The organism is Pseudomonas sp. 5Vm1k (assembly GCF_056161485.1).
The window spans coordinates 1-55,998 of sequence record NZ_JBSPCZ010000022.1; the positions used below are offsets into that span (position 1 = coordinate 1).

General features: G+C 59.9%; 56 protein-coding genes (1 of these 56 only partly in view). 35 read left to right on the plus strand and 21 right to left on the minus strand.

The window, feature by feature from the left end:
- Positions 1-397 precede the first annotated feature (397 nt).
- Positions 398-1,120, minus strand: coding sequence for an SIMPL domain-containing protein (locus ACWIKB_RS28875; protein WP_475270938.1), 723 nt, complete (start codon positions 1,118-1,120; stop codon positions 398-400).
- A 344-nt stretch (positions 1,121-1,464) separates the two neighbouring features.
- Between ACWIKB_RS28875 and ACWIKB_RS28880 the strand changes: the two genes are divergently transcribed.
- From ACWIKB_RS28880 to ACWIKB_RS28895, 4 genes are all read left to right on the plus strand, one after another.
- Positions 1,465-2,727: an ATP-binding protein gene (locus tag ACWIKB_RS28880; RefSeq protein ID WP_475270939.1), complete on the plus strand. Its 1,263-nt coding sequence runs from the start codon at positions 1,465-1,467 to the stop codon at positions 2,725-2,727.
- Positions 2,720-3,280: a response regulator transcription factor gene (locus tag ACWIKB_RS28885; protein WP_007942792.1), complete on the plus strand. Its 561-nt coding sequence runs from the start codon at positions 2,720-2,722 to the stop codon at positions 3,278-3,280. Before ACWIKB_RS28880 ends, ACWIKB_RS28885 begins: the two co-directional genes overlap by 8 nt.
- A gap of 97 nt (positions 3,281-3,377) precedes the next feature.
- Positions 3,378-5,105: an ABC transporter ATP-binding protein/permease gene (locus ACWIKB_RS28890; RefSeq protein WP_475270940.1), complete on the plus strand. Its 1,728-nt coding sequence runs from the start codon at positions 3,378-3,380 to the stop codon at positions 5,103-5,105.
- 195 nt (positions 5,106-5,300) lie between these two features.
- Positions 5,301-6,050: a FadR/GntR family transcriptional regulator gene (locus ACWIKB_RS28895; protein ID WP_054616145.1), complete on the plus strand. Its 750-nt coding sequence runs from the start codon at positions 5,301-5,303 to the stop codon at positions 6,048-6,050.
- A 159-nt stretch (positions 6,051-6,209) separates the two neighbouring features.
- On the opposite strand, the gene ACWIKB_RS28900 is transcribed toward ACWIKB_RS28895, so the two are convergent.
- A complete protein-coding gene (locus ACWIKB_RS28900; protein WP_475270941.1) occupies positions 6,210-6,401 on the minus strand; it encodes a hypothetical protein in 192 nt (63 codons plus the stop codon).
- A 15-nt stretch (positions 6,402-6,416) separates the two neighbouring features.
- On the minus strand, positions 6,417-7,715 hold the full coding sequence (locus ACWIKB_RS28905; RefSeq protein ID WP_475270942.1) for a phospholipase: 1,299 nt from the start codon (positions 7,713-7,715) through the stop codon (positions 6,417-6,419).
- Positions 7,716-7,951: 236 nt separating this feature from the next.
- On the opposite strand from ACWIKB_RS28905, the gene kdgD reads away from it, so the two are divergent.
- From kdgD to ACWIKB_RS28930, 5 genes are all read left to right on the plus strand, one after another.
- Positions 7,952-8,863 (plus strand): 5-dehydro-4-deoxyglucarate dehydratase, encoded by a 912-nt coding sequence (kdgD, locus tag ACWIKB_RS28910; protein ID WP_054049959.1) that lies wholly within the window; start codon positions 7,952-7,954, stop codon positions 8,861-8,863.
- Between the two features lie 74 nt (positions 8,864-8,937).
- Positions 8,938-10,383: an aldehyde dehydrogenase family protein gene (locus ACWIKB_RS28915; RefSeq protein WP_054616142.1), complete on the plus strand. Its 1,446-nt coding sequence runs from the start codon at positions 8,938-8,940 to the stop codon at positions 10,381-10,383.
- 208 nt (positions 10,384-10,591) lie between these two features.
- Positions 10,592-11,959 carry an MFS transporter gene (locus ACWIKB_RS28920; protein ID WP_475270943.1) on the plus strand — a complete coding sequence of 456 codons (1,368 nt, stop codon included), beginning with the start codon at positions 10,592-10,594 and terminating at the stop codon, positions 11,957-11,959.
- Between the two features lie 11 nt (positions 11,960-11,970).
- A complete protein-coding gene (garD, locus tag ACWIKB_RS28925) occupies positions 11,971-13,524 on the plus strand; it encodes a galactarate dehydratase (RefSeq protein ID WP_169371616.1) in 1,554 nt (517 codons plus the stop codon).
- Positions 13,525-13,683: 159 nt separating this feature from the next.
- On the plus strand, positions 13,684-14,625 hold the full coding sequence (locus tag ACWIKB_RS28930; RefSeq protein ID WP_475270946.1) for an AEC family transporter: 942 nt from the start codon (positions 13,684-13,686) through the stop codon (positions 14,623-14,625).
- A 156-nt stretch (positions 14,626-14,781) separates the two neighbouring features.
- Here ACWIKB_RS28930 and ACWIKB_RS28935 read toward each other — a convergent pair whose 3' ends face one another.
- The 6 genes from ACWIKB_RS28935 to gatC form a co-directional block, all read right to left on the minus strand.
- Positions 14,782-15,162 carry a carboxymuconolactone decarboxylase family protein gene (locus ACWIKB_RS28935; protein ID WP_475270947.1) on the minus strand — a complete coding sequence of 127 codons (381 nt, stop codon included), beginning with the start codon at positions 15,160-15,162 and terminating at the stop codon, positions 14,782-14,784.
- A complete protein-coding gene (locus ACWIKB_RS28940) occupies positions 15,159-16,220 on the minus strand; it encodes a calcium/sodium antiporter (RefSeq protein ID WP_475270948.1) in 1,062 nt (353 codons plus the stop codon). The genes ACWIKB_RS28935 and ACWIKB_RS28940 overlap by 4 nt, the downstream gene beginning before the upstream one ends.
- Before the next feature lie 57 nt (positions 16,221-16,277).
- Positions 16,278-16,652, minus strand: a complete 375-nt coding sequence (locus tag ACWIKB_RS28945) for a septal ring lytic transglycosylase RlpA family protein (protein ID WP_475270949.1) — start codon at positions 16,650-16,652, stop codon at positions 16,278-16,280.
- Between the two features lie 148 nt (positions 16,653-16,800).
- Positions 16,801-18,246 (minus strand): Asp-tRNA(Asn)/Glu-tRNA(Gln) amidotransferase subunit GatB, encoded by a 1,446-nt coding sequence (gene gatB, locus ACWIKB_RS28950; RefSeq protein ID WP_475270950.1) that lies wholly within the window; start codon positions 18,244-18,246, stop codon positions 16,801-16,803.
- A gap of 10 nt (positions 18,247-18,256) precedes the next feature.
- Complete coding sequence (gatA, locus tag ACWIKB_RS28955) at positions 18,257-19,708, minus strand: Asp-tRNA(Asn)/Glu-tRNA(Gln) amidotransferase subunit GatA (RefSeq protein ID WP_475270951.1); 1,452 nt, start codon at positions 19,706-19,708, stop codon at positions 18,257-18,259.
- Positions 19,709-19,724: 16 nt separating this feature from the next.
- A complete protein-coding gene (gatC, locus tag ACWIKB_RS28960) occupies positions 19,725-20,012 on the minus strand; it encodes an Asp-tRNA(Asn)/Glu-tRNA(Gln) amidotransferase subunit GatC (RefSeq protein ID WP_007901429.1) in 288 nt (95 codons plus the stop codon).
- A 211-nt stretch (positions 20,013-20,223) separates the two neighbouring features.
- On the opposite strand from gatC, the gene mreB reads away from it, so the two are divergent.
- The 8 genes from mreB (at position 20,224) to tldD (ending at position 31,526) form a co-directional block, all read left to right on the plus strand.
- On the plus strand, positions 20,224-21,261 hold the full coding sequence (gene mreB, locus ACWIKB_RS28965; protein WP_002555108.1) for a rod shape-determining protein MreB: 1,038 nt from the start codon (positions 20,224-20,226) through the stop codon (positions 21,259-21,261).
- A gap of 141 nt (positions 21,262-21,402) precedes the next feature.
- Complete coding sequence (gene mreC, locus ACWIKB_RS28970; RefSeq protein ID WP_475271002.1) at positions 21,403-22,500, plus strand: rod shape-determining protein MreC; 1,098 nt, start codon at positions 21,403-21,405, stop codon at positions 22,498-22,500.
- Positions 22,500-22,991: a rod shape-determining protein MreD gene (gene mreD / locus ACWIKB_RS28975; protein WP_401326591.1), complete on the plus strand. Its 492-nt coding sequence runs from the start codon at positions 22,500-22,502 to the stop codon at positions 22,989-22,991. The genes mreC and mreD overlap by 1 nt, the downstream gene beginning before the upstream one ends.
- A 43-nt stretch (positions 22,992-23,034) precedes the next feature.
- A complete protein-coding gene (locus tag ACWIKB_RS28980) occupies positions 23,035-23,631 on the plus strand; it encodes a Maf family protein (protein WP_475270953.1) in 597 nt (198 codons plus the stop codon).
- Between the two features lie 57 nt (positions 23,632-23,688).
- Positions 23,689-25,146, plus strand: coding sequence for a ribonuclease G (gene rng / locus ACWIKB_RS28985; protein WP_054049935.1), 1,458 nt, complete (start codon positions 23,689-23,691; stop codon positions 25,144-25,146).
- Between the two features lie 75 nt (positions 25,147-25,221).
- On the plus strand, positions 25,222-29,025 hold the full coding sequence (locus ACWIKB_RS28990) for a YhdP family protein (protein WP_475270955.1): 3,804 nt from the start codon (positions 25,222-25,224) through the stop codon (positions 29,023-29,025).
- 191 nt (positions 29,026-29,216) lie between these two features.
- A complete protein-coding gene (locus ACWIKB_RS28995; RefSeq protein ID WP_475270956.1) occupies positions 29,217-30,065 on the plus strand; it encodes a carbon-nitrogen hydrolase family protein in 849 nt (282 codons plus the stop codon).
- 18 nt (positions 30,066-30,083) lie between these two features.
- Positions 30,084-31,526, plus strand: a complete 1,443-nt coding sequence (gene tldD / locus ACWIKB_RS29000) for a metalloprotease TldD (protein WP_475270957.1) — start codon at positions 30,084-30,086, stop codon at positions 31,524-31,526.
- A gap of 48 nt (positions 31,527-31,574) precedes the next feature.
- Here tldD and yjgA read toward each other — a convergent pair whose 3' ends face one another.
- Entirely contained in the window at positions 31,575-32,099 is a 525-nt protein-coding gene (gene yjgA, locus ACWIKB_RS29005) for a ribosome biogenesis factor YjgA (protein ID WP_054049927.1), read from the minus strand.
- Positions 32,100-32,207: 108 nt separating this feature from the next.
- Here yjgA and pmbA point away from each other — a divergent pair, with 108 nt between their 5' ends.
- From pmbA to ACWIKB_RS29035, 6 genes are all read left to right on the plus strand, one after another.
- Complete coding sequence (gene pmbA / locus ACWIKB_RS29010) at positions 32,208-33,554, plus strand: metalloprotease PmbA (RefSeq protein ID WP_475270958.1); 1,347 nt, start codon at positions 32,208-32,210, stop codon at positions 33,552-33,554.
- Positions 33,555-33,802: 248 nt separating this feature from the next.
- Positions 33,803-34,198 carry a FagA protein gene (locus ACWIKB_RS29015; RefSeq protein ID WP_475270959.1) on the plus strand — a complete coding sequence of 132 codons (396 nt, stop codon included), beginning with the start codon at positions 33,803-33,805 and terminating at the stop codon, positions 34,196-34,198.
- Complete coding sequence (locus tag ACWIKB_RS29020) at positions 34,191-35,567, plus strand: class II fumarate hydratase (protein WP_475270960.1); 1,377 nt, start codon at positions 34,191-34,193, stop codon at positions 35,565-35,567. Before ACWIKB_RS29015 ends, ACWIKB_RS29020 begins: the two co-directional genes overlap by 8 nt.
- A 27-nt stretch (positions 35,568-35,594) precedes the next feature.
- Positions 35,595-36,035, plus strand: coding sequence for a hypothetical protein (locus ACWIKB_RS29025; RefSeq protein WP_475270961.1), 441 nt, complete (start codon positions 35,595-35,597; stop codon positions 36,033-36,035).
- Position 36,036: 1 nt separating this feature from the next.
- The gene (locus tag ACWIKB_RS29030) at positions 36,037-36,648 is read left to right on the plus strand and encodes a superoxide dismutase (RefSeq protein ID WP_475270962.1); all 612 of its coding nucleotides are present in this window, start codon (positions 36,037-36,039) and stop codon (positions 36,646-36,648) included.
- Between the two features lie 30 nt (positions 36,649-36,678).
- On the plus strand, positions 36,679-37,572 hold the full coding sequence (locus ACWIKB_RS29035) for a ZIP family metal transporter (RefSeq protein ID WP_475270963.1): 894 nt from the start codon (positions 36,679-36,681) through the stop codon (positions 37,570-37,572).
- A 91-nt stretch (positions 37,573-37,663) separates the two neighbouring features.
- Here the strand turns inward: ACWIKB_RS29035 and ACWIKB_RS29040 are convergent, their stop codons facing one another.
- The 10 genes from ACWIKB_RS29040 to ACWIKB_RS29085 all read right to left on the minus strand — a co-directional run bounded on the left by ACWIKB_RS29040 (position 37,664) and on the right by ACWIKB_RS29085 (position 44,875).
- Complete coding sequence (locus tag ACWIKB_RS29040; protein WP_201195804.1) at positions 37,664-37,939, minus strand: HPr family phosphocarrier protein; 276 nt, start codon at positions 37,937-37,939, stop codon at positions 37,664-37,666.
- A 15-nt stretch (positions 37,940-37,954) separates the two neighbouring features.
- Entirely contained in the window at positions 37,955-38,812 is an 858-nt protein-coding gene (gene rapZ / locus ACWIKB_RS29045; protein WP_475270964.1) for an RNase adapter RapZ, read from the minus strand.
- 2 nt (positions 38,813-38,814) lie between these two features.
- Positions 38,815-39,279 (minus strand): PTS IIA-like nitrogen regulatory protein PtsN, encoded by a 465-nt coding sequence (gene ptsN / locus ACWIKB_RS29050; RefSeq protein ID WP_475270965.1) that lies wholly within the window; start codon positions 39,277-39,279, stop codon positions 38,815-38,817.
- A gap of 12 nt (positions 39,280-39,291) precedes the next feature.
- A complete protein-coding gene (gene hpf, locus ACWIKB_RS29055) occupies positions 39,292-39,600 on the minus strand; it encodes a ribosome hibernation-promoting factor, HPF/YfiA family (RefSeq protein WP_054049907.1) in 309 nt (102 codons plus the stop codon).
- A gap of 73 nt (positions 39,601-39,673) precedes the next feature.
- Positions 39,674-41,167 carry an RNA polymerase factor sigma-54 gene (locus ACWIKB_RS29060; RefSeq protein ID WP_150639286.1) on the minus strand — a complete coding sequence of 498 codons (1,494 nt, stop codon included), beginning with the start codon at positions 41,165-41,167 and terminating at the stop codon, positions 39,674-39,676.
- A gap of 363 nt (positions 41,168-41,530) precedes the next feature.
- Positions 41,531-42,256 carry an LPS export ABC transporter ATP-binding protein gene (gene lptB, locus ACWIKB_RS29065; protein ID WP_054049904.1) on the minus strand — a complete coding sequence of 242 codons (726 nt, stop codon included), beginning with the start codon at positions 42,254-42,256 and terminating at the stop codon, positions 41,531-41,533.
- Positions 42,256-42,804, minus strand: coding sequence for a lipopolysaccharide transport periplasmic protein LptA (gene lptA, locus ACWIKB_RS29070; protein ID WP_475270966.1), 549 nt, complete (start codon positions 42,802-42,804; stop codon positions 42,256-42,258). The genes lptB and lptA overlap by 1 nt, the downstream gene beginning before the upstream one ends.
- Positions 42,791-43,363, minus strand: coding sequence for an LPS export ABC transporter periplasmic protein LptC (gene lptC, locus ACWIKB_RS29075; protein ID WP_475271003.1), 573 nt, complete (start codon positions 43,361-43,363; stop codon positions 42,791-42,793). The genes lptA and lptC overlap by 14 nt, the downstream gene beginning before the upstream one ends.
- Before the next feature lie 13 nt (positions 43,364-43,376).
- Positions 43,377-43,901: a KdsC family phosphatase gene (locus ACWIKB_RS29080; RefSeq protein WP_475270967.1), complete on the minus strand. Its 525-nt coding sequence runs from the start codon at positions 43,899-43,901 to the stop codon at positions 43,377-43,379.
- Positions 43,901-44,875, minus strand: coding sequence for a KpsF/GutQ family sugar-phosphate isomerase (locus ACWIKB_RS29085; RefSeq protein ID WP_475270968.1), 975 nt, complete (start codon positions 44,873-44,875; stop codon positions 43,901-43,903). The genes ACWIKB_RS29080 and ACWIKB_RS29085 overlap by 1 nt, the downstream gene beginning before the upstream one ends.
- 276 nt (positions 44,876-45,151) lie before the next feature.
- On the opposite strand from ACWIKB_RS29085, the gene ACWIKB_RS29090 reads away from it, so the two are divergent.
- The 10 genes from ACWIKB_RS29090 to hisC all read left to right on the plus strand — a co-directional run bounded on the left by ACWIKB_RS29090 (position 45,152) and on the right by hisC (position 53,192).
- Positions 45,152-45,961 carry an ATP-binding cassette domain-containing protein gene (locus ACWIKB_RS29090; protein WP_054049897.1) on the plus strand — a complete coding sequence of 270 codons (810 nt, stop codon included), beginning with the start codon at positions 45,152-45,154 and terminating at the stop codon, positions 45,959-45,961.
- Positions 45,961-46,758: a lipid asymmetry maintenance ABC transporter permease subunit MlaE gene (mlaE, locus tag ACWIKB_RS29095; RefSeq protein ID WP_475270969.1), complete on the plus strand. Its 798-nt coding sequence runs from the start codon at positions 45,961-45,963 to the stop codon at positions 46,756-46,758. The genes ACWIKB_RS29090 and mlaE overlap by 1 nt, the downstream gene beginning before the upstream one ends.
- A complete protein-coding gene (mlaD, locus tag ACWIKB_RS29100; RefSeq protein ID WP_475270970.1) occupies positions 46,758-47,225 on the plus strand; it encodes an outer membrane lipid asymmetry maintenance protein MlaD in 468 nt (155 codons plus the stop codon). The genes mlaE and mlaD overlap by 1 nt, the downstream gene beginning before the upstream one ends.
- A gap of 11 nt (positions 47,226-47,236) precedes the next feature.
- The gene (locus ACWIKB_RS29105) at positions 47,237-47,893 is read left to right on the plus strand and encodes an MlaC/ttg2D family ABC transporter substrate-binding protein (protein ID WP_475270971.1); all 657 of its coding nucleotides are present in this window, start codon (positions 47,237-47,239) and stop codon (positions 47,891-47,893) included.
- The gene (locus tag ACWIKB_RS29110) at positions 47,890-48,195 is read left to right on the plus strand and encodes an STAS domain-containing protein (protein WP_475270972.1); all 306 of its coding nucleotides are present in this window, start codon (positions 47,890-47,892) and stop codon (positions 48,193-48,195) included. Before ACWIKB_RS29105 ends, ACWIKB_RS29110 begins: the two co-directional genes overlap by 4 nt.
- A 115-nt stretch (positions 48,196-48,310) precedes the next feature.
- Entirely contained in the window at positions 48,311-48,550 is a 240-nt protein-coding gene (locus ACWIKB_RS29115; protein WP_046052891.1) for a BolA family protein, read from the plus strand.
- A gap of 22 nt (positions 48,551-48,572) precedes the next feature.
- Positions 48,573-49,838 carry a UDP-N-acetylglucosamine 1-carboxyvinyltransferase gene (murA, locus tag ACWIKB_RS29120; RefSeq protein ID WP_054049887.1) on the plus strand — a complete coding sequence of 422 codons (1,266 nt, stop codon included), beginning with the start codon at positions 48,573-48,575 and terminating at the stop codon, positions 49,836-49,838.
- A 211-nt stretch (positions 49,839-50,049) separates the two neighbouring features.
- Positions 50,050-50,685 (plus strand): ATP phosphoribosyltransferase, encoded by a 636-nt coding sequence (gene hisG / locus ACWIKB_RS29125; protein WP_092273233.1) that lies wholly within the window; start codon positions 50,050-50,052, stop codon positions 50,683-50,685.
- Between the two features lie 126 nt (positions 50,686-50,811).
- Positions 50,812-52,137, plus strand: coding sequence for a histidinol dehydrogenase (hisD, locus tag ACWIKB_RS29130; RefSeq protein WP_475270973.1), 1,326 nt, complete (start codon positions 50,812-50,814; stop codon positions 52,135-52,137).
- A gap of 2 nt (positions 52,138-52,139) precedes the next feature.
- Positions 52,140-53,192 (plus strand): histidinol-phosphate transaminase, encoded by a 1,053-nt coding sequence (gene hisC / locus ACWIKB_RS29135; protein WP_475270974.1) that lies wholly within the window; start codon positions 52,140-52,142, stop codon positions 53,190-53,192.
- Positions 53,193-53,315: 123 nt separating this feature from the next.
- On the opposite strand, the gene algW is transcribed toward hisC, so the two are convergent.
- Positions 53,316-54,470 (minus strand): Do family serine endopeptidase AlgW, encoded by a 1,155-nt coding sequence (algW, locus tag ACWIKB_RS29140; RefSeq protein WP_054049878.1) that lies wholly within the window; start codon positions 54,468-54,470, stop codon positions 53,316-53,318.
- A 102-nt stretch (positions 54,471-54,572) separates the two neighbouring features.
- Here algW and ACWIKB_RS29145 point away from each other — a divergent pair, with 102 nt between their 5' ends.
- Both ACWIKB_RS29145 and cysD read left to right on the plus strand, forming a co-directional pair.
- A complete protein-coding gene (locus ACWIKB_RS29145; RefSeq protein WP_054616127.1) occupies positions 54,573-55,331 on the plus strand; it encodes a Nif3-like dinuclear metal center hexameric protein in 759 nt (252 codons plus the stop codon).
- Positions 55,332-55,579: 248 nt separating this feature from the next.
- Positions 55,580-55,998, plus strand: the 5' end (the start) of a protein-coding gene (gene cysD / locus ACWIKB_RS29150; protein ID WP_054049875.1) for a sulfate adenylyltransferase subunit CysD. Its footprint extends 499 nt past the window's final position; 419 of the gene's 918 nt are visible here — the first part of the coding sequence; its start codon is at positions 55,580-55,582; its stop codon lies beyond the right edge, outside the window.

Sequence of the window (55,998 nt, forward strand, 5' to 3'; positions counted from 1 at the left end):
TGTGGGAGCTGGCTTGCCTGCGAAGGCGGCCTGACAGCCGACCCATTTCCCCAGCTGTACTCGGTCAAAACTGTGGGAGCTGGCTTGCCTGCGAAGGCGGCCTGACAGCCGACCCATTTCCCCAGCTGTACTCGGTCAAAACTGTGGGAGCTGGCTTGCCTGCGAAGGCGGCCTGACAGCCGACCCATTTCCCCAGATGTACTCGGTCAAAACTGTGGGAGCTGGCTTGCCTGCGAAGGCGCCCTGCCAGCCGACCAATCCCTCCCGACGGCCCTCGATCCAACTGTGGGAGCGAGCCTGCTCGCGAAAGCGGCAGTTCATTCACCACAGAAACTATGGGCAATAAAAAACGGCGATCACTTCTGTAATCGCCGTTCTTATCTTCGGGGTTATCGATTCAAGGCGTCATCAACACTTCAATCGACCCATCCGCTGTCATGCTGACCTGGCTGGTGCCGGCTTCAACATCTGGCGTCACTGGTGCCGAGTCCATGCCCGCTGCCGCTTTCATCATCATCGGCCCACGCATGAACGGTTGTGGATAGCCGTTGCTGTTCAAATTCAGGTTAACGATTTTGTAGCCCTTGCCACCCAGCGCGTCGGTGGCCAGTTGCGCACGGGCCTTGAACGCGGTCACGGCTTCTTTCAGCAGCGCGTCTTCGCTGGCCTTGCGGGTTGGGGTGGCGATGGCGAAGTCCATGCCGCCCATTTTCAGGTCGGTGAGCAGTTCGCCGGTCAGTTTTGACAGGGCGGCGAAGTCCGAGCTTTCCAGGCGCAGTTCGGCGCGTTCACGCCAGCCGGTGATTTTCTGACCCTTGGTGTCGTAGATCGGGTAACTGTTGCGGCTGCCCTGGCGCAGGGTGATGTCTTTGACTTGTTTGGCCTGAGCCAGTGCCTTGTTCATGGTGGTGCTGACGTCTGCGGCGAGTTTGGCCGGGTCGGTGTTTTGGTCTTCGGTGTAGAGGGTCACGATCATCAGGTCGCGGGCCACTTCCTGACTGACTTCGGCGCGCAGGGAAATCTGGTTGTAATGCAATTCGTCGGCAGCCAGGGCCGGGAGGCTGGCGACGGTGCCAACGCTAAGGGCGAGGAGGGCGGCGCTGCGGCGCAATGTGTGCATGAAAAGCTCCTTGAAGGGGCGCAGGGGTTAAGGTCCGAGCCTGCGTGAAACCATCAGACTCTAGCTTTTATGATCCGGTTCGCACAGTTACAACTTCTATACAGATGGATGGCTGACTACCGTGTCGTGACCATTCGCGGGCAAGCCTCGCTCCTACAGGTGTGTGTCGTTCACAAAGCAGTTGCCCGCCGCGATCCTGTAGGAGCGAGGCTTGCCCGCGAAGGCGTTCTTATAGACGCCACAATCCTCCCCGCCATGTGGCCGTTTGCCGCACTTTTGCCTGCCAGCCCCCGTGCTTGGTTATACTCCGTGCGATCCGCCTGGAGCGCTCATCAGGAGAGCTCATGCTCGCCGCCGTTCAAATCACTTCCGCGACTCGCCAGAATCTCTGGCGGCTGACGTTCATCCGCACTTTGGTGCTGGCCGCCCAGGCCGGTTCCGTGGGCCTGGCCTACTGGTTCAATTTGCTGCCATTGCCCTGGTTTCAACTGGCGATGACCCTCGGCTGCTCGATGCTGCTGTGTGCCTTCACGGCCATTCGCCTGCGCACCTCGTGGCCAGTCACTGAACTCGAATACGCCGTGCAACTGGCCTGCGACCTGTTTATCCACAGTGCCTTGTTGTACTTCTCCGGCGGTTCCACCAACCCATTCGTCTCTTATTACCTGGTGCCGCTGACCATCGCTGCCGTGACCTTGCCTTGGCGCTTTTCGCTGATCCTGTCCGGCATCGCCCTGGCGATGTACACCTTGCTGCTGGCGCGGTTCTACCCGCTGCAAACCTTCCCGATTGCCCGGGAAAACCTGCAGGTGTACGGCATGTGGCTGAGTTTCGCCCTCGCCGCTGCGGTGATTACGTTCTTCGCCGCGCGTATGGCCGAAGAGTTGCGCCGTCAGGAAGAGTTGCGCGCGATCCGCCGTGAAGAAGGCCTGCGCGACCAGCAGTTGTTGGCCGTTGCGACGCAAGCCGCTGGCGCTGCTCATGAGTTGGGTACGCCACTGGCGACCATGAGCGTGCTACTCAAAGAGATGCAGCAGGATCATCCGGACCCGATGTTGCAGGACGATCTGAAGGTTCTGCAGGATCAGGTCAAACTCTGCAAAGAAACTCTGCAACAACTGGTGCGTGCCGCTGAGGCCAATCGCCGCTTGGCGGTGGAGATGCAGGACGTCACCGACTGGCTCGACGAAGCCTTGAACCGTTGGCACCTGATGCGCCCGGAAGCCAGTTATCGCTTCCAGCGCCTCGGCCAGGGCACCGTGCCACGTATGGCGCCGCCGCCAGACTTGACCCAGGCGCTGCTGAATTTACTGAACAACGCCGCCGATGCTTGCCCCGAAGGGCTGCAAGTGACGCTGGATTGGAATGCCGAGGACTTGACCATCAGCATTCGCGACCACGGCGCCGGTGTGCCGCTGGCCATCGCCGAACAAATCGGCAAACCGTTTTTTACCACCAAGGGCAAAGGTTTCGGCCTGGGCCTGTTTTTGAGCAAGGCCAGCGTGACACGCGCCGGCGGCTCAGTGAAACTCTACAGTCATGAGGAAGGTGGCACGCTTACCGAGCTGCGCCTGCCCCGTGTCGCCCGAGGAGACGAACATGAGTGACGAGATCCAAGTAGAAGGCGAAGAGCTGCCGCATTTGTTGCTGGTCGATGACGACGCCACCTTCACCCGCGTAATGGCCCGCGCCATGGCTCGCCGGGGTTTTCGCGTCAGCACCGCCGGTTCCGCCGAAGAAGGGCTGACCATCGCCCAGGCCGACCTGCCGGACTACGCCGCGCTCGACCTGAAAATGGACGGTGATTCGGGCCTGGTGCTGCTGCCCAAGTTGCTCGAACTCGACCCGGAAATGCGCGTGGTAATCCTCACCGGTTATTCGAGCATTGCCACCGCCGTCGAGGCGATCAAGCGCGGAGCCTGCAACTATCTATGTAAACCGGCCGACGCCGATGACGTGCTGGCGGCGCTGCTGTCCGAGCACGCCGACCTCGACACCCTGGTGCCGGAAAACCCGATGTCCGTGGACCGCCTGCAGTGGGAGCACATCCAGCGTGTGTTGACCGAGCATGAAGGCAATATCTCCGCCACGGCCCGCGCCCTGGGCATGCACCGCCGCACGCTGCAGCGCAAACTGCAGAAGCGTCCCGTTCGCCGCTGAACCTGCGCTGAACGAATGCTGGCCGCGCCTCGCGACAAACCGAGCCGATCATCTATGATCGGTTCGTGCGTGTTCTTTTCTTTATCGAGCCTTATCCATGAATCAGAACGCTGAATATTCCGCGGTCAATGATGCTGTGCGCGGGCAGTTTTTTCGCAAGGTCTGGGCCATGACCACGCCGTACTGGCGCAGCGAAGAGAAGGTCAAGGCCTGGACACTGTTGATCGCCGTGATCGCGCTGTCGCTGATCAGCGTCGGGATCTCCGTGTGGTTCAACACCTGGTACAAGGATTTCTACAACGCCCTGCAAAAGAAAGATGAGGCAGCCTTTTGGCGGCTGATTCTGTATTTCTGCGCCATTGCCGCCGTGGCGATTGTCGGCGCGGTGTATCGGCTGTACCTGACCCAGATGCTGACCATCCGCTGGCGGGCCTGGCTGACCGAGAAATACTTCGCCCGCTGGCTCGGCGACAAAAATTACTATCAGTTAGAGCAGGGCGGCTACACCGATAACCCGGACCAGCGGATTTCCGAAGACCTCAACAACTTCACCTCCAACACGCTGGAACTGGGCATTGGCTTGCTTCGCAACATTGTCAGCCTGGTGTCGTTCTCGATCATTCTGTGGGGCGTGTCGGGCAGTATTGAGGTGCTTGGTGTCACCATTCCCGGCTATATGTTCTGGTGTGTGCTGGTCTACGCCGTAATCGGTAGCTGGCTGACCCATTTGATCGGTCGTCGCCTGATCGGCCTCAACAACCAACAACAACGCTTCGAAGCCGACCTGCGTTTCTCCATGGTTCGGGTTCGCGAAAACGCCGAAAGCATTGCGCTGTACAACGGTGAGCCGAACGAAAACCGTCGCCTGAGCAACCGCTTCGGGATGGTCTGGCACAACTTCTGGGACATCATGAAGGTGTCCAAGCGTCTGACCTTTTTCACCTCCGGTTACAGCCAGATCGCAATCATCTTCCCGTTCATGGTTGCTGCACCGCGCTATTTCGCTGGCAAGATCGAACTCGGTGAACTGATGCAAATCAGTTCGGCGTTCGGCAACGTGCAAGAGAGTTTCAGCTGGTTTATCAGTGCGTACCAGAACCTCGCCGCGTGGCGCGCCACCTGCGATCGTCTGCTGAGTTTCCGCCAGGCCATGGCCGATAACGAAGAACGTGCGCCGGCCATCGACGTGCAAAACCAGGGCTCGGAACTGAAAATCCACAACCTCGGTCTGGACCTGGCTGACGGTCGTCACTTGCTGACTAACGCCGACATGACCGTGGAGGAGGGCGAGCGCGTGATGCTCAGCGGTCGTTCCGGCAGCGGTAAATCGACGTTGCTGCGGGCGATGGGGCATTTGTGGCCGGCGGGCCATGGCAACATTCGACTGCCGGCGGCGCGATATCTGTTCCTGCCGCAGAAGCCGTATCTGCCGATTGGCACCTTGCGTGAAGCGTTGAGTTATCCACAGCCGGGCGACACGTATTCGACTGAACGTTATGTGGAAGTGCTGGAAACCTGCCGCTTGCCGCACTTGGTGGCGCGTCTGGATGAGGCCAATCACTGGCAGCGCATGTTGTCGCCGGGTGAACAGCAACGTCTGGCCTTCGCCCGGGCGCTTCTGTATGCGCCGCAATGGCTGTACATGGACGAAGCCACGTCGGCGATGGATGAAGAGGACGAAGCGTCGCTGTATCAGGCGTTGATCGATGAGTTGCCGGGGCTGAGTATCGTCAGCGTCGGCCATCGCAGCAGCCTGAAGCGTTTCCACCCACGTCACATTCGTATCGACAACGGGCATCTGGTGGATCAAGCCGTGACCGCCTAAACACCACAAATCCCCCTGTGGGAGCGAGCTTGCTCGCGAATGCGGTCTGACATCCAGCATTGAGGTGTCTGACACTCCGCCTTCGCGAGCAAGCCCGCTCCCACAAGGGGAATGGTGTTCAACCCCGACGGTGATCGTACAACCCGCTTGCGCTATGATGCGATTTCAGCCGAATTTTCGAGACAGACGTTCACCATGGAAAACCCGATCGACGCACCTCGCCTCCCTCGCAAGCGCCGCAGTCTCGCTCAGGAACTGGTGACGGTGCTGTCCGAGCAGATCCGCGACGGTCAGCTCAAGCGTGGCGACAAGTTGCCCACCGAGTCGGCGATCATGGACGCTCATGGCGTCAGCCGGACGGTGGTGCGCGAAGCGATTTCCCGTTTGCAAGCCGCCGGGCAAGTAGAAACCCGTCACGGCATCGGCACCTTCGTGCTCGATACGCCGAGCCCGAGTGGCTTTCGCATCGACCCGGCGACCGTCGTCACCCTGCGTGATGTGTTGGCGATCCTGGAATTGCGCATCAGCCTGGAAGTGGAATCCGCCGGCCTCGCCGCCCAGCGTCGCAGCGCCGAGCAGTTGGGCTTGATGCGTGCGGCACTGGACGCCCTCAACGAAAGCGCGTCCCACGCCAGCGATGCCGTGGCGTCGGACTTCCAGTTCCACCTGCAAATCGCCCTGGCCACCGGTAACCGCTACTTCACCGACATCATGACCCACCTGGGCACCAGCATCATTCCGCGCACGCGGTTGAACTCGGCGCGCCTGGCCCATGACGACCAGCAGCACTACATGAATCGCCTGAGCCGTGAACACGAAGAAATCTACGACGCGATTGCGCGCCAGGATTCCGATGCGGCGCGGGCAGCGATGCGGTTGCATTTGACGAATAGCCGCGAGCGGCTGCGTCATGCGCATGAAGAGGCTGAGGCGCAGCGGGGGTAGATTCTTTCCGCTGACTGATTTGTTGTCTGATAGACCGCTTTCGCGAGCAAGCCCGCTCCCACAGTTGATCGATGGTGTTCACAATTTGTGTGTCCGCCGAAGATTCCCTGTGGGAGCGAGCTTGCTCGCGAAGAGGCCGGCAGCCTTAATGCAGTACCCTCAGCCAGCCTTCAAAATCGACCGATCCACCCGCACCGCCAGTTCACCCGCCCCAGCCTTGGCCTCAAAAACCACCAGCCCCTGAGCATCCACAACCCCCCGCGCAATCGGCACACCCTTGGACAACAACTCCAACGGCGCACCTTTCAATGATTGCCCCGAGGCCAATTCCAGTTTCACTTTAATCGTCATCTTCAGATCTCCTTATCAGGCCACATTGCCAGTCGGGTGGTAGTCCTTGAGCAGCAGGTAAGTGCTCCATCCCCACCAATCATCCACAGTGGCGGTGTCATTCAAGTTATTCACGTCCTTGCGTCGCAGCACTTTGCTGCCCTCGATGCGGAACAGTGGCGAGAAATTGCTCGCCAGGTTCAGCACCGCTTGCAGGTCGGGCAGCTGTTTCAACGCCGCAAAACTGCTGGGCGCCGGCACCGTGCCGCTGAGATAAGCCGCAAACACCTCATCCGCCGACACCTGAACCGCTGCGTTGACGTGCAGGCGATTGGCGCTGTCGATGGCGTCGAAGTAGCGCTTGTCCCCATAGGCGCGCCATTGCTCACCGTTGGCATTACGCACGTTGAGGCCGAACTTGCTGTCTTCGTCGTGCATGAAACGGGTGATCAGCGAACCGAGATCACTCGGCGTTACCGCTGCCGCCAAGGCTTTGCGCGGCACTCGCAGATGGCCGGCGGAAAATAGATCGGTGAGGAAGTGATCGGCAAAGGCGTTCATCGCGTAGGCGACTTCCAGCTGTTTTTCGTCGCGACTGGCGTGGGCCGCCGCTGCGTGCTGAAGCGCCGCGATGTGACCGGCGATGTAAGCCTGTTGCGCCCATTCGCCGAAGTGGTCGGCGTTGTTCGCCGCCAGTTTCAGGTAACGCCCCAGCGGGAACAGCGCCGAGACGAAACTGCCGCCGCCGGTGATCTTGTTCCACTCTTCCGACAACGTATCACCGAGGGCATCGTAGGCTTCGTGGGGCTGTTTGCCGTCCTTGATCGCCCGTTTAACGGCATCGATCTCTTTTTGCATCACGGCGAGAATTTGCACCGCTTCGACTTTTGACGCGGACAACACGGCCAGCGTGTCGAAAGCCGCAATAAAACGGTTCAGGCGATCAGCCGGAGTGGCGCCGTCGCTCACCGGCCGATCCGGAATGCCGTAGAAATCACCGCCCAGTGCCAGCACCTGGCCGTAGGTCGGGGCGAGCCCGTTGGGCAGGTGCAGTTGCACGCCGTGAGCGAGGATTGGCGCGGCGTTTTCGACGAAGCGTAGCAGGGTTTGGTCGCCAATCGCCGTGTGCTCGCCGCCCTCGAACTTCAGCACCGGTTTGCCTTTCAGGGTTTTACCGGGAAGCGAAGTTGGTTGATGGCTGTGATGTTCAGCGATGTGCAGCACCAGATGATCGTTGTCCCCGGCAATGGTGATGCCGTGCTCGGAAAAAAGATCATCGAACCGGGCAATCACCTGCTTCGGCTTTTCCTGGGTTTGAGTGTGTAGACCTGACATTTCTAGCTCCTTGATATGTCGTAGGTAGGTTCTTATTTGACTGTATGCATATACAGTTAAAACGAGCTTAGTTGAGAATCTTCCTACGTCAAGAAACCACCTTGTCTGACTCAATTTTGCGGTCGGCGATGAAATGCAGTTGACGGTTGTATTTTAAGTTGTACGATGACTTACAACTTCGGCCAAGGCTGAACGGTTTCCTCACACATAACGTCGCTACCCAGGGTGTTCGAATAATGAATCCACAAGAACTGAAGTCCATCCTCTCTTCCGGTCTGCTGTCTTTCCCGGTCACCGATTTCAATGCCCAGGGCGATTTCCACCGCGCTGGCTACATCAAACGTCTCGAATGGCTGGCCCCATACGGCGCCACGGCACTGTTCGCCGCGGGCGGCACCGGTGAGTTCTTCTCTCTGGCGGCCAGCGAATATTCGGAAATCATCAAGACTGCCGTCGACACCTGCGAAACCAGCGTACCAATCCTGGCCGGCGTGGGCGGTTCGACCCGTCAAGCCATCGAATACGCTCAAGAAGCCGAGCGTCTGGGCGCCAAAGGCCTGTTGCTGCTGCCGCACTACCTGACCGAAGCCAGCCAGGACGGCGTTGCCGCCCACGTTGAAGCCGTGTGCAAATCGGTAAAAATCGGCGTGGTGGTCTATAACCGCAACGTGTGCCGCCTGACCGCGCCATTGCTGGAACGCCTGGCCGAACGCTGCCCGAACCTGATCGGTTACAAGGATGGCCTGGGCGATATCGAGTTGATGGTGTCGATCCGCCGTCGTCTCGGCGATCGCTTCAGCTACCTGGGTGGCTTGCCGACCGCCGAAGTCTACGCCGCTGCTTATAAGGCGCTGGGCGTACCGGTTTACTCCTCGGCGGTGTTCAACTTCATCCCGAAAACCGCGATGGATTTCTACCACGCCATCGCCCGCGAAGATCACGCCACTGTCGGCAAGATCATCGACGACTTCTTCCTGCCATACCTGGACATCCGTAACCGCAAGGCCGGTTACGCGGTGAGCATCGTCAAGGCCGGGGCAAAAATTGCCGGCTACGACGCAGGTCCTGTGCGTGCACCGCTGACTGATCTGACCGGCGCAGAGTACGAAATGCTCGCCGCACTGATCGACAAGCAAGGTGCTCAGTAACACAACCGATTAAACAAGGCCGCTGAGTGATCAGCGGCCTTTTGTGTGAGGACTTCTTTTTAAGGGGAAAGCCCGTGGCAGATGCAAAGCGTTTTGATAACTACATCAACGGTGAATGGGTTGCGGGCGGTGAATACTGCGCCAACATCAACCCGTCCGAACTGACCGATACCATCGGTGAATACGCCAAGGCCGATCTGGCTCAGGTCCACGCCGCCATCGACGCCGCCCGCGCCGCGTTCCCGGCCTGGTCGACGTCGGGCATTCAGGCTCGCCACGATTCGCTGGATAAAGTCGGCACCGAAATCCTCGCTCGTCGCGAAGAACTCGGCACTTTGCTGGCTCGGGAAGAGGGCAAGACCCTGCCTGAAGCCATCGGCGAAGTGACCCGCGCCGGCAACATCTTCAAGTTCTTCGCTGGTGAAACCCTGCGTCTGTCCGGTGATTACCTGCCGTCGGTACGTCCGGGCGTCAACGTTGAAGTCACTCGCGAAGCGCTGGGCGTGGTCGGCTTGATCACCCCGTGGAACTTCCCGATTGCGATCCCTGCGTGGAAGATTGCCCCGGCCCTGGCCTACGGTAACTGCGTCGTGCTGAAACCGGCCGATCTTGTGCCGGGTTGCGCCTGGGCCCTGGCAGAAATCATCTCCCGCGCAGGCTTTCCGGCCGGCGTGTTCAACCTGGTGATGGGCAGCGGTCGTGTGGTTGGCGATGCGCTGGTGCAGAGCCCGAAAGTCGATGGCATCAGCTTCACCGGTTCCGTTGGAGTCGGTCGTCAGATCGCCGTCAGCTGCGTATCGCGCCAAGCCAAGGTCCAGCTGGAAATGGGCGGCAAGAACCCGCAGATCATTCTCGACGACGCCGACCTGAAACAAGCGGTCGAGCTGTCGGTACAGAGCGCGTTCTACTCCACCGGCCAGCGTTGCACCGCGTCGAGCCGCTTCATCGTCACCGCCGGTATCCACGATAAATTTGTCGAAGCCGTGGCCGAGCGCATGAAGTCGATCAAGGTCGGCCACGCGCTGAAAACCGGTACCGACATCGGTCCGGTCGTCTCGCAAGCTCAGCTTGAGCAGGACTTGAAGTACATCGATATCGGCCAGTCCGAAGGTGCACGTCTGGTCAGCGGGGGTGGCTTGGTGACTTGCGACACCGAAGGCTACTACCTCGCCCCGACGCTGTTTGCCGACAGCGAAGCGGCGATGCGCATCAGTCGCGAGGAGATCTTCGGCCCGGTGGCCAACGTGGTTCGTGTCGCGGATTACGAAGCAGCACTGGCCATGGCCAACGACACCGAATTCGGTCTGTCGGCGGGCATCGCCACCACCTCGTTGAAGTACGCCAACCACTTCAAGCGCCACTCCCAGGCCGGGATGGTGATGGTCAACCTGCCGACCGCCGGCGTGGATTACCACGTTCCGTTCGGTGGGCGTAAAGGTTCATCCTATGGTTCCCGCGAGCAAGGTCGCTACGCGCAAGAGTTCTACACCGTGGTGAAAACCAGCTACATCGGCTCCTGATACCTCGCGGTAACCGGCGCTACCTCGATGGCGCCGATACCGCAAACCCCTGTAGGAGCTGCCGAAGGCTGCGATCTTTTGATCTTGATCCTGGTGCCCTTGAAGGTGCTGAAGATCAAAAGATCGCAGCCTCGTTTCACTCGGCAGCTCCTACGGGGAACACACCGTTTCACCCGCGCATAAAAATAATCAGTGGGAGTACATCTACATGCAAGCGACCAAGCCGACCCACGTCCGCTATTTGATTTTGCTCATGCTGTTCCTGGTGACCACGATCAACTACGCCGACCGGGCCACTATCGCCATCGCCGGCTCCAGCCTGCAAAAAGACCTCGGCATTGACGCGGTCACCCTTGGCTACATCTTCTCTGCATTCGGTTGGGCCTACGTGGCCGGGCAAATTCCCGGTGGCTGGTTGCTCGACCGTTTCGGCTCGAAAAAAATCTACGCGTTGAGCATCTTCACCTGGTCGCTGTTCACCGTGCTCCAGGGTTATGTCGGTGAGTTCGGCATGTCCACGGCCATCGTTGCGCTGTTCATGCTGCGCTTCCTGGTGGGCCTGGCCGAAGCGCCATCCTTCCCGGGTAACGCCCGCATTGTGGCAGCCTGGTTCCCGACCGCTGAACGCGGCACGGCCTCGGCGATTTTCAACTCGGCGCAATACTTCGCCACCGTGTTGTTCGCACCGTTGATGGGCTGGATCGTCTACACCTTCGGCTGGCAGCACGTGTTCGTGGTGATGGGCGGCATCGGCATCGTGTTCTCGCTGATCTGGCTGAAAGTTATCCACAGCCCGCGCCAGCACCCAATGATCAATGATGCCGAGTTCCAGCACATCGCCGACAACGGCGGCATGGTCGATATGGACCAGGACAAGGGCAAAGGCAAAAAGGTCGACGGTCCGAAGTGGGACTACATCCGCCAGTTGCTGACCAATCGCATGATGCTCGGCGTGTACCTGGGCCAGTACTGCATCAACGGCATCACCTACTTCTTCCTGACCTGGTTCCCGGTGTACCTGGTGCAAGAACGCGGCATGACCATTCTCAAGGCCGGTTTCATTGCCTCGCTGCCGGCGATCTGCGGCTTTATCGGTGGCGTGCTCGGCGGGGTGATTTCCGATTACCTGCTGCGCAAGGGCCATTCCCTGACCTTCGCCCGCAAGGCGCCGATCATTGCCGGTTTGCTGGTTTCCAGCAGCATCGTCGCGTGCAATTACGTGGACATCGAATGGATGGTGGTCGGTTTCATGGCCCTGGCATTCTTCGGTAAAGGCGTTGGCGCACTGGGCTGGGCGGTCGTTTCCGACACCTCGCCAAAACAGATTGCCGGTTTGAGTGGCGGCCTGTTCAACATGTTCGGCAACATCGCGTCGATCACCACCCCGATCGTCATTGGCTACATCATCAGCGCCACCGGTTCGTTCAAATGGGCCCTGGTGTTTGTCGGTTGCAACGCTCTGGTCGCGGTGTTCAGCTACCTGGTGATCGTTGGCCCGATCAAACGCGTGGTGTTGAAAGAACCTCCAGTCAATGGTCCTGAAGTGACCAACAAATTGTCTCAAGCGCATTCCTGAGGAGCGGCGTCATGCAGTTGATTGAACATTCCGACTCGCCGCGCTACATCCGCCTGCACGAGCGGGACAATGTGGTAATCGTGGTCAACGACCAGGGCGTGCCGGCCGGCACCGAGTTTCCCGATGGCCTGGTGACGGTGGATTTCGTGCCGCAGAGCCATAAGGTCACCCTCGAGGATATTCCCGAGGGAGGTCAGGTGATTCGTTACGGCCAGACCATCGGCTACGCCTTGCAGCCGATTCCGCGCGGCAGTTGGGTCAAGGAAGATCAACTGCGCATGCCCACCGCGCCACCGCTGGACAGCCTGCCGCTGTCCACCGATGTGCCGGCGACCCAGGCACCGTTGGAAGGCTTTACCTTCGAGGGTTATCGCAACGCCGACGGCACCGTTGGCACGCGCAATATCCTCGGGATTACCACGACCGTGCAGTGCGTCACCGGTGTGCTCGATCATGCGGTCAAGCGCATCAAGGATGAGTTGCTGCCGCTGTATCCGAACGTCGATGACGTGGTGGCGCTGACCCACAGTTACGGCTGTGGCGTGGCGATTACCGCCACCGACGCCTACATCCCGATTCGCACCGTGCGCAATCTGGCGCGCAACCCGAACCTGGGCGGCGAAGCGTTGGTCATCAGCCTCGGCTGCGAGAAATTGCAGGCTGGGCAGGTGATGCACGACAACGATAGTTCGGTGGATTTGAGCGAGCCGTGGCTGTATCGCTTGCAGGATTCGAGTCACGGTTTTACCGAGATGATCGAGCAGATCATGGCGCTGGCCGAAACCCGTTTGAAGAAGCTCGATCAACGTCGCCGGGAAACCGTGCCGGCCTCCGAGCTGATCCTGGGCATGCAGTGCGGCGGCAGCGATGCGTTTTCCGGGATCACCGCCAACCCGGCGCTGGGCTATGCCTCGGACTTGTTGCTGCGGGCCGGTGCGACGGTGATGTTTTCCGAAGTCACCGAAGTGCGCGATGCGATTTACTTGCTGACCTCACGGGCCGAAACCAAGGAAGTCGCCGAGGAGCTGGTGCGGGAAATGGACTGGTACGACCGTTACCTGGCCAAGGGCGAGGCGGATCGGAGCGCCAACACCACGCCGGGGAACAAGAAGGGTGGCTTGTCGAACATTGTCGAGAAGTCCCTGGGCTCGATCGTCAAATCCGGCAGCAGCGCGATCAATGGCGTACTGGGTCCTGGCGAGCGCTTCAAGCGCAAAGGGCTGATTTTCTGCGCGACCCCGGCCAGTGATTTTGTCTGCGGGACGCTGCAACTGGCGGCGGGGATGAACCTGCACGTGTTCACCACCGGGCGCGGTACGCCGTATGGTTTGGCGATGGCGCCGGTGGTTAAGGTGTCGACCCGCACTGAATTGGCACAACGCTGGCCGGACTTGATCGATATCGATGCCGGGCGGATTGCTACCGGGCGGGCGTCGATTGAGGACCTCGGCTGGGAGTTGTTTCATTACTACCTGGACGTGGCCAGCGGCAAGAAACAGACGTGGGCCGAGCAGCACAAGCTGCATAACGACATTACGTTGTTCAACCCGGCGCCGATTACCTGAGACCGCGTTATCGTTCTTCGCGAGCAAGCCCGCTCCCACATTTGAAATGCATTCCCCTGTGGGAGCGGGCTTGCTCGCGAAGGCGGCCGACCAGACGCCGGGAGACTTGCTGGCTTATCATTAGCCCACTAACGACACCCACCCAAGGTTCTCCCCGGCATGCTGGCAATCTTCCTCGAAACCCTGAACATCACCGCGCCGGTGTTTGCCATGCTGTTTCTGGGTGTGCTGCTCAAGCGCATCGACTGGATCAACGACAACTTCATCCATACCGCGTCGGCCCTGGTGTTCAACGTCACCATGCCGGCGTTGCTGTTTCTGGGCATCCTGCATGCTGACCTGCACGCGGCGTTGCAACCGGCGCTGCTGATCTATTTCTCGTTGGCCACGCTGGTGAGTTTTGCTGGAGCCTGGGGCTGGGCGATCTGGAAGTGTCCGCGGGAAGACAGGGGCATCTACACCCAGGGCGCGTTTCGCGGCAACAACGGCGTCATCGGCCTCGCGCTGGCGGCCAGTATGTACGGCGACTACGGGATTTCTCTCGGGGCGATTCTCGCGGCACTGGTCATCCTGTTCTACAACACCCTCTCGACCATCGTGCTGGCGGTGTACAGCCCGGTGATCAAGTCCGACCCGTGGAGCATCTGCAAAAGCGTGTTCAGCAATCCGCTGATCATCAGCGTGTTTGCAGCGGCGCCGTTTGCGTATTTCAAGCTCAGTCTGCCGGGGTGGCTGGAGACGTCCGGCCAGTACCTGGCGCAAACCACCTTGCCGTTGGCGCTGATCTGCATTGGCGGCACTTTGTCGCTGGCAGCGTTGCGCAAGAGCGGCAGCATGGCGTTGAGCTCAAGTCTGGTGAAGATGATCGGCCTGCCGGTGCTGGCGACCGTTGGCGCGTGGTTGTGGGGTTTTCGTGGGGCGGAGTTGGGGATTCTGTTCCTGTACTTCGGCAGCCCGACGGCGGCGGCGAGTTTTGTCATGGCGCGGCAGGCTAACGGCAACCATGAACTGGCGGCGGCGATTATTGTGATCACCACTTTGATGGCGGCGGTGACCACTAATATCGGGATTTTTGTGTTGCAGTGGGGTGGGTGGATCTAGGTTCAGAATCTTTGGTATTTTTTAGGGCCCCTTCGCGAGCAAGCCCGCTCCCACAGTGGATCTCCAGTGGATACAAAATTTGTGTTCGGTTCGATCTACTGTGGGAGCGGGCTTGCTCGCGAAGACGACGGAACAGTCACCACAAATTCCGGCGATTTACTCCGGCTTCTGGTAAGTGTCGATCACTTCCTGCGCCGCGCGAAACGCATCAATCGCCGCCGGCACACCGGCATACACCGCGCAATGCAGCAACGCCTCGCGAATCTCTTCCACGGTGCAGCCATTGTTCAGCGCACCGCGCACATGACCTTTCAACTCTTGCGGGCACTTCAACGCGGTCAGCGCGGCGAGGGTGATCAGGCTGCGGGTTTTCAGCGGCAAACCTTCGCGATTCCAGACGCTGCCCCAGGCATGTTCATTGACGAAATCCTGCAGCGGCTGGCTGAACTCGGTGGCATTACCCAGTGCCCGGTCGACGAACGCATCGCCCATCACTTGGCGGCGGACTTCAACGCCGGGCTTTTTGTTTTCGGTCATGACACATCCCTCTTATGGTGTTGGCGACGCCAGGCGCGCAGCGACGTGAACAGCAGGAACGCCACCAGCGCCGGCAGGACGAAAATCAGCATCAGGTGTTCAAGCTTGCCGGCCAGGGGCATGCCGGTGGTGAACGACACCACGTGCAGCCCATAGGCCAAGTACAAACCCAGGAACAGCAGGCCCTCGGCCCGGGTCACCCGATAACCGGAATAGAACACCGGCAGGCACAGCGCTGCGACGCCGAGCATCACCGGCAAATCGAAATCCAGGGCGTTGGGCGATACCGACAGCGGCGACGGCGCCACCAATGCGGTAAAGCCGAGCACCCCCAACAGGTTGAACAAATTGCTGCCGATCACGTTGCCCACGGCGATCTCTCGTTGACCACGCAATGCGGCGATCAGCGAGGTGGCCAGCTCGGGCAAGGAGGTGCTGATGGCGACGATGGTCAGGCCGATGATCCGTTCCGACAACCCCAGATCGGTGGCGACCGATACCGCAGCCCCCAGCAACAAATGGCCGGCATACACCAGCATCGCCAGCCCGGCGGCGATCATCAGCAGGCTGCTGATCCACGGCGCTTGTGGCTTCGTTTCATGGGTCGATTGCGGGCGGGCCGAGTGCCGCGACTGGCGCAACAGTAAACCCAGATACAACGCCAGCGCGGCCAGCAGAATCACGCCGTCGATGCGGGTCAGTTCTTCGTTCCAGGCCAATACGCAGACCAGCAGGCTGGCGCCGATCATCAGCGGAATGTCCAGGCGCACCAGTTGCCGCGACACCCGCAACGGAATGATCAGCGCCGACAGGCCGAGGGTGACGAGGATGTTGAAGATGCTGCTGCCGATTACGCTGCCGACGGCGATGTCCGCATTCTGCGCGAGCATCGCTTGCAGGCTGACGGCCATTTGTGGGGCGCTACTGCCGAGGGCGACGATGGTCAGGCCGATAATCAGTGGCCGCACATGCAGACGTGCGGCCAGGCGCACGGCGGCGCGCACCATCAGCTCGGCTCCGGCGATCAGCAGAAACAGGCCGCTGAGCAGTTCGATCACGCTCAGCAGGGGGATGTCTTCTAAACCGTAAATGGTCGCGCTCCGTGGTGGCGGGGGTCAGTCATCGAGGGCCTGCACGCGAACCTTTGCGGTGCCGCTGCCGATCATGCCGAGCCGCTCCGCAGCGGCATGGGACACGTCGATCAGGCGCCCACGGGTATGCGGCCCACGGTCGTTGATACGGACCACGCAGGATTTGTCGTTATTCAGATTGGTGACCTTCACCCGCGTGCCGAAGGGTAACTGGCGATGGGCGGCGGTCAGGGAATTCTTGTCGAAACGCTCGCCGCTGGCGGTGCGTTTACCTTGGTGTTTGGCGCCGTAATAGGACGCTGTGCCGGTCTTGTCGTAACCGTGTGGGTCGATGATGTCGTTGCTGGCGCAACCGGCCAGTAAAGAGAGTAGGGCGCAGGCGCCGAGTAGACGCTTCATTCAAAGTTTCCCTGAAAAAAATGTGGGAGCGGGCTTGCTCGCGAATGCATTCTGACAGTCAACTCTGTATTGAGTGCCGAACCGCATTCGCGAGCAAGCCCGCTCCCACAGGGAATGGAGCCAGGCTTGAGATCTGGCTCCATTGCAATCAGCCTTCGAGCTTGCTTTTCAGCAGTTCGTTGACCTGTTGCGGGTTGGCCTTGCCTTTGGACGCTTTCATGGCCTGGCCGACGAAGAAACCGAACATTTTGCCGCGTTTGGCTTCGTCTGCCGCGCGGTACTGTTCAACCTGTTCGGCGTTGGCCGCGAGCATCTCGTCCAGCACTGCGGAAATCGCGCCACTGTCGGTCACTTGCTTCAAGCCGCGTTTTTCGATGATCTCGTCCGCGCTGCCTTCGCCGTTGGCCATCGCTTCAAACACAACCTTGGCGATTTTGCCGGAGATGGTGTTGTCGGTGATGCGCAGCAGCATGCCGCCCAGTTGCTCGGCCGAAACCGGCGACTGGTCGATGTCCAGGCCCTGTTTGTTCAACAGGCTGCCCAGCTCAACCATGACCCAGTTGGCCGCCAGCTTGGCGTCGCCGCCAATGCTCGCGACTTTCTCGAAGTAATCGGCTTGCTCGCGGCTGGTGGCCAGGACGCTCGCGTCGTAGACCGACAGACCGAACTGCGCCTGGAAACGCTCGCGTTTCTGCGGTGGCAACTCCGGCAGGGTGGCGCGCACGTCATTGAGGAACGAGTCCTCGATGACCACCGGCAACAGGTCCGGATCCGGGAAGTAACGGTAGTCGTTGGCTTCCTCTTTGCTGCGCATCGGACGGGTTTCGTCCTTGTTCGGATCGTACAGACGAGTCTGCTGGATCACTTTGCCGCCGTCTTCGATCAGCTCGATCTGACGACGGACTTCGCTGTTGATCGCCTTCTCGATGAAACGGAACGAGTTGACGTTCTTGATCTCGCAGCGGGTGCCGAATTCAACCTGGCCTTTCGGGCGGATCGACACGTTGCAGTCGCAACGCAGCGAGCCTTCGGCCATGTTGCCGTCGCAGATGCCCAGGTAGCGCACCAGCGCGTGGACAGTCTTGACGTAGGCCACGGCTTCCTTGGCGCTGCGCATGTCCGGCTCGGAAACGATTTCCAGCAGCGGCGTGCCGGCACGGTTCAGGTCGATGCCGGTGGCGCCGTTGAACTCTTCGTGCAGGCTTTTACCGGCGTCTTCTTCCAGGTGCGCACGGGTCACGCCGACACGTTTGATCGTGCCGTCTTCCATGGCGATGTCCAGGTGGCCCTTGCCGACGATCGGCAATTCCATCTGGCTGATCTGGTAACCCTTGGGCAGGTCCGGGTAGAAATAGTTTTTACGGGCGAACACGTTGTGCTGACCGATCTCGGCATCGATGGCCAGGCCGAACATCACCGCCATGCGTACCGCTTCCTGGTTCAGCACCGGCAGTACGCCGGGCATGCCCAGGTCTACCAGGCTGGCCTGGGTGTTCGGCTCGGAACCGAAGGTGGTGGAACTACCGGAAAAGATTTTCGACCGGGTGCTGAGCTGGGTATGAATCTCCAGCCCGATCACGACTTCCCATTGCATGTGTTTCTCCTCAGAAGCCGGTTGGGGTGCGGGTGTGCCAGTCAGTGTTCAACTGATACTGATGGGCAACGTTCAACAGGCGACCTTCCTGGAAATACGGAGCGAGCAACTGCACGCCGACCGGCAGACCGTCGACAAAACCGGCTGGCATGGACAAGCCCGGCAAGCCCGCGAGGTTGGCGGTGATGGTGTAGATATCTTCCAGGTACTCGGCGATCGGATCGTTTTTGTTGGCGCCAATCTTCCAGGCCGGGTTCGGCGTGGTTGGGCCGAGGATGATGTCGACCTCAGTGAAGGCAGCCATGAAGTCGTTCTTCACCAGGCGACGGATCTTCTGCGCCTTCAGGTAGTAGGCGTCGTAGTAACCGGCGGACAGGGCGTAGGCACCGACCATGATCCGGCGTTGTACTTCCGGGCCGAAACCTTCACCGCGCGAGCGCTTGTACAAGTCTTCCAGGCTCTTCGGGTCTTCGCAGCGATGGCCGAAACGCACGCCGTCGAAACGCGACAAGTTGGAAGAAGCTTCCGCCGGGGCGATCACGTAGTACGCGGGGATTGCGTGCTGCATGTTCGGCAGGCTGATTTCCTTGATCACGGCGCCGAGCTTTTCCAGCTCCTTGACGCTGTTGTGGATCAGCTCGGCGATGCGCGGGTCGAGACCGGCGCTGAAGTATTCCTTCGGCACACCGATGCGCAGGCCTTGCAGCGAGGTATTGAGGCTGGCGCTGTAATCGGGCACGGGTTCGTCGATGCTGGTGGAATCATTGGCATCGAAACCGGCCATGCCCTGCAGCAGGATCGCGCAGTCTTCGGCGGTGCGCGCCAAAGGGCCGCCCTGGTCGAGACTGGAGGCGTAGGCAATCATGCCCCAACGCGAAACACGACCGTATGTCGGTTTCAGGCCAGTGAGGTTGGTGAACGCGGCCGGTTGGCGGATCGAGCCGCCGGTGTCCGTGGCGGTCGCGGCTGGCAACAGACGAGCGGCAACGGCGGCTGCCGAACCACCGGACGAACCGCCCGGCACGTGTTCCAGGTTCCACGGGTTTTTCACCGCGCCGTAGTAGCTCGACTCGTTGGCGGACCCCATGGCGAATTCGTCCATGTTGGTCTTGCCAAGGGTCACGGCACCGGCGGCGGCCAGTTTGGCGACCACGGTGGCGTCGTACGGTGCTTTAAAGTTGTCGAGCATCTTCGAGCCGCAGCTGGTGCGAATGCCTTGGGTGCAGAACAGGTCTTTGTGGGCGATCGGCGCGCCGAGCAGGGCGCCGCTCTCACCATTGGCGCGGCGTGCGTCAGCGGCTTTCGCCTGCTGGAGCGCCAGGTCTTCGGTGAGGCTGATGAAACTGTTGAGCTGTGGATCGAGCTGGGCGATACGCGCCAGCAGGACTTTGGTCAGCTCTTCGGAAGAAAACTTTTTATCGGCGAGTCCGCGGGCGATCTCGGCCAGAGTCATTTGATGCATTGCAGGCTCTTTCCCTTTAGTCGATGACTTTCGGAACCAGGTACAGGCCGTTTTCGACCGCTGGTGCGATGGACTGATAGGCCTCGCGATGATTAGTCTCGGTCACGACGTCTGCACGCAGGCGCTGGCTGGCTTCCAGCGGGTGGGCCAGCGGCTCGATACCGTCGGTATTGACCGCCTGCATTTCGTCGACCAGCCCGAGAATGCTGTTCAGGGCCGAAGTGATGTGTGGAAGATCGGCATCATTCAGGCCAAGGCAGGCCAGATGAGCGATTTTTTCCACGTCGGAGCGTTCAAGCGCCATTGCGATTCTCCAGTGGAAAACAGAACGGACGGCGTCCGTGTGTTAGATTGTCGGAACACTACCGCATTTCTACGGTCATAAGGCCGCGATTGTGGGGGTTGGTGCACAGAAAAGCGGCCAATTTAACATATTGGCGCCTTGCCCAAAATCCCTGTCGTTGTTAGAGTTTGCCGCACTTTTTTACCCACGCGTTGCCTAGGGTCCCTTTCCCATGTTCAAGAAACTGCGTGGCATGTTTTCCAGCGATCTTTCCATTGACCTGGGCACTGCCAACACCCTTATTTACGTGCGCGAGCGCGGAATCGTCCTGAATGAGCCCTCCGTTGTGGCTATTCGGACACACGGTAACCAGAAAAGTGTCGTTGCTGTCGGCACCGAGGCCAAGCGCATGCTCGGTCGTACGCCGGGCAACATTGCAGCCATTCGTCCGATGAAAGACGGCGTTATTGCCGACTTCAGCGTTTGCGAAAAGATGCTGCAGTACTTTATCAACAAGGTTCACGAAAACAGCTTCCTGCAGCCTAGCCCTCGTGTGCTGATCTGCGTTCCATGCAAATCTACCCAGGTGGAGCGTCGCGCCATCCGTGAATCGGCCCTTGGTGCCGGTGCTCGTGAAGTGTTCCTGATCGAAGAGCCTATGGCTGCTGCGATCGGTGCCGGCCTGCCGGTTGAAGAAGCACGCGGTTCGATGGTTGTCGATATCGGTGGCGGTACCACTGAAATCGCACTGATCTCCCTGAACGGTGTGGTTTACGCCGAATCCGTACGGGTTGGCGGCGACCGCTTCGACGAAGCGATCATCACCTACGTGCGTCGCAACTACGGCAGCCTGATCGGCGAATCCACCGCCGAGCGCATCAAGCAGGAAATCGGTACGGCCTACCCGGGCGGCGAAGTACGTGAAGTCGACGTTCGTGGCCGTAACCTGGCGGAAGGCGTTCCACGCGCATTCACCCTGAACTCCAATGAAGTGCTGGAAGCTCTGCAAGAGTCCCTGGCCACCATCGTTCAGGCTGTGAAAAGCGCACTGGAGCAGTCGCCGCCAGAACTGGCTTCCGACATCGCCGAACGTGGTCTGGTACTGACCGGTGGTGGCGCGTTGTTGCGCGACCTCGACAAGTTGCTGGCCCAGGAAACCGGTCTGCCAGTGATCGTTGCCGAAGATCCGCTGACCTGCGTTGCTCGCGGCGGTGGCCGTGCTCTGGAAATGATGGATAAACACACCATGGACCTGCTCTCCAGCGAATAAGTCGTTGGGTTGCATCTATGCTGTGAGCGCGCAGGCAGCACTTTGCAGTGCTGCCTGTTGCGTTTATCTTCTGTCAGTCTGCATCCAGGCCAGTTTGATGCCGTATGAATAAAGAGAACATTTGCCTGGGAGGAGCGGCTTATTAAACCGCTTTTCGCCAAAGGCCCCTCACTGGGCGTGCGCTTGTTGGTGCTGGTCGTGCTATCGGTCGCGCTGATGGTGGTCGATGCCCGCTTCACACTGCTCAAGCCAGTGCGTAGCCAGATGTCGCTGGTGCTGATGCAGTCTTACTGGATCACCGACCTGCCGCAACGGTTATGGCAAGGTGTGGCCAGCCAATTTGGCAGCCGTACCGAACTGGTTGCCGAGAACGAAAAACTCAAGACCGAAAACCTGCTGTTGCAGGGCCGCATGCAAAAGCTTGCCGCCCTCACCGAGCAGAACGTCCGGCTGCGCGAGTTGCTCAATTCCTCCGCGCTGGTCAACGAGAAGGTCGAAGTGGCCGAGTTGATCGGCATGGACCCCAACCCCTTCACCCATCGCATCATCATCAATAAAGGTGAGCGCGACGGTGTGATCCTCGGTCAGCCGGTGCTCGACGCCCGTGGCCTGATGGGTCAGGTGGTGGAGTTGATGCCGTACACCTCCCGTGTGCTGTTGCTGACGGATACGACCCACAGCATTCCTGTGCAAGTGAATCGCAACGGTCTGCGGGCAATTGCCAGCGGCACCGGTAATCCTGAGCGCCTGGAACTGCGTCACGTGGCCGACACCGCCGACATCAAGGAAGGCGATCTGCTGGTCAGTTCCGGTCTCGGTCAGCGGTTCCCAGCGGGTTACCCGGTGGCGACGGTCAAGGAAGTGATCCACGATTCCGGCCAGCCATTTGCCATTGTCCGCGCCGTGCCGACCGCAGCCTTGAACCGCAGCCGTTATCTGCTGCTGGTATTCAGTGACGGTCGTACTGCGGAAGAACGCGCCAACGAAGCCGCCCAGGCCCAGGAAGCGCTGGACCAGCACGGCGGTGGGCCGATCATCCCGGCCACTGTGCCGAAACCGATTCCTGCGGTCGTGCCGACTCCGGCCGTTGCTGCGCCAGCCACGACGCCAGCTGCTACGACACCGGCCAAGCCTGCGGCCACTACCCGTCCGGCCAAACCTGTCGCCAAGCCGGCTGCCGCGAAACCTGCTGCCAAACCGCCTGTCTCTGCGCCGGCCACCACTGGGGGAAGAGAATAATGGCGGGTGCTACTTCATCCCGAAACGGCTGGATCGTCTGGCTGACCTTTGCCATCGGCCTGCTGCTCAGTGTTTCGCCGTTGCCGCAATTCATGGAAATCCTGCGTCCCTTGTGGCTGGCATTGTTGCTGGCGTTCTGGGCATTGGCCTTGCCGCAAAAAGTCGGCATGGTCACCGCGTTTTGCCTGGGGCTTGCTGAAGACGTGCTCTATGGCACATTGCTCGGCCAGAACGCGTTGATCCTGACGCTCATCACCTATCTGGTGCTGGCGTTGCAACAGCGCCTGCGGATGTTCCCGATGTGGCAGCAGTGCCTGGTGCTTCTGGTGATCTTCGGCCTCGCCCAACTGGTGCAACTGTGGCTCAGCGCCCTGACCGGTAACCGCCAGCCAACCTTGGCTTTGGTGCTGCCGGCCCTGGTGAGCGCGTTGCTCTGGCCGTGGGTCAGCTTCGGTTTGCGTGGTCTGCGTCGGCGCTACAAAATCAATTAATTCGGTCAGGCATGTGCCCGCACTGGACAAGGGAGATGTCTTGATGACGCAGTTATACCTCGCCTCAGGCTCGCCGCGTCGGCGTGAACTGCTCACGCAGATCGGCGTGCCGTTTTCCGCCATCAGTGCGGACATCGATGAAACCCCTTTGCACAACGAATCCCCATCGGCCTATGTCGAGCGTCTGGCGCGCGGCAAGGCCGAGGCCGGGCGTCGCGCAGTTGTGTCTCACGCAGAGTTCTGTGTGTTGGGTGCCGACACCGCTGTCGTGCTCGACGGAAAAATTCTTGGCAAGCCAGTTGATGAAGCCGATGCATGCGCCATGCTTATGATGTTGTCGGGGCATGAACACGAAGTCCTGACGGCGATTGCCGTGCTCGACGGCGAGCGTTGCGAATCGCGGGTAGTGCGCAGCATTGTGCGTTTTCGCAGCATCGGTCGCGAGGAAGCGGCGGCCTATTGGGCCAGCGGCGAACCCCGGGACAAGGCCGGTGGCTATGGCATTCAAGGGTTGGGCGCAGTGTTTGTCGCCAGCCTCGATGGCAGCTATTCGGCGGTGGTTGGATTGCCACTGTGCGAAACCGCAGAACTGCTGGGCCATTTCGGCATACCCTGTTGGCAAACCTTTAACGCGCGCTAAGCGTCGTACTGACTAGATGCGGCCATTATCGTGAACATGCCTGAACGAGACCCTGCCATGAGTGAAGAGATTCTGATCAACATCACGCCGATGGAATCGCGTGTGGCGGTGGTCGAAAACGGTGTCCTGCAAGAGGTCCACGTCGAGCGCACGCAAAAGCGCGGCATCGTCGGCAACATCTATAAAGGTAAAGTCGTTCGGGTATTGCCGGGCATGCAGGCGGCATTCGTCGACATCGGTCTGGACCGCGCCGCGTTCATTCATGCCTCGGAAATATCCCTGCGTGAAGGCCCCGCGGTGGAAAGCATCAGCAGCCTGGTGCACGAAGGCCAGAGCCTGGTGGTGCAAGTCACCAAGGACCCAATCGGCTCCAAAGGCGCACGCCTGACCACGCAACTATCGATCCCGTCACGCTATCTGGTGTACATGCCGCGCACGGCGCACGTCGGCATTTCCCTGAAAATCGAAGACGAAGCAGAGCGCGAACGCCTCAAGCAAGTGGTCACCGACTGCGTGGCCAAAGAAGGCATCAAGGAAGCGGGCGGCTTCATTCTGCGCACCGCCGCTGAAGGTGCCGGGGCCGATGAAATTCTCATGGACATCCGCTACCTGCGCCGTCTGTGGGACCAGATCAACGCCCAGATCCAAACCATCGGCGCTCCGAGCGTGATCTACGAAGACCTCGGTCTGGCCCTACGCACCTTGCGTGACCTTGTGAGCCCGAAGATCGAGAAGATCCGCATCGACTCCCGGGAAACCTTCCAGAAAACTACACAATTCGTCGCCGAGCTGATGCCGGAAATCGCTGATCGCCTTGAGCATTACCCCGGCGAGCGGCCGATTTTCGACCTGTACGGCGTCGAAGACGAAATCCAGAAAGCTCTGGAGCGCAAGGTGCCGCTCAAGTCCGGTGGCTACCTGGTGGTGGACCCGGCGGAAGCCATGAGCACCATCGACGTCAACACCGGGGCGTTCGTCGGCCATCGCAATCTCGAAGAAACCATCTTCAAGACCAACCTCGAAGCCGCCACCGCCATTGCCCGTCAGCTGCGCCTGCGCAACCTCGGCGGGATCATCATCATCGACTTCATCGACATGGAAGACGAAGAGCATCAGCGTCAGGTGCTGCGCACGCTTGAGAAGCAACTGGAGCGCGATCACGCCAAGACCAACATCATCGGCATCACCGAGTTGGGCCTGGTGCAGATGACCCGCAAGCGCACCCGCGAAAGTCTCGAGCAGGTGCTGTGCGAACCGTGCAGCAGTTGCCAGGGTCGCGGCAAACTCAAGACACCGGAAACGGTCTGCTACGAAATTTTCCGCGAAATCCTCCGCGAAGCCCGCGCCTATCAGGCGGAAGGCTATCGTGTACTGGCGAATCAGAAAGTGGTGGATCGCTTGCTCGATGAAGAGTCGGGTAACGTTGCCGAACTGGAAGGGTTTATCGGCCGCACTATTCGGTTTCAGGTCGAAACCATGTATTCCCAGGAACAATACGACGTGGTGCTGCTCTGAATCTCCAGGTTTCACCGCGACTAGAACGGCTGGCCTCAGCTTTTTGCAGTATTTTTGCCATGGGAGCCAACTGACATGGACCGTCTGACACGCATTTTGGCCGCACTGACCCGCTGGGGACTGGGCCTGTGTGCGTTGGCTCTGGTGCTGATGGCGTTGTACGTCAGCCTCGGTCGGGAACTGACGCCGCTGGTGGCCGAATACCGCGCCGACATCGAGACCAAGGCCAGCGACGCGCTGGGCATGCCCCTGCAAATCGGCAAGCTGGAAGGTAACTGGAGTGGCTTCGCGCCGATTCTGCTGGCCCACGACGTGACCGTTGGCGCGGGTACCAGCGCCCTGCGCCTGGATAACGTGCGGGTCGTGCCGGACATCTGGGCCAGCCTGTTGGCCCGCGAAGTACGCATTGCTCACCTGGAGCTCAATGGCCTGAAGATCAGCCTCAAGGAAGGCGAAGACGGCCATTGGGCGCTGGAAGGTCTGCCGGTGCAGCAAGACCAGCCAATGGACCCGGAGCAGTTGCTCAATCGCATGCAAATGGTCGAACAGCTGTCGGTCCTCGATAGCCAGATCACTTTGCAGCCGGTGGATCATCCTCCGCTGACGTTGACCTATGTCGGCCTCAATCTGAAAACCGGTGCCTCCCGTCAGCGACTCGACGCGCGCCTGACTCTGCCTGACGGTCAGCCGGTGGCCATGAGCCTGCGCACCCGCGTGCGTGCCAGCGCCTGGAAGGATGGCGAGGCGCAGGCGTACCTGAGCCTGCCACAAAGCGATTGGTCGAAATGGCTGCCGGGACGCCTGACCCGGCAATGGAATTTTTCCGAGATCAAGGCTGGTGGCGAGCTTTGGTTGAACTGGGGTGATGGCGCGGTACAAAGTGCGTCGATTCGCCTGAATGCCCCACAACTTAAAGGCGCGTACGCCGAGCGCAAGTCGATCCAGATCAACAATCTGGCACTCAACGCTTACTTCCAACGCAGCGATAAAGGCGCCTTGGTGACCCTCGACTCCTTGTCGATGAACTTTGGCGACACCCGCTGGGAAACCCGTTTGCAACTCAAGCAAAGCGTTGCCACCGACAAGTCCGAGGAGCTCTGGCACCTGCAAGCTGATCGTCTGGACCTGACGCCGCTTACGCCGTTGCTCAATGCCCTTGGGCCGTTGCCTGAAGGCGTTGCCACAGCGGTGGAAAAACTCAAGGTCACCGGCGCATTGCGCAACGTGCTGCTCGACATGCGGCCCAATGCCACCGACGACAGCAAATTCAGTTTCGCCGCCAACCTGGAACGGGTTGGCTTCGACGCCTATCACGGCGCACCGGCAGCGCGAAACGTCAGTGGCAGCATCAGCGGTGACCTCGGGCACGGCGAGCTGCGCATGGACAGCAAAGATTTTTCCCTGCACCTGGACCCGATTTTCGCCAAGCCATGGCAATACATTCAGGCCAATGCCCGGCTGACCTGGAAGCTCGATAAAGAAGGCTTCACCCTGATCGCGCCGTACCTGAAGGTGTTGGGCGAAGAGGGCAAGATTGCCGGCGACTTCCTGATCCGCCTGCATTTCGACCACACCCAGGAAGACTACATGGACCTGCGGGTCGGCCTGGTGGATGGCGACGGCAAATACACCGCCAAGTACCTGCCGACCGTGCTCAGCCCGGCGCTGGACGAATGGCTGCGCACGGCGATTCTCAAAGGTGCGGTGGACCAGGGCTTCTTCCAGTACCAAGGCTCGCTGAACCATGGCGCCGAAGACACCGCTCGCAGCATTAGCCTGTTCTTCAAGGTGCACGACGCCGAACTGGCGTTCCAACCGGGCTGGCCGCACGTCAGCAAGGTCACAGGCGACGTGTTCATCGAAGACAGCGGCGTGCGGATTCTGGCCAGCAAGGGCCAGTTGCTCGACACCCAGGTCAGCGATGTCTATGTCGATATCCCGCATGTGCCAGCCGGGCAAAATGTTCACATGTTCCTTGATGGCGGGTTTGCCGGCGGATTGGGCGACGGCCTGAAGATTCTGCAGCAAGCACCGATCGGCACTGCCGATACCTTTGCCGGTTGGGAAGGCGACGGCGATCTGCAGGGCAAACTCAAACTGGACATCCCGCTGGCCAAAGGCGATCTGCCGAAGATTGTCGTCGACTTCAAGACCAACAAGGCCCGGTTGAAACTGGCTGAGCCGACCCTGGAGCTGACTCAGCTCAAGGGCGATTTCCGTTTCGACAGCAGCAAGGGCTTGAGCGGGCAGAACATCAATGCGCGGGCCTTTGACAAACCAGTGACCGCGCAGATTTTTGCCGATGGCAGCCCGGGCAAGCTCAATACCCGGGTGGCGGCTTCGGGCCAGGTCGAGGTGAAGAAACTCACCGACTGGCTGAACGTAACCCAGCCGTTGCCAGTGTCCGGCATCGTCCCTTACCAGTTGCAACTGAACCTCAACGGCGCCGACAGCCAGTTGATCGTCACTTCCAATCTCAAAGGTGTGGCGATCGATTTGCCAGCGCCGTTTGGCATGGCCGCCGATGTGGGCCGTGACACGGTGTTCCGCATGTCCCTGCAAGGGCCGGAGCGGCGTTATTGGGTCACGTATGGCGACCTGGCGAACTTTACCTTCGCGTCGCCGCCGGGCAATTTTGCCGACGGGCGCGGTGAGTTGTTCCTCGGCAACGGCAATGCCGTGCTGCCGAACGCCAAGGGGCTGCGCGTCAGCGGCGTGCTGTCGGAGCTGGATGTGGGGCCGTGGAAAGATCTGGTGGACAAATACGCCGGCCAGGACCCGGGCGGCAGTGCCAAGCAGCTGCTCAGTGGCGCGGACTTCAAGGTCGACAAGCTCAGTGGTTTCGGCACGACCTTGGATCAGGCGTCGGTGCAGTTAACGCGCAAACCGTCGGTCTGGGCCTTGCAACTCGACAGCCAGCAGGCCAAGGGCAGCGTAAATATTCCCGACGCGAAAACCGCGCCGATTGCGATCAATCTTCAATTCGTGCGTTTGCCGGCGCCCGATCCGACCGTGCTGGCCGACGAAAACTCGCCGGACCCGCTGGTCTCCGTTGATCCAACCAAGATTCCGTCGCTGGATATCACCATCAATCAGTTGTTCCAGGGCAATGACCTGGTGGGCGCCTGGTCGCTGAAAGTCCGCCCGACAGCCAAGGGCATTGCCCTCAATACGCTGGACATGGGCCTCAAGGGCATCCTGTTGCAGGGCAGCGGTGGTTGGGAAGGCACCCCCGGCGCCACTAACAGCTGGTACAAGGGCCGGATCAGCGGCAAGAACCTGGCCGATGTACTCAAGGGCTGGGGCTTTGCACCGAGCGTGACCAGTGAAGAGTTTCACATGGACGTCGACGGTCGCTGGCCCGGCTCACCGGCCTGGCTGGCCACCAAGCGCTTCTCGGGCAGCCTCGACGCCTCGCTGAATAAAGGTCAGTTTGTCGAAGTCGAGGGCAGCGCCCAGGCGTTGCGGGTGTTCGGCCTGCTCAACTTCAACTCCATCGGCCGCCGCCTGCGCCTGGACTTCTCCGACCTGTTCGGCAAAGGCTTGAGCTACGATCGGGTCAAAGGCCTGCTGGTGGCGAGCAACGGGGTTTACGTGACCCGCGAGCCGATTCTGTTGACCGGCCCGTCGAGTAACCTTGAACTCAATGGCACCCTGGACCTGGTCGGCGATCAGGTCGATGCCAAGTTGCTGGTGACCTTGCCACTGACCAACAACCTGCCGATTGCCGCGCTGATCGTCGGTGCGCCGGCCATTGGTGGCGCGCTGTTCCTGATCGACAAGCTGATTGGCGACCGCGTGGCGCGTTTCGCCAGCGTCAAATACACCGTCAAAGGCCCATGGAAAGAACCGAAGATCACCCTGGACAAGCCTTTTTGATGCTTTTTTTCAAAAGCCACTCTCCGGGGCTATGGAGTAGCATGGCCGTAAAATTCTAATGCGCCAACGCTAATCCCTGTAGGAGCGAGGCTTGCCGGCGAATTGATGCACCGCGGTGTATCAGGCAAGACGCCTTCGCGGGCAAGCCTCGCTCCTACAGGTTGTGTGTTGTTTTGAATAAGGAAATGGCCATGTCTGTAGCGGTGATTCAAATGGTCAGCCAGAGCGATGTGCTGGCTAATCTGGCCCAGGCCCGTCGCCTGCTTGAGCAAGCGGCAAACGCTGGCGCAAGGCTGGCGGTGCTGCCGGAAAACTTCGCGGCCATGGGCCGTCGTGACATCGCCGACATCGGCCGCGCCGAAGCCTTGGGTGAAGGTCCGATCCTGCCGTGGTTGAAACAGACCGCCCGCGCCCTCAAGTTATGGATAGTCGCCGGCACTTTGCCGTTGCCGCCGGTGGATTCACCGACGGCGAAAGTGCACGCCTGCTCGCTGCTGGTGGATGACCAGGGTGAAACCGTTGCGCGCTATGACAAGTTGCACTTGTTCGACGTCGATGTGGCGGACAATCGCGGGCGTTACCGTGAATCCGATGACTATGCTTATGGCAGTGGGGTCGTGGTGGCGGACACGCCCGTTGGTCGGGTTGGCCTGACCGTGTGTTATGACCTGCGTTTCCCGGAGTTGTACAGCGAATTGCGTGCTGCCGGTGCGGAGTTGATTACCGCGCCGTCGGCATTTACCGCCGTGACCGGGGCGGCCCATTGGGATGTGCTGATTCGCGCACGGGCCATCGAAACTCAATGTTATGTACTTGCGGCCGCCCAGGGTGGCACCCATCCGGGGCCGCGAGAGACTTATGGACATGCCGCCATCGTCGACCCGTGGGGGCGCGTGTTAGCACACCAGGATCAAGGCGAGGCCGTGTTGCTGGCCGAACGCGATAGCAGCGAACAGGCGTCCATCAGGGCGCGGATGCCGGTGTCCAGTCACCGGCGCTTTTTCTCGCAGGGCGCCCAGCGACCTGCCTCAGAACGATGAATTTAAGGCGTAAAGCATATGAGCGAGTTGTTGTCCTCAGTCAGTGATCACCTGTTAGCGCCCGGCGGCGTGACCATCGAGAGCCTGCAAAGTGTGCTCGGCGATCTGGCCGGCCCGGGCATCGATGCTGCCGATCTGTATTTCCAGGGCCAGATTTCCGAGTCCTGGGCGCTGGAAGACGGGATCGTCAAGGAAGGCAGCTTCAACCTCGACCAAGGCGTTGGCGTGCGTGCGCAATCGGGTGAGAAAACCGGTTTTGCCTACAGCAATGCCATCACCCTCGAAGCGTTGGGCGCGGCGGCCCGTGCGGCCCGCTCGATTTCTCGTGCCGGACAGAACGGTACTGTGCAAGCGTTCACCACCCAGGATGTCGCCCAGTTGTACGGGCCGGACAACCCATTGGAAGTGATGACTCGCGCCGAAAAAGTCGACCTGCTCAAGCGCATCGACGTCGCGACTCGTGCCCTCGACCCTCGCATCCAGCAAGTCACCGTGAGCATGGCCGGGGTGTGGGAACGCATTCTCGTGGCATCCACTGACGGCAGCCTGGCGGCGGATGTGCGGCCCTTGGTGCGCTTCAACGTCAGCGTGATCGTTGAGCAGAACGGTCGCCGAGAGCGCGGTGGTCATGGCGGCGGCGGTCGTACCGATTACCGTTATTTCCTCAGCGACGACCGTGCCATGGGCTATGCCCGTGAAGCGTTGCGCCAGGCGCTGGTCAACCTGGAAGCCATTCCGGCGCCGGCCGGTACGTTGCCGGTAGTGCTGGGTTCGGGCTGGTCCGGCGTGCTGTTGCACGAAGCGGTCGGCCACGGCCTGGAAGGCGATTTCAACCGCAAGGGCAGTTCGGCCTACAGCGGGCGCATGGGCGAAATGGTTGCTTCCAAGTTTTGCACCATCGTCGATGACGGCACTCTGGCCGGGCGTCGCGGCTCGTTGAGCGTTGACGACGAAGGCACCCCGACCGAGTGCACCACGCTGATCGAAAACGGCGTACTCAAGGGTTACATGCAGGACAAACTCAATGCGCGCCTGATGGGCGTGGCTCGCACCGGTAACGGTCGTCGTGAATCCTACGCGCACCTGCCGATGCCGCGGATGACCAACACTTACATGCTGGCGGGCGAAAGCGACCCTGAAGAAATCATCGCTTCGGTGAAGCGCGGCATCTACTGCGCCAACCTCGGCGGCGGTCAGGTCGACATCACCAGCGGTAAGTTCGTGTTCTCCACCAGCGAGGCGTACCTGATCGAAGACGGCAAGATCACGGCCCCGGTCAAAGGCGCGACGTTGATCGGCAACGGTCCGGAAGCCATGAGCAAGGTGTCGATGGTCGGTAATGACCTGGCGCTGGACAGCGGCGTGGGGACATGCGGGAAGGATGGGCAGTCGGTGCCGGTGGGTGTCGGCCAGCCAACGCTGAAAATCGATGCGATCACTGTGGGTGGCACAGGATCGTAAGGGATGGAGCTTCGGGCGAGTTGCGTGGCAACCCGCCCGATTCGGGACTTAACGCAGACCGCGTTGAGTCTCGTCCAGCTCACGGATGTACTTGAAGATTTTACGGCTCGATGCCGGTGGCTTATTAGTCGCCAGTTCGTGCTGGGCCTGACGGATCAGGGAGCGCAACTGTTGACGATCAGCCTCCGGGTAGTCGAGCACGAACTTCTCCAGGACTGCATCGTCGCCCGCGATCAAGCGATCGCGCCAGCGTTCCAGGCCGTGGAAACGTTCGTTGTACTGTCGGGTGGAGGCATCGAGTTGATCGAGCAACATCAGAATGGCGTCAGTGTCCTGATCGCGCATCAGTTTGCCGATGAACATAAGGTGCCGTTTACGCGCGATATTCGCGGTGTGCTTGGGCGCATCGGCCAGGGCTCGGCGCATAGCGTCGGTCAACGGCAGTTTTGCCAGCAAGTCAGGCTTGAGCGTTGTAAGGCGTTCGCCGAGGTCAACCAGAGCATGCAGCTCGCGTTTAACCTGGGATTTGCTTTTTTCTCCCGTATCGAGGGAGTCATCGTAAGAATCAACCATGGTGGCCGTCCGCAAAGAAACGCCGCCATGATAACCAGTCGGGGGCCGCTTGTCCGGCCCGGTCGCTCGAAGGCCCCAGCCGAAAGCAGAATTTGAGTGGAGAACAGCATGAGTGCAGTTGAAAGCGTCGGCCCACAAGCGTTGCCGGCACTGCAAGAGCAAGTCGAGCAGATCATCGCTGAAGCCAAGCGCCAGGGCGCCAGTGCCTGTGAAGTCGCGGTGTCACTGGAACAGGGGCTGTCCACGTCGGTGCGTCAGCGGGAAGTCGAAACCGTCGAATTCAATCGCGACCAGGGCTTTGGCATCACCTTGTACGTCGGGCAGCGCAAAGGCTCGGCCAGCACCTCGGCCAGCGGTCCGGAGGCGATTCGCGAAACCGTCGCCGCCGCACTCGCCATCGCCAAGCACACCTCTGAAGACGAGGCTTCGGGCCTGGCAGATGCCGCACTGATGGCCAAGGATTTGCACGATTTCGACCTGTTCCACGAATGGGACATCACCCCCGAGCAAGCCATCGAGATGGCCCTGAGCTGTGAAGCGGCGGCATTTGCAACCGACAGCCGGATCAAAAACGCCGACGGCACCACCCTCAGCACGCATCAGGGCTGCCGCGTGTATGGCAACAGCCACGGGTTTATCGGTGGTTACGCATCGACTCGCCACAGCCTGAGCTGCGTGATGATTGCCGAGGCCGATGGCCAGATGCAGCGCGATTACTGGTACGACGTGAATCGTCAGGGCAGCTTGTTGGCCGACCCGGTGAGCATTGGCCAGCGCGCCGCGCAACGGGCGGCGAGCCGTCTGGGCGCTCGTCCGGTGCCGACCTGCGAAGTGCCGGTGCTGTTTTCGGCGGAACTGGCCGGTGGTTTGTTCGGCAGCTTCCTGTCGGCGGTGTCCGGCGGCAGTCTGTATCGCAAATCGTCGTTCCTTGAAGGCACCCTGGGGCAAAAACTGTTTCCGGAATGGCTGACCCTTGATGAGCGTCCGCACTTGATGCGTGCCATGGGCAGTTCGGCGTTCGATGGCGATGGCCTGGCGACCTACGCCAAGCCGTTCGTCGAAAATGGCGTGCTGGTGTCTTACATCCTTGGCACCTATTCCGGTCGCAAACTGGGCATGCCGAGTACCGCCAACGCAGGCGGCGTGCACAACCTGTTCGTCACTCATGGCGACGAAGATCAGGCTGCGCTGTTGCGTCGTATGGGCCGTGGCTTGCTGGTCACCGAACTGATGGGTCAGGGCCTGAACATGGTCACTGGCGATTACTCCCGTGGCGCGGCGGGTTTCTGGGTCGAAAACGGCGAAATCCAGTTCGCGGTCCAGGAAGTGACCATCGCCGGCAACATGCGCGACATGTTCAAGCAGATCGTTGCGGTGGGGAATGACTTGGAACTGCGCAGCAACATTCGCACCGGTTCGGTGTTGATCGAGCGGATGACGGTGGCGGGTAGCTAAGCCCCGACCGTTACAAAAAAGGCGCGCCATCCCATCGGATGGCGCGCCTTTTTTTATAGGCCTTGCGAAAGTCCCCTTGTGGGAGCGGGCTTGCTCGCGAAGGCGGCGGGTCAGCCGCAAATGATGGTGACTGACACACCGCCTTCGCGAGCAAGCCCGCTCCCACATGGATCTGTGTATGACTCTGGGGTTGTGTTGGTTCTCATTATCATCTAATAATAAATCTCATTACCGAATGAGCCCGGATTATGAGTTCTGCCTTGCACGAGCAGCCGTACCTCGAAAGCTGGCGCTGGATGAGTCGCCAGATCCGTTGCGCGATGGATCCCGATGAGCCGCGCCTGATCGAACATTACCTGGCCGAAGGCCGGTATCTGGCCTGTTGCACGGCCACCTCGCCCTGGACCATCGCTGAAACTTCCTTCCGTTTGCTGATCGACACCGCCGCCGATGTCGCGCTGCCGTGGCACTGGCGCACCTACTGTCTCGACCAGACCTGGCGCCCGTTACGCGAACTGGAACGTCTCTCCCTGTGCAAATGCCGCCTCAAACGCTGGCAGAGCTACACCTGGCAACTGGCGACCTGCGAGTTGCAGCCCTCGATTCCTCTCATAGAACTGGTGCAAGGATTTCCCGATGAGTAACACTCGTATCGAACGCGACAGCATGGGCGAGCTTCAGGTCCCGGAAAATGCTCTCTACGGCGCGCAAACCCAACGTGCAGTGGATAACTTCCCGATCAGCGGCAAATCGATGCCGGTGCAATTCATCCGCGCGTTGATCCTGGCCAAAGCCGCTGCCGCCCGAGCGAACGTCGAGCTCAAGCAGATCAGCGAGTCCCAGGGCAAAGCCATCGTCGATGCGGCGCAAGGCTTGCTCGAAGGCGATTTCATGCAGCATTTCCCGGTGGATATCTTCCAGACCGGTTCCGGTACCAGCTCCAACATGAACGCCAACGAAGTGATCGCCACCCTGGCCAGCCGTTTGCTCGGCGAGCCGGTTAATCCCAACGACCACGTCAACTGTGGCCAGAGCAGCAACGACATCATCCCGACCACCATCCACGTCAGTGCCGCGCTGGCCTTGCATGAACAATTGCTGCCGGCGCTGGTGCATCTGGTGCAAGTGATCGAGCACAAGGCCGAGCAGGTTCACCACCACGTCAAAACCGGCCGCACTCACTTGATGGACGCCATGCCTGTGCGCATGAGCCAGGTGCTCAACGGTTGGGCGCAACAGCTCAAGGCCAACATCGGCCACCTGCAAGACCTGCTGCCGAGCTTGCAATCCCTGGCTCAGGGCGGCACCGCAGTCGGCACCGGGATCAACGCGCATCCGCAGTTTGCGGCGCTGTTCAGCCAGCAACTGAGCAAACTGACTCAGGTGCAATTCCGGCCGGGCAAGGATCTGTTCGCGTTGATCGGTTCCCAGGACACGGCGGTCGCGGTCTCCGGTCAGCTCAAGGCCACCGCCGTGTCTCTGATGAAAATCGCCAACGACCTGCGCTGGATGAACTCCGGGCCGCTGGCAGGCCTCGGCGAAATCGAACTCGAAGCCTTGCAGCCGGGCTCGTCGATCATGCCGGGCAAGGTCAATCCGGTAATCCCGGAAGCCACGGCGATGGTCGCCGCTCAGGTGATCGGCAACGACACAGTGATCACCATCGCCGGCCAATCGGGCAACTTCGAACTGAACGTGATGCTGCCGATCATCGCCCAGAACCTGTTGAGCAGCATCGAGTTGCTGGCCAACTCCAGCCGCCTGCTGGGTGACAAAGCCATCGCCAGCTTCAAGGTCAACGAGGCCCGGATCAAGGAAGCGCTGGCGCGCAATCCGATTCTGGTCACTGCACTTAACCCGATCATCGGTTACCAAAAAGCCGCTGAAATCGCCAAGAAGGCGTATCAGCAGGGCCGTCCGGTGATTGATGTCGCCCTGGAACACACCGACCTGTCGCGCAGCCAACTGGAAGAGTTGCTTAACCCAGAGAAGCTCACCGCAGGCGGCGTGTAATCCCCGCTACCGCTTTGGAGGCTCACCATGGAGCACTGGAAACGCACGATCGAAAGGGCTAATCGCCATTTCATGCTGGGCGAGTTCGTCGATGCCCGCGAGGCTTACTTGCAGGCCTTGGCGCTGGCCCAGGTGTTGTTCGAGCGCTGGGCGGATGCCGACGAAGCGGTGGCCGCTTGCGTGATTTCCCACCACAACCTGGCGGACCTGCATTTGCGCCTGAACCAGCCGGAGGAGAGCGCCGAGTACCTGTGCGCCATCCATCAACGCTTGTTGCAGACCATGCAGGACCCGCGACTGGCCCCGGCATTGCGTGAGGCCGCGCTGCGCCAGAGCAGCAAAACCTACGTCGAACTGCTGAATTTCATCAGTGAGCACGGCGAATACCCGCGCACCCATCGGTTGCTGCACATGGATGCTGCGTCGCCCCGGCATCAGCCTGCCCCTATTCAACATGGAGTCCATTGAAATGGCTTTTACCTTGCCTGCCTTGCCGTACGCTTACGACGCCCTGGAACCGCACATCGATGCACAGACCATGGAAATCCACTACACCAAGCACCACCAGACCTACATCAACAACCTCAACGCTGCCGTCGAGGGCACCGAATTTGCCGAGTGGTCGGTGGAAAAACTAGTGGCCAGCGTCCAGCAACTCCCGGAAAAACTGCGCGCTGCAGTGATCAATCAGGGCGGTGGCCACGCCAACCATTCGCTGTTCTGGGAGGTCATGGCGCCCAACGCTGGCGGCAAACCTGACGGTGCGCTGGCCACTGCCATCGATGAACAATTGGGCGGCCTCGACAGTTTCAAGGACGCATTCACCAAGGCCGCGCTAACCCGCTTCGGCAGTGGCTGGGCGTGGTTGAGCGTCACGCCGCAAAAGACCCTGATCGTGGAAAGCAGCGGTAATCAGGACAGCCCATTGATGAACGGCAACACGCCGATCCTCGGCCTGGACGTCTGGGAGCACGCCTATTACCTGCGTTATCAGAACCGTCGTCCGGAATACATCAACGCGTTCTACAACGTGATTAATTGGCCTGAAGTCGCGACGCGCTATCAGGCTGCGCTGGTTTAAGTCATCTATAACAAGAATCCAAGGCCGACTATGGGCACTGAAACACTGGCGATCGGTAGCGGGCGGATGTTTCGTTACGCGTTGGGATCGCTGTTACTGCTGGCGGGTATGACACTGTTGGCTGCCCAAGGATTGGCGTGGCTAGACCTTGAGCCGAAACTGCTGCGTGCCCTGCAGGGCGGGGCGATTTGCGCGTTGGGCACTGCGCTGGGGGCGGTGCCGGTGCTGGTGATCCGGCGCATGCCCCAAGCGCTCAGCGATACCTTGCTTGGTTTCGGGGCCGGGGTGATGCTCGCGGCGACGGCGTTTTCGCTGATCGTGCCGGGCATCTCCGCGGCTGAAAGCCTGGGGCTGACGCCCTGGACCGCCAGCGGTCTGATCAGCTTCGGCATCATGCTCGGCGCGTTCGGGTTGTTTCTGGTGGACCGCAAGGTCTCCGGGGCCAGTCCGGAAATGCTCGTCGGTACACTGGAGCGGCCGGTGATCCCGCCGCGAATCTGGCTGTTTGTGTTTGCCATCATCGCCCACAACATTCCCGAAGGCATGGCGGTCGGGGTTTCGGCCGGTGGTGGTATGCCCGACGCCGACAGCCTGGCCATGGGCATTGCTTTACAGGATGTGCCCGAGGGGCTGGTGATTGCGTTGGTGTTGGCAGGGGCGGGGATGTCGCGGGTCAAGGCGTTCCTGATCGGTGCTGCATCAGGATTGGTGGAGCCGGTGTTCGCGTTGTTGTGTGCGTGGCTGGTGAGCCTGGCTGAATTGCTATTGCCGTTGGGTCTGGCGCTGGCAGCCGGGGCGATGCTGCTGGTGGTGACTCATGAAGTCATTCCAGAGTCGCGGCGCAATGGTCACGACAAACTGGCCAGCCTTGGGTTGCTGATGGGGTTTTGCTTGATGATGGTGATGGATACGGCGCTCGCCTGAAAATGAAAAGATCGCAGCCTTCGGCAACTCCTACATGGATCGTGTTCCCCTGTAAGAGCTGCCGAAGGCTGCGATCTTCTGATCTTGATCTTTACTCGCCTTCGCCGAAGTAGTCGTTGATCAGTGCCACCAATGCCTGCAGCGCCTCTTCAGCCTGTTCGCCTTCAGTGCTCAGGTGGATCCTGGTGCCCTTGCCAGCCGCCAACATCATCATGGCCATGATGCTTTTGCCGTCGACTGTGGATTCCGGCGTGCGACCTACTCTGATCGAGCAATCCTTGAACTCACCGGCAACGCCAACGAATTTTGCAGAAGCACGGGCATGCAGGCCCAGCTTGTTGATGATTTCAATTTCCAGAGCAGGCATCGCGTTGTGAATCCTTTAGCTGAGGTCGCGGTGGCGAACCTGGACGTTCTTCAGGGATTGTTGCAGGGCCTGACCCAGACGTTCGGTCAGGTAGACGGAGCGGTGATGTCCGCCGGTGCAACCAATGGCAATGGTGACATAGGCGCGATTACTGGCAGCAAAACGCGGCAGCCACTTGAACAGGTAGTTGTAGATGTCCTGGAACATCTCTTCGACGTCTGGCTGTGCCGCCAAATACTCGGCCACCGGTTGATCCAGCCCGGACTGCGCCCGAAGCTCCGGTTTCCAGTACGGATTGGGCAGGCAGCGCACGTCGAATACGACGTCGGCATCCACCGGCATGCCACGCTTGAACCCGAAAGATTCCACCAGGAACGCAGTGCCGGGCTCCGGCTGGTTCAGCAGGCGCAGCTTGATGGTGTCGCGCAGTTGGTACAGGTTCAGGTTGGTGGTGTTGATCTTGAGGTCGGCGAGGTCCGCGATGGGCCCCAGCAGTTGAGTCTCGTCCTCTATCGCCTCGGCCAGCGAGCGGTTGGCGGTACTTAGCGGGTGACGGCGGCGGGTTTCCGAGAAACGCTTGAGCAGAGTTTCTTCATCGGCATCCAGATACAGCACGTCGCACTGGATATGCCGACTGCGGACTTCTTCAAGTAATTCGGGAAAACGCGACAGGTGGCTGGGCAGGTTGCGGGCGTCAATGGACACGGCGACCAGCGGTTGTGCCAGTTCAGTATGGATCAGCGCACGTTCGGCCAGCTCCGGCAGCAGGCCGGCAGGCAGGTTGTCGATGCAGTAGTAGCCGTTGTCCTCAAGGACATCGAGCGCGGTACTTTTACCTGAGCCGGAACGGCCACTGACGATGATCAAGCGCATGATTAGTGACCGTTTTGCTCGCTCAGGACAACCTGATACAAGGCTTCGTTGCTCGGGGCATGACGCAGTTTTTCGCGTACGTCCTTGCGGTCAAGCATGCTGGCGATCTGGCGCAGCAACTCCAGGTGCGCATCGGTGGCGGCTTCCGGGACCAGCAGCACAAACAGCAGGTCAACCGGGGCGCCATCGATTGCGTCGAAATCGATAGGTGCATCAAGGTGCATCAGGGCACTGATGGGGGCGGTGCAGCCCTTGAGGCGACAGTGGGGGATCGCGATGCCGTTGCCAAAACCGGTGGAACCGAGTTTTTCACGGGCAATCAGAGCCTCGAAGACATCTTGCATCTCCAGATCCGGCACTTCCCGGGCGATCAGGTTGGCAATTTGCTCGAGGGCTTTCTTTTTACTGCCGCCCGGCACGTTCACGAGGGAACGGCCGGGGGTCAGGATGTTTTCAAGTCGGATCATGGGTTGGGAGTGTTAACGACCGGTCGCGCCCTGGAGGAGGCTCTGGGTCTTTTCCTTATGCTTTTTGAGTTGTTTATCCAGCTTGTCGGTCAGTGAGTCGATCGCTGCGTACATATCGGTATGTTCCGCGTTGGCGACCACTTCACTGCCGGGAATATGCAGGGTGGCTTCGATTTTCTGCTTCAGCTTCTCGACCGTCATCGTCACCTGTACGTTGGTGATCTTGTCGAAATGCCGCTCTAATCGTTCGAGTTTTTCGCCGATGTAGGCGCGCAGGGGTTCGGTCACTTCCAGTTGGTGTCCACTGATGTTGACTTGCATACAGCTTCTCCTTCGTTGCCAGTGCATAAAGCGGCAGGTAAAGGTACCTGCCACTGGAACGCTGTGCTGTGGCTTACATCAACCGCTTGCGTTCGCTCGAAGGCGCGATCCCTAAGGACTCGCGGTACTTGGCGACGGTGCGGCGAGCCACCTGAATGCCTTGTGCCTCCAGTAAACCAGCGATCTTGCTGTCACTCAACGGCTTTTTCTGATTTTCCGCGGCAACCAGTTTTTTGATGATCGCGCGAATCGCTGTGGACGAGCATTCACCGCCTTCAGAGGTGCTGACATGACTGGAGAAAAAGTATTTCAGCTCATATATGCCCCGAGGGGTATGCATGAACTTTTGGGTGGTCACCCGTGAAATCGTCGATTCGTGCATGCCCACCGCTTCGGCGATGTCATGCAGGACCAGCGGTTTCATGGCTTCGTCGCCGTACTCCAGGAAGCCGCGCTGATGCTCGACGATCTGGGTGGCTACTTTCATCAGGGTTTCGTTGCGGCTTTGCAGGCTCTTGATGAACCAGCGGGCTTCCTGCAACTGATTGCGCATGAAGGTGTTGTCGGCGCTGGTGTCGGCGCGGCGTACGAAGCCGGCGTACTGGGCATTGACCCGCAGTCTTGGCACCGACTCCTGGTTCAACTCCACCAGCCAGCGCTCGTTGTCCTTGCGCACGATCACGTCGGGAACGACGTATTCGGCTTCGCTGGACTCGATCTGCGAGCCCGGACGTGGGTTCAGGCTCTGGACCAGCTCGATCACCTGGCGCAGTTCATCTTCCTTGAGCTTCATGCGGCGCATCAACTGGCTGTAGTCGCGACTGCCGAGCAGGTCGATGTAATCGCTGACCAGGCGCTTGGCCTCGGCCAGCCAAGGGGTCTTGGCGGGCAGTTGGCGCAATTGCAGCAACAGGCATTCGCCCAGGTTGCGGGCACCGATGCCGGCTGGTTCGAATTGCTGGATGCGGTGCAGGACGGCTTCAATTTCGTCGAGTTCGATGTCCAGTTCCGGATCGAAGGCTTCGAGGATTTCCTCGAGGGTTTCGTCCAGGTAGCCCTGATTGTTGATGCAATCGATCAGGGTCACGGCGATCAGGCGATCGGTGTCGGACATCGGTGCCAGGTTCAGTTGCCAGAGCAGGTGGCTTTGCAGGCTTTCACCGGCCGATGTACGGGTGGTGAAATCCCACTCGTCGTCATCGTTGCTCGGCAAGCTGCTGGCGCTGGTCTGGTAAACGTCTTCCCACGCGGTGTCGACGGGCAGTTCGTTGGGAATGCGCTCGTTCCAGTCGCCTTCCTCGAGGTTATCCACCGTCGGGGCGGTTTCCTGGTAGGAGGGTTCCGAAACATCGGCGTTGGGTTGCTGTTCGGCTTTGTCGGCCAAGGGGTCGGCGTTATCGAAGTCGTCGCCTTCTTCCTGGCGTTCGAGCATCGGATTGGACTCCAGGGCCTCCTGGATTTCCTGTTGCAGGTCCAGGGTCGACAATTGGAGCAGGCGGATGGCCTGTTGCAGCTGAGGTGTCATCGTCAGCTGCTGGCCCATTCTCAAGACTAGCGATGGTTTCATGGCAGGGGCTTAACACCTTATTCGCCGGCGCACATGCGCCATCCACTACAGGGGCGCCGGAGCGCCAAACTTAAGCAAATTATATGCCCGAAACCACAGCGTTTGCCTAGAGCGCTGTAACAATAAAAACCTATAAAGCTTTATTGACAGGTTGCCCTTGGCTGACGCTGAACATCTTTGGAGCGTCGCGTTTGCCTAGAGCGCTGTAACAATAAAAACCTATAAAGCTTTATTGACAGGTTGCCCTCGCTGAAAGCTGAACATCTTTGAAGCGTCGCGTTTGCCTAGAGCGCCGTAACAATAAAAACCTATTGAGTTTTTATCGAGACAAGCGCTCGGTTGGCCAGCCAGGCACCTCAGTGCTTACAGGCGGAACTCATGGCCCAGATACACTTCCTTGACCAGTTCGTTGGCCAGGATGGTGGCAGAGTCACCTTCGGCGATCAGTTGGCCGTCGTTGACGATGTAGGCGGTTTCGCAGATATCCAGGGTTTCACGGACGTTGTGGTCAGTGATCAACACGCCAATGCCCTTGGCCTTGAGGTGATGGATGATCTGCTTGATGTCGCCTACCGAAATCGGGTCTACACCGGCGAAAGGTTCGTCGAGCAGGATGAATTTCGGGTTGGTGGCCAGTGCGCGGGCGATTTCCACCCGGCGGCGTTCGCCACCGGACAGGCTCATGCCGAGGTTGTCGCGAATATGGCTGATGTGGAATTCCTGCAGCAGGCTTTCCAGCTCTTTGCGGCGACCGGCCTTGTCGAGTTCCTTGCGGGTCTCGAGGATGGCCATGATGTTGTCAGCCACCGACAGTTTTCGGAAGATCGACGCTTCTTGCGGAAGATAGCCGATACCGGCCTTTGCACGACCGTGCATCGGCTGGTGGCTGACGTCCAGGTCGTCGATCAGGACGCGACCCTGATCGGCCTGTACCAGGCCGACGATCATGTAGAAGCAGGTGGTCTTGCCGGCGCCGTTCGGGCCCAGCAGGCCGACGATCTGACCGCTGTCGATGGACAGGCTGACATCACGTACGACCTGGCGGCTCTTGTAGCTCTTGGCCAGATGCTGAGCTTTCAGGGTTGCCATTAATTGGCCTTTTTCTGGTCGGTTTTCGGCTTCGGCTGGATCACCATGTCGATGCGCGGACGCGCCTCGGTAACCTTGTTACCCGTGGCACGGCCGGCGCTTGCCAGCTTCTTGACCGTGTCGTAGACGATTTTCTCGCCCTGGGTGGTGTTGTTGTCCTTGTCGACAACCTTGGCCTTGTCGATCAGCACGATGCGGTTTTGCGCTGCGTGGTACTGGATGGTCACGCCCCAGCCCTGAACAGGCTTGGTGTCGCCAGCGGTTTGCAGTTGTTCGAAGTAGGCGAGGTTGCCCACCGAAGTCACTACGTCGATCTGGCCGTCCGGGGTGCGGGTGATAGTCACGGTGTTGCCGGTGACCTTCATCGAACCCTGGGTAATGATCACGTCGCCTTTATAAGTGGCAACGCCATTCTTGTCGTCCAGTTGGGCATCGTCGGCCTGAATGCGGATAGGCTGCTCTTGATCGTTCGGCAGAGCCCAGGCGCTCACGCTTCCCAGTGCTGCGCCCAGACTGAGCAAAATAGGGAGAGTTTTAACGAGCCTCATACTGTCCTCTTACGTTCGATAGCAGGTGTATCCTGCTTTCTTTCAAATACGCTTTCATTCCGTTGCCAGTCGACACACCGCCAGCGCCGTCGATTCTAACGGGTTGGTCGGTCTGCGCATATTGCTGCTGCGGGAACACTGTCATGCGGGTGCTGGTAACAATCAATTCACGCTTCTGTTCATCAGTGCGTGCAATGCGTACCGAATCAATCAGCTCTACCTGAGTACCGTCTGCGTTCACTTCGCCGCGCAAACTTGTGACATGCCACGGAAACTCGGTGCCGCGGTACATGTTCAGGTCCGGGTTGGTCAGCAGCGATACGTCGGTTGCCTTGAGGTGCTCGACCTTGTCGGACGTCAGGTCGTATTGCAGACCGCCGTCGGGCAGGTACTGAACGCTGTGGGCATTGAGTGCGTAATAGTCGATCGCACTTTCATCGACTTTGGCGACCTGCTTGTCGAGGAAGCGCTCCGGGCTGATGTTCCAGTAGCCGACCGCGGCGAATATCGCAGCGATGCAGCCGAACAGCAGGAATCTGCGAAACTTTTTGCTCAGAATAAACATAATTGGCTCACAAGTACGCGGCGTTGGCCGCATCTAGGCGGCCCTGGGCGCGCAGGATCAGTTCGCAGAATTCGCGGGCGGCACCTTCGCCGCCACGAGCCTGGGTGACGCCGTGGGCGTGTTCGCGCACGAAACTGGCGGCATTGGCCACCGCCATGCCCAGGCCGACGCGGCGAATCACCGGCAGGTCCGGCAGATCGTCACCGAGGTAGGCAACCTGTTCATAGCTTAGGTTGAGTTGGCCAAGAAGCTCGTCGAGCACCACCAGTTTGTCTTCGCGCCCCTGATACAGGTGGGGAATGCCGAGGTTTTTCGCTCGGCGTTCGACCACCGGGGTTTTGCGACCGCTGATGATAGCGGTCTGCACGCCGGCTGCCATCAACATCTTGATGCCCTGGCCGTCGAGCGTACTGAATGTCTTGAACTCACTGCCGTCTTCGAGGAAGTACAGGCGCCCGTCGGTGAGGACGCCGTCGACGTCGAACACTGCCAGCTTGATGTTCTTGCCGCGTTGCAGCAGGTCGGTGCTCATTACATTACTCCTGCACGCAGCAGGTCGGACAGGTTGAAGGCGCCAATCGGGCGGTCTTCCTTATCGACGACTACCAGTGCGTTGATTCGATGGTCTTCCATGATTTTCAGGGCTTCGGCTGCCAGCATATCGGCCCGGGCAGTCTTTCCATGAACAGTCATAACTTCGTCGATGGTCGTATGGTGGATATCGATGGTCCGGTCGAGGGTGCGGCGCAAGTCGCCGTCAGTGAAAATCCCGGCCAGTTTGCCATCGGCTTCCAGGATCGCAGTCATGCCCAGGCCCTTGCGGGTCATTTCCATCAAAGCGTCCTTGAGCAACGTGCCGCGCTGCACCTGGGGCAGTTCTGCACCTGCGTGCATGACGGTTTCCACTTTCAGCAGCAGGCGTCGGCCAAGCGCACCGCCCGGATGGGAAAACGCGAAGTCTTCAGCGGTAAAACCGCGCGCCTCCAGCAATGCGACGGCCAGGGCATCGCCCATGACCAGCGCGGCGGTGGTCGAGGAGGTCGGCGCCAGGTTCAGAGGGCAGGCTTCGTGCTCCACATGAACGTTGAGATTGACTTCGGCGGCCTTGGCCAGCGGGGAGTCGGGGTTGCCGGTCATGCTGATCAACTGGATGCCCTGACGCTTGATCAGCGGCAGCAGCGTAACGATTTCATTGGTGGAGCCGGAGTTCGACAACGCCAGGATGATGTCATCGCGGGTGATCATGCCCATGTCACCGTGGCTGGCTTCGGCCGGGTGAACGAAGAACGCCGTGGTGCCGGTGCTGGCCAGGGTGGCGGCAATCTTGTTGCCGATGTGCCCGGATTTGCCCATGCCGAGCACGACCACGCGGCCCTTGCTGGCCAGAATCATCTCGCAAGCGCGTACGAAATCTGCGTCGATATGGGGCAACAAGCCGTTTACGGCTTCCACTTCGAGGCGGATGGTGCGTTGTGCCGATTGAATCAGGTCGCTGGATTGGCTCATGTCAGAATCGTATAGCCCGATGAAAAGGCGGCGATTATAGCGGTAATGATCGAAACCCTCACGCTAGTTCGTCGTGCTTTGTCATTCCCTGTTACCGAAACCCTCTAAATAGAAGCTTTTACCCTGTCATGTTGCTGAACATGGCCCGGCTTGGGCCTTTGGCGCTTGCCCGTTGCAGTGATATAGTTCGCCGCCAGTTCGGCCCGCCCGGGGAGGTATGTGCTTTCGTCAGAGAGCCAGGCGTCCGAGTGAGAGGCTGCATCGCAAGGAGTTTAGATGAGTGCCGATAACGCCTACGCGGTCGAGCTGAAGGGACTGACCTTCAAGCGCGGTACGCGCAGCATTTTCAATAACGTCGATATCCGCATCCCGCGCGGCAAGGTCACCGGCATCATGGGTCCTTCCGGGTGTGGCAAGACCACGCTGTTACGGCTGATGGGCGCACAGTTGCGACCTACCAGCGGCGAAGTCTGGGTCAACGGCCAAAATTTGCCCAAATTGTCTCGCAGCGACTTATTCGATGCGCGCAAGCACATGGGCGTGCTGTTTCAGAGCGGCGCGCTGTTTACCGATCTCGATGTGTTCGAGAACGTTGCCTTTCCGCTGCGCGTTCATACCGAGCTGCCGGAAGAAATGATCCGCGACATCGTCCTGCTCAAATTGCAGGCCGTGGGTTTGCGTGGCGCCATCGACCTGATGCCGGACGAATTGTCCGGCGGCATGAAGCGTCGCGTTGCATTGGCCCGGGCCATTGCCCTCGATCCGCAGATCCTCATGTATGACGAGCCCTTCGTGGGGCAGGACCCGATCGCCATGGGCGTGCTTGTGCGCCTGATCCGCCTCCTCAATGACGCGCTGGGCATCACCAGTATCGTGGTTTCCCACGATCTGGCGGAGACGGCGAGCATTGCTGACTACATCTATGTAGTCGGTGAAGGGCAAGTGTTGGGGCAGGGCACGCCTGAAGAGCTGATGAACTCGCAAGAGCCGCGTATCCGTCAATTCATGACAGGCGAACCCGATGGTCCGGTCGCTTATCACTTTCCAGCGACGGATTACCGCGCAGATCTTCTGGGGAAGCGCTGATGCGCAAGATTTCGTTAATAGAAAGAGTGCGCCGGTTCGGCCACGCGGCGATCGATGCCGTCGGGGTGTTCGGACGTGCGGCGATTTTCCTGTTTCATGCATTGCTGGGTCGCGGCGGAATTGGCGGCGGTTTCGGCTTGCTGATCAAACAACTGCATTCGATCGGCGTGATGTCCCTGGTGATCATCGTGGTTTCCGGGGTGTTCATCGGCATGGTGTTGGCGCTGCAAGGCTTCAACATCCTGTCCAGCTACGGTTCGGAGCAAGCTGTCGGGCAGATGGTTGCCCTGACGTTGCTGCGTGAGCTGGGGCCAGTGGTGACCGCATTGCTGTTCGCCGGGCGTGCCGGTTCGGCCCTGACCGCCGAAATCGGCAACATGAAGTCCACCGAGCAGTTGTCCAGTCTGGAAATGATTGGCGTCGACCCGCTCAAGTACATCGTTGCCCCGCGCCTGTGGGCCGGTTTCATTTCCCTGCCGGTGCTGGCAATGATTTTCAGCGTCGTCGGGATCTGGGGCGGTTCGTGGGTGGCAGTCGACTGGCTGGGCGTCTATGACGGCTCCTACTGGGCGAACATGCAAAACAGCGTGACGTTCAATGGCGACGTGCTCAACGGCATCATCAAAAGCATCGTTTTCGGGTTTGTCGTGACCTGGATTGCCGTATTCCAAGGCTATGACTGCGAGCCCACTTCCGAGGGAATCAGTCGTGCCACAACCAAGACCGTGGTGTATGCCTCTTTGGCAGTGCTCGGCCTGGACTTTATTCTGACCGCCTTGATGTTTGGAGATTTCTGATGCAAAACCGCACCCTGGAAATCGGTGTCGGCCTTTTCTTGCTGGCTGGCATCCTGGCTTTGCTGCTGCTTGCGCTGCGAGTCAGTGGCCTGTCCCCGACTACAAACGCCGAAACGTATAAACTTTATGCGTACTTCGACAATATCGCCGGTTTGACTGTCAGAGCTAAAGTGACCATGGCCGGTGTGACCATCGGCAAGGTCACGGCGATCGATCTGGACCGCGACAGCTTCACCGGCCGGGTGACCATGCAATTGGAAAAGCGCGTAGATAATCTGCCGACTGACTCCACTGCATCTATCCTGACGGCTGGCCTGTTGGGCGAGAAGTACATTGGTATCAGCGTGGGCGGGGAACAAGCCTTGCTCAAGGATGGTGGGACCATCCACGACACCCAGTCGTCGCTGGTGCTTGAAGACCTGATCGGTAAATTTCTGCTCAATACCGTTAGCAAAGACGCCAAATGAGGAGCTTTTGAATGATCTCTACCTTGCGACGTGGCCTGTTGGTTTTACTGGCGGCCCTGCCGTTGATGGCTAACGCCGTGGCGGCGCCTTCGGCGCACGATCTGGTTCAGGACACCACGACCCGGATGCTCGCCGACCTGTCCGCCAACAAAGCGAAGTACAAGCAGGATCCCGCAGACTTTTACACGGCGCTGAACACTATCGTCGGGCCTGTGGTGGATGCCGAAGGTATTTCCAAGAGCATCATGACGGTCAAGTATTCGCGCAAAGCCACACCAGCGCAGATGCAGACGTTCCAGGAAAACTTCAAGAAAGGCCTGTTCCAGTTCTATGGCAACGCCTTGCTTGAGTACAACAACCAGGGCATCACCGTTGACCCTGCCAAGGATGAGTCCGGAGAACGGACCAGCGTTGGCATGACGGTCAAGGGCAGCAATGGCGCGGTTTATCCAGTGCAGTACACACTCGAGAAGATCAATGGCGAGTGGAAACTGCGCAACGTGATCATCAACGGCATCAACATCGGCAAGCTGTTCCGCGATCAGTTCGCTGACGCGATGCAGCGCAATGGCAACGACCTGGACAAGACCATCAACAATTGGGCCGGGGAAGTCGCTAAAGCCAAGGAAGCCACCGAGAAGCACTCCACCGAGAAGCAGTCCCAATGAGTGAGTCGGCCGTTCGCATGAGCGAAACCGGCGAGTTGCTGCTCAGCGGCGTGCTGGATTACCGCACCGGCCCTGACTTGCGCAAGCACGGTCAGGCGCTGATCAAGTCCAGCACCGCCACTGCGGTGGTGGTTGATTGTTCGGCGGTGGTGAAGTCCAGCAGCGTAGGCTTGTCGTTGCTGCTGTGCTTCATGCGCGATGCCCAGGCGGCCGGCAAGGCCCTGAGCATCCGCGCAATGCCCGAAGACATGCGCGAAATCGCTCAGGTCAGCGAATTGACCGAGCTGTTGGCGCACCCCTAACGACATCCATTAAAGAAGCCCCCCGTCAGAGTCCTGTGAATGCGGGGTTCGCAGGCGCGGGGCTTTTTTGTATGATGTCCGACCCGTGCGCACAGGGCGCCGATTGAGGTTGAGCATGCAGGCCGTAGAAGTGAAGAGCTTTCTCGAAGGAAAGCTGCCGGGAACTCAAGTCGAAGTTGAAGGCGAAGGCTGCAACTTTCAGCTGAATGTGATTAGCGATGAACTGGCGGCGTTGAGCCCGGTGAAGCGTCAGCAGCAGATCTATGCCCATTTGAACCCATGGATCACCGATGGCAGCATCCATGCGGTCACTATGAAATTTTTCAGCAGCGCGGCCTGGGCCGAGCGCACCTGAGCCCAAGGGCGTCGAGATTCTTATGGATAAATTGATTATTACCGGTGGCGTTCGTCTTGATGGCGAAATCCGCATTTCCGGGGCAAAGAACTCTGCCCTGCCGATCCTGGCCGCCACTTTGCTGTGCGATGGCCCGGTGACTGTGGCCAACCTGCCGCACCTGCACGACATCACCACCATGATCGAGCTGTTCGGTCGCATGGGTATCGAGCCGGTGATCGATGAGAAGCTGAGCGTCGAAATCGACCCTCGCACCATCAAGACCCTGATCGCACCGTACGAACTGGTGAAAACCATGCGTGCCTCGATCCTGGTGCTCGGTCCGATGGTTGCCCGTTTCGGCGAAGCCGAAGTCGCACTGCCTGGCGGTTGCGCCATCGGTTCGCGTCCGGTCGACCTGCACATCCGTGGTCTTGAAGCCATGGGCGCGGTCATCGACGTCGAAGGCGGCTACATCAAGGCCAAGGCGCCAGAAGGCGGCTTGCGCGGTGCGCACTTCTTCTTCGACACCGTCAGCGTGACCGGTACCGAAAACATCATGATGGCCGCTGCTCTGGCCAAGGGCCGCAGCGTCCTGGCCAACGCCGCGCGCGAGCCTGAAGTCATCGACCTGGCGAACTTCCTGATCGCCATGGGTGCCAAGATCACCGGTGCCGGCACTGACACCATCACCATCGATGGCGTTGAGCGTCTGCACCCGGCCACCTACAAGGTGATGCCGGACCGTATCGAGACCGGCACCTACCTGGTCGCGGCAGCCGTGACCGGCGGTCGTGTGAAGGTCAAGGACACCGATCCGACCATCCTCGAAGCCGTTCTGGAAAAACTTCGTGAGTCGGGTGCCGAAATCACCTGCGGCGACGACTGGATCGAGCTGAACATGCACGGCAAGCGGCCAAAAGCCGTCAACGTGCGGACCGCTCCGTACCCGGCGTTCCCGACCGACATGCAGGCGCAGTTCATCTCCCTCAATGCGATTGCCGAAGGCACTGGCGCAGTGATCGAGACGATCTTCGAAAACCGTTTCATGCACGTGTACGAGCTGCACCGCATGGGCGCCAAGATCCAGGTTGAAGGCAACACTGCCATCGTGACCGGCACCGAGAAGCTCAAAGGCGCGCCAGTCATGGCCACCGACCTGCGTGCTTCGGCCAGCCTGGTGATCTCGGCGCTGATCGCTGAAGGTGACACCCTGATCGATCGCATCTACCACATCGACCGTGGTTACGAGTGCATCGAAGAGAAACTGCAGATGCTCGGCGCCAAGATCCGCCGCGTGCCGGGCTAGTTTCTGCTGCAATTGTGGCGAGGGAGCTTGCTCCCGTTGGACTGCGCAGCAGTCCCGCTGTTGGGGCCGCTTCGCGACCCAGCGGGAGCAAGCTCCCTCGCCACAGTTTGCTGTTAACTGATTTGCTTCATCGAGGCTGTGATGGCCTCGATGTGTGTCCGGCGCCGTTTGCGACCGGGCATGAGTACCTTGATAAGGACTGACGTTTCCCATGTTGACCATCGCACTGTCCAAGGGCCGCATCCTTGACGACACCCTGCCGCTTCTGGCTGAAGCGGGCATCGTGCCGACCGAGAATCCGGACAAGAGCCGCAAGCTGATCATCCCCACGACCCAGCCTGACGTACGTCTGCTGATCGTGCGCGCCACCGACGTGCCGACTTATGTCGAGCATGGTGCCGCGGACCTGGGCGTCGCCGGTAAAGATGTGCTGATGGAATATGGCGGCCAGGGTCTCTACGAGCCACTGGACCTGCGAATCGCCCTGTGCAAGTTGATGACTGCCGGCAAGGTCGGTGCCATCGAGCCCAAGGGCCGCCTGCGCGTCGCCACCAAGTTCGTCAACGTTGCCAAGCGTTACTACGCCGAGCAGGGTCGTCAGGTCGATATCATCAAGCTTTACGGCTCGATGGAGCTGGCGCCGCTGATCGGTCTGGCCGACAAGATCATCGACGTGGTCGACACCGGCAATACGCTGCGGGCCAATGGCCTGGAGCCACAGGATTTCATCGCTGACATCAGCTCCCGGCTGATCGTCAACAAAGCTTCGATGAAAATGCAGCACGCCCGTATCCAGGCGTTGATCGACACCCTGCGCAAGGCAGTGGAGTCTCGACACCGCGGCTGATTCACCTGCGCGACGTTAAGTCGCGCCCGTCTATCCGCCTCATAGCCAGAATTCTCAGGTGCCCAAGCGGAAACGACTGCTAAGTTAGGGCGCCTGAGTTTTTGCCATTCCTATGAGGCTCTCGCTATGACCGCACCGACTGCAATTCGCCGACTCAACGCTGCTGACCCGGATTTCGCGCATCATCTGGATCATCTGCTGAGCTGGGAAAGTGTGTCTGACGACTCGGTCAATCAGCGGGTGCTGGACATCATCAAGGCTGTGCGCGAGCGTGGCGATGCGGCGCTGGTGGAATTCACCCAGAAGTTCGATGGCCTGCAAGTCGCGTCCATGGCGGACCTGATTCTGCCGCGCGAACGCCTGGAACTGGCCCTGACCCGCATCACCATGCCCCAGCGCGAAGCCCTGGAAAAAGCCGCGGCCCGGGTGCGCAGCTACCACGAGAAACAAAAGCAGGATTCCTGGAGCTACACCGAAGCCGATGGCACGGTGCTGGGCCAGAAGGTCACGCCGCTTGATCGCGCTGGTTTGTACGTGCCGGGCGGCAAGGCGTCGTACCCGTCGTCGGTGCTTATGAATGCGATTCCGGCCAAAGTGGCCGGCGTGACCGAAGTGGTCATGGTCGTGCCGACCCCGCGCGGCGAACTCAATGAACTGGTGCTGGCCGCGGCCTGCATCGCTGGCGTGGACCGGGTGTTCACCATCGGCGGCGCGCAAGCGGTAGCGGCGCTGGCTTACGGCACTGAAAGCGTGCCGAAGGTCGACAAGGTTGTCGGCCCGGGCAACATCTATGTCGCCACCGCCAAGCGCCACGTGTTCGGCCAGGTCGGTATCGACATGATTGCCGGCCCGTCGGAAATCCTCGTGGTGTGCGACGGCCAGACCGATCCGGACTGGATCGCCATGGACCTGTTCTCCCAGGCCGAGCACGACGAAGACGCCCAAGCGATTCTGGTCAGCCCGGACGCCGAGTTCCTCGACAAGGTCGCCGCGAGCATCACCAAACTGCTGCCGACCATGGAACGCGCCGAGATCATCGAAACCTCGATCAACGGCCGTGGCGCCTTGATCCTCGTGCGTGACATGGAACAAGCCATCGAAGTGGCCAACCGTATTGCGCCGGAGCACCTGGAATTGTCGGTCGCTGACCCGCAAGCCTGGTTGCCGCAGATCCGTCACGCCGGCGCGATCTTCATGGGCCGCCATACCTCCGAAGCCCTGGGCGATTACTGCGCCGGGCCGAACCACGTGTTGCCGACCTCCGGCACCGCGCGTTTCTCTTCGCCGCTGGGTGTGTATGACTTCCAGAAACGCTCGTCGATCATCTTCTGCTCCGAGCAGGGTGCTTCCGAACTGGGCAAGACCGCGTCCGTGCTGGCCCGTGGCGAGTCGCTGACCGCTCACGCCCGTAGCGCCGAATACCGCATCGTTGACGATCAAAAGGGGAAATGAAGATGAGTAAATTCTGGAGCCCGTTTGTCAAGGATCTGGTGCCTTACGTACCGGGCGAGCAGCCGAAGCTGGCGAAACTGGTGAAGCTCAACACCAATGAAAACCCCTACGGCCCGTCGCCCAAAGCCTTGGCCGCGATGCAGACCGAACTGAACGACAACCTGCGTCTGTACCCGGACCCGAACAGCGATCTGCTGAAGAGCGCCGTGGCCAAGTACTACGGCGTACAGAGCAATCAGGTATTCCTCGGCAACGGTTCCGATGAAGTCCTTGCGCACATTTTTCACGGCTTGTTGCAACACGACAATCCGGTGTTGTTCCCGGACATCAGCTACAGCTTCTACCCGGTCTACTGCGGGTTGTACGGCATTGCGTTCGACGCGGTGCCGCTGGATGCGCAGTTCCAGATCAACCCGGCGGACTACGGCAAGCCAAACGGCGGGATCATTTTCCCGAACCCGAACGCCCCGACCGGTTGCCTGTTGGCGCTGGACGCCGTTGAGCAAATCCTCAAGGCCAGCCCTGATTCGGTGGTGGTCGTCGATGAAGCCTATATCGACTTCGGCGGCGAAACCGCAATCAGCCTGGTGGACCGTTACCCGAACCTGCTGGTGACCCAGACCCTGTCCAAGTCCCGCTCCCTGGCGGGCCTGCGGGTCGGTCTGGCGGTGGGGCATCCGGACCTGATCGAAGCGCTGGAGCGGATCAAGAACAGCTTCAACTCCTACCCGCTGGATCGTCTGGCGAATGTCGGGGCAGCGGCAGCGTTCGAAGATCGCGAATACTTCGACAAGACTTGCCGCCTGGTCATCGAGAATCGCGAGAAGGTTGTCGCGCAGTTGGAAGCGAAGGGCTTTGAAGTGCTGCCGTCGGCGGCCAACTTCATTTTTGCCCGGCATCCGCAGCACGATGCGGCAGGGCTGGCGGCGAAGTTGCGTGAGCAGGGTGTGATCGTTCGGCACTTCAAGCAGGAGCGGATTGCCCAGTTCCTGCGAATCTCCATCGGCACGCCAGAGCAAAACCAGGCACTGATCGACGGCCTCGGCGACCTCTAACACACCACGGAACCCAATGTGGGAGCGGGCTTGCTCGCGAAGACGGCAGCACATCCAGCAATGATGTGACTGACATACCGCTTTCGCGAGCAAGCCCGCTCCCACATTGGTTTGTGGTGGTGCTTACTCTTCTTCCTTGACCGGCGCCGGTGGCGGACGCAGGCCAATCTCGGCGCTCAGCTTGAGCTCCTTGCCGTTACGCATCACCTGGATCGTGACCTTGTCGGTCGGTTTGATCCGCGCCACCTGGTTCATCGAGCGGCGGCCATCACCGGCCGGTTCGCCATCGATACTGAGGATCACGTCGCCCAATTGCAGGCCGGCCTTCTGTGCCGGACCGTCACGGAAAATCCCCGCCACCACAATCCCCGGACGCCCGGACAAGCCGAACGATTCAGCCAGTTCCTGGGTCAGCGGCTGCACTTCAATCCCGAGCCAGCCACGAATCACCTGGCCGTGTTCGATGATCGACTTCATTACTTCCATCGCCAGTTTGACCGGGATCGCGAAACCAATGCCTTGAGAGCCACCGGATTTGGAGAAGATTGCAGTGTTGATGCCGGTCAGGTTGCCGTTGGCATCCACCAGTGCACCACCGGAGTTGCCAGGGTTGATTGCGGCGTCGGTCTGGATGAAATCTTCGTAGTTGTTCAGGCCCAGTTGATTACGCCCAGTGGCGCTGATGATGCCCATGGTCACGGTCTGGCCGACGCCGAACGGGTTGCCGATGGCCAGCGCGACGTCGCCGATGCGGATGTTGTCGGAACGGCCGATGGTGATCGCCGGCAGGGTCTTCAGGTCGATTTTCAAAACCGCGAGATCGGTTTCCGGGTCGCTGCCGATCACTCGGGCCAGGGTTTCACGGCCATCCTTGAGTGCCACGACAATCTGGTCGGCGCCAGTGGTCACGTGGTTGTTGGTCAGGATGTAACCTTCCGGGCTCATGATCACGCCGGAACCCAGGCTCGACTCCATGCGCTTCTGCTTGGGCGAATTGTCGCCAAAGAAGCGGCGGAACTGCGGGTCTTCGAACAGCGGATGGTTCGGTTTATTGATGACTTTGGTGGTGTACAGATTGACCACCGCCGGCGCGGCGATGACCACGGCATCGGCATAGGACACCGGTCCCTGTTGCACGCTGGTGGTTTGCGGAGCTTGTTGAAGATTGACGTCGAGGCTCGGAAGCCCGACCCACTGCGGGTAACGCTGGATTATCAACAGAGCGATAAGCACGCCGGCCAACAGCGGCCAGCCGGAAAAACGCAGCGCCTTAAGCATTAAGCAAGTCCTGGAAAGGTTGCAGGTGGTATGAGACCGCCCATAATGTCGCGCATTATACGAGGCGAGCGCGCCTCTGAACGGGATATTTAGGAGTCTTTTATGGCCGTCGCCTTGAGCACCCTGGTCGAAGAAGCCGACCGTTACCTTAACAGTTCAAAGATTGCCGACTACTGCCCGAATGGCTTGCAGGTCGAAGGTCGTCCGCAGGTGATGCGCATCGTCAGCGGCGTCACCGCCAGCCAGGCGTTGTTGGACGCGGCGGTCGAGGCCAAGGCCGATCTGGTGCTGGTGCATCACGGCTATTTCTGGAAGGGCGAGAACCCGTGCATCACCGGCATGAAGCAGCGCCGCCTGAAAACCCTGCTCAAGCACGACATCAGTCTGCTGTCTTATCACTTGCCGCTGGACTTGCACCCGGATGTTGGCAACAACGTGCAGCTTGCGCGTCAGTTGGACATCACTGTCGAAGGCCCGCTGGACCCTGACAACCTGAAAGTCGTCGGACTGGTCGGCTCGTTGAGCGAACCGATGAGCCCCCGGGACTTTGCCCGTCGCGTGCAGGAAGTCATGGGGCGCGAGCCGTTGCTGATTGAAGGCAGCGAGATGATTCGTCGCGTTGGCTGGTGCACCGGTGGTGGTCAGGGCTATATCGATCAGGCTGTTTTAGCGGGTGTCGATCTGTACCTCAGCGGCGAAGCGTCCGAGCAGACCTTCCACAGCGCCCGGGAAAACGACATCAGCTTTATTGCTGCCGGTCATCACGCTACCGAGCGCTACGGGGTTCAGGCCTTGGGCGACTACCTGGCGCGCCGGTTTGCCCTGGAACACATCTTCATCGATTGTCCGAACCCGATCTGACATCGTTGTCCCTCTGTAGGAGCGAGGCTTGCCCGCGAAGAACGATTACATGGTGCCTCAGGTAAACCGCGTTATCGTTCTTCGCGGGCAAGCCTCGCTCCTACAAGGGCCATAGCCCAAACGAGGGGGTATATTCATATACCCTTTCGATCTAGTTGGCGTCCTGATTAGAAGAGGGCCGCTGTGCTAGGATTCCCCGCTCGAACACGGCCCGCTGGCCGTCCATAAGATCGTTTTCGTGAGTAGCCATGGTCGACAAACTGACGCATCTGAAACAGCTGGAGGCCGAAAGCATCCACATCATCCGCGAGGTCGCCGCCGAGTTCGATAACCCGGTGATGCTGTACTCCGTTGGTAAAGACTCCGCCGTGATGCTGCACCTTGCGCGCAAGGCATTCTTCCCGGGCAAACTGCCGTTCCCGGTGATGCACGTCGACACCCGGTGGAAGTTCCAGGAAATGTACGCATTCCGCGACCGCATGGTCGAAGAACTCGGCCTGGACCTGATCGTCCACGTCAACCCCGATGGCGTCGCGCAGGGTATCAACCCGCTGACCCACGGCAGTGCCAAACACACCGACATCATGAAAACCGAAGGCCTGAAACAGGCCCTCGATAAGTATGGTTTCGACGCCGCTTTCGGTGGTGCCCGCCGCGATGAAGAGAA

What these genes read in the sequence shown, in the direction of transcription:
- ACWIKB_RS28895 (WP_054616145.1), top strand. Translation starts at nt 5,301, where the DNA reads ATGGAAAACCCGATCGACGCACCTCGCCTCCCTCGCAAGCGCCGCAGT.
- ACWIKB_RS28995 (WP_475270956.1), top strand. Translation starts at nt 29,217, where the DNA reads ATGTCTGTAGCGGTGATTCAAATGGTCAGCCAGAGCGATGTGCTGGCT.
- ACWIKB_RS28880 (WP_475270939.1), top strand. Translation starts at nt 1,465, where the DNA reads ATGCTCGCCGCCGTTCAAATCACTTCCGCGACTCGCCAGAATCTCTGG.
- ACWIKB_RS28990 (WP_475270955.1), top strand. Translation starts at nt 25,222, where the DNA reads ATGGACCGTCTGACACGCATTTTGGCCGCACTGACCCGCTGGGGACTG.
- mlaE (WP_475270969.1), top strand. Translation starts at nt 45,961, where the DNA reads ATGCGCAAGATTTCGTTAATAGAAAGAGTGCGCCGGTTCGGCCACGCG.
- ACWIKB_RS29025 (WP_475270961.1), top strand. Translation starts at nt 35,595, where the DNA reads ATGGAGCACTGGAAACGCACGATCGAAAGGGCTAATCGCCATTTCATG.
- ACWIKB_RS28885 (WP_007942792.1), top strand. Translation starts at nt 2,720, where the DNA reads ATGAGTGACGAGATCCAAGTAGAAGGCGAAGAGCTGCCGCATTTGTTG.
- gatB (WP_475270950.1), bottom strand. Translation starts at nt 18,246, where the DNA reads ATGCAATGGGAAGTCGTGATCGGGCTGGAGATTCATACCCAGCTCAGC.
- tldD (WP_475270957.1), top strand. Translation starts at nt 30,084, where the DNA reads ATGAGCGAGTTGTTGTCCTCAGTCAGTGATCACCTGTTAGCGCCCGGC.
- ACWIKB_RS29030 (WP_475270962.1), top strand. Translation starts at nt 36,037, where the DNA reads ATGGCTTTTACCTTGCCTGCCTTGCCGTACGCTTACGACGCCCTGGAA.
- algW (WP_054049878.1), bottom strand. Translation starts at nt 54,470, where the DNA reads ATGCTTAAGGCGCTGCGTTTTTCCGGCTGGCCGCTGTTGGCCGGCGTG.
- lptA (WP_475270966.1), bottom strand. Translation starts at nt 42,804, where the DNA reads ATGAGGCTCGTTAAAACTCTCCCTATTTTGCTCAGTCTGGGCGCAGCA.
- ACWIKB_RS28905 (WP_475270942.1), bottom strand. Translation starts at nt 7,715, where the DNA reads ATGTCAGGTCTACACACTCAAACCCAGGAAAAGCCGAAGCAGGTGATT.
- ACWIKB_RS29085 (WP_475270968.1), bottom strand. Translation starts at nt 44,875, where the DNA reads ATGAGCCAATCCAGCGACCTGATTCAATCGGCACAACGCACCATCCGC.
- pmbA (WP_475270958.1), top strand. Translation starts at nt 32,208, where the DNA reads ATGAGTGCAGTTGAAAGCGTCGGCCCACAAGCGTTGCCGGCACTGCAA.
- ACWIKB_RS29145 (WP_054616127.1), top strand. Translation starts at nt 54,573, where the DNA reads ATGGCCGTCGCCTTGAGCACCCTGGTCGAAGAAGCCGACCGTTACCTT.
- ACWIKB_RS29110 (WP_475270972.1), top strand. Translation starts at nt 47,890, where the DNA reads ATGAGTGAGTCGGCCGTTCGCATGAGCGAAACCGGCGAGTTGCTGCTC.
- gatA (WP_475270951.1), bottom strand. Translation starts at nt 19,708, where the DNA reads ATGCATCAAATGACTCTGGCCGAGATCGCCCGCGGACTCGCCGATAAA.
- yjgA (WP_054049927.1), bottom strand. Translation starts at nt 32,099, where the DNA reads ATGGTTGATTCTTACGATGACTCCCTCGATACGGGAGAAAAAAGCAAA.
- ACWIKB_RS29080 (WP_475270967.1), bottom strand. Translation starts at nt 43,901, where the DNA reads ATGAGCACCGACCTGCTGCAACGCGGCAAGAACATCAAGCTGGCAGTG.
- ACWIKB_RS29015 (WP_475270959.1), top strand. Translation starts at nt 33,803, where the DNA reads ATGAGTTCTGCCTTGCACGAGCAGCCGTACCTCGAAAGCTGGCGCTGG.
- ACWIKB_RS29060 (WP_150639286.1), bottom strand. Translation starts at nt 41,167, where the DNA reads ATGAAACCATCGCTAGTCTTGAGAATGGGCCAGCAGCTGACGATGACA.
- ACWIKB_RS28935 (WP_475270947.1), bottom strand. Translation starts at nt 15,162, where the DNA reads ATGACCGAAAACAAAAAGCCCGGCGTTGAAGTCCGCCGCCAAGTGATG.
- ACWIKB_RS29105 (WP_475270971.1), top strand. Translation starts at nt 47,237, where the DNA reads ATGATCTCTACCTTGCGACGTGGCCTGTTGGTTTTACTGGCGGCCCTG.
- hisG (WP_092273233.1), top strand. Translation starts at nt 50,050, where the DNA reads ATGTTGACCATCGCACTGTCCAAGGGCCGCATCCTTGACGACACCCTG.
- ACWIKB_RS29035 (WP_475270963.1), top strand. Translation starts at nt 36,679, where the DNA reads ATGGGCACTGAAACACTGGCGATCGGTAGCGGGCGGATGTTTCGTTAC.
- mreD (WP_401326591.1), top strand. Translation starts at nt 22,500, where the DNA reads ATGGCGGGTGCTACTTCATCCCGAAACGGCTGGATCGTCTGGCTGACC.
- lptB (WP_054049904.1), bottom strand. Translation starts at nt 42,256, where the DNA reads ATGGCAACCCTGAAAGCTCAGCATCTGGCCAAGAGCTACAAGAGCCGC.
- rng (WP_054049935.1), top strand. Translation starts at nt 23,689, where the DNA reads ATGAGTGAAGAGATTCTGATCAACATCACGCCGATGGAATCGCGTGTG.
- murA (WP_054049887.1), top strand. Translation starts at nt 48,573, where the DNA reads ATGGATAAATTGATTATTACCGGTGGCGTTCGTCTTGATGGCGAAATC.
- hpf (WP_054049907.1), bottom strand. Translation starts at nt 39,600, where the DNA reads ATGCAAGTCAACATCAGTGGACACCAACTGGAAGTGACCGAACCCCTG.
- ACWIKB_RS28900 (WP_475270941.1), bottom strand. Translation starts at nt 6,401, where the DNA reads ATGACGATTAAAGTGAAACTGGAATTGGCCTCGGGGCAATCATTGAAA.
- hisC (WP_475270974.1), top strand. Translation starts at nt 52,140, where the DNA reads ATGAGTAAATTCTGGAGCCCGTTTGTCAAGGATCTGGTGCCTTACGTA.
- gatC (WP_007901429.1), bottom strand. Translation starts at nt 20,012, where the DNA reads ATGGCGCTTGAACGCTCCGACGTGGAAAAAATCGCTCATCTGGCCTGC.
- ACWIKB_RS28980 (WP_475270953.1), top strand. Translation starts at nt 23,035, where the DNA reads ATGACGCAGTTATACCTCGCCTCAGGCTCGCCGCGTCGGCGTGAACTG.
- ACWIKB_RS29040 (WP_201195804.1), bottom strand. Translation starts at nt 37,939, where the DNA reads ATGCCTGCTCTGGAAATTGAAATCATCAACAAGCTGGGCCTGCATGCC.
- rapZ (WP_475270964.1), bottom strand. Translation starts at nt 38,812, where the DNA reads ATGCGCTTGATCATCGTCAGTGGCCGTTCCGGCTCAGGTAAAAGTACC.
- garD (WP_169371616.1), top strand. Translation starts at nt 11,971, where the DNA reads ATGCAGTTGATTGAACATTCCGACTCGCCGCGCTACATCCGCCTGCAC.
- ACWIKB_RS29090 (WP_054049897.1), top strand. Translation starts at nt 45,152, where the DNA reads ATGAGTGCCGATAACGCCTACGCGGTCGAGCTGAAGGGACTGACCTTC.
- mlaD (WP_475270970.1), top strand. Translation starts at nt 46,758, where the DNA reads ATGCAAAACCGCACCCTGGAAATCGGTGTCGGCCTTTTCTTGCTGGCT.
- ACWIKB_RS28890 (WP_475270940.1), top strand. Translation starts at nt 3,378, where the DNA reads ATGAATCAGAACGCTGAATATTCCGCGGTCAATGATGCTGTGCGCGGG.
- ACWIKB_RS28875 (WP_475270938.1), bottom strand. Translation starts at nt 1,120, where the DNA reads ATGCACACATTGCGCCGCAGCGCCGCCCTCCTCGCCCTTAGCGTTGGC.
- ptsN (WP_475270965.1), bottom strand. Translation starts at nt 39,279, where the DNA reads ATGATCCGACTTGAAAACATCCTGACCCCCGGCCGTTCCCTCGTGAAC.
- hisD (WP_475270973.1), top strand. Translation starts at nt 50,812, where the DNA reads ATGACCGCACCGACTGCAATTCGCCGACTCAACGCTGCTGACCCGGAT.
- mreB (WP_002555108.1), top strand. Translation starts at nt 20,224, where the DNA reads ATGTTCAAGAAACTGCGTGGCATGTTTTCCAGCGATCTTTCCATTGAC.
- ACWIKB_RS29115 (WP_046052891.1), top strand. Translation starts at nt 48,311, where the DNA reads ATGCAGGCCGTAGAAGTGAAGAGCTTTCTCGAAGGAAAGCTGCCGGGA.
- ACWIKB_RS28920 (WP_475270943.1), top strand. Translation starts at nt 10,592, where the DNA reads ATGCAAGCGACCAAGCCGACCCACGTCCGCTATTTGATTTTGCTCATG.
- kdgD (WP_054049959.1), top strand. Translation starts at nt 7,952, where the DNA reads ATGAATCCACAAGAACTGAAGTCCATCCTCTCTTCCGGTCTGCTGTCT.
- ACWIKB_RS28945 (WP_475270949.1), bottom strand. Translation starts at nt 16,652, where the DNA reads ATGAAGCGTCTACTCGGCGCCTGCGCCCTACTCTCTTTACTGGCCGGT.
- ACWIKB_RS29020 (WP_475270960.1), top strand. Translation starts at nt 34,191, where the DNA reads ATGAGTAACACTCGTATCGAACGCGACAGCATGGGCGAGCTTCAGGTC.
- ACWIKB_RS28930 (WP_475270946.1), top strand. Translation starts at nt 13,684, where the DNA reads ATGCTGGCAATCTTCCTCGAAACCCTGAACATCACCGCGCCGGTGTTT.